This is a genomic window from uncultured Polaribacter sp. (genome assembly GCF_947497695.1).
GTDB lineage: Bacteria > Bacteroidota > Bacteroidia > Flavobacteriales > Flavobacteriaceae > Polaribacter.
This window is the reverse complement of sequence record NZ_CANMHM010000002.1, coordinates 57,672-115,342: the sequence shown is the minus strand read 5'-3', so window position 1 is coordinate 115,342 and position 57,671 is coordinate 57,672. Positions and strand designations below refer to the sequence as shown.

The following is a 57,671-nucleotide window of genomic DNA, read 5'->3' as shown; positions in this document are numbered from 1 at the left end:
ATCTGGTATTAGATATGGGGCATACAGAGTTAAAGGAGGTAGAGCGCAAATTAGGTGGGCAAATACCACTTATCAAAAAGAAGAAGTAGTACATGTTCCAGTAATTTTAACAGGGCAAACCATTACTTCTGCATCTTCAGGAGACTGGAATGAGGGAAGTACTTGGGTTGATGGAGTTGTGCCTACAAGTTTAGATGATGTTGTAATTACTGATGTTACAGTTACTGTTGCAGCTGGGATGTCTGCTGAGTGCAATGATTTAACAGTTAATGGTACTGAAGGTACTAGAATAATTGCTGTACAAGAAGGAGCTAGTTTACAAATTAATGGAGATTTAATAACCAATAGATCTCAAGATGGAGTTAGATTAAGTTACACTTCTGCTGCCACACTTAATAGAGATGTTGGGACAATAATAATTAATGGAGACACAAAAAGTGATGCTACTACCACTGATAATAGAAGAGCTTTAGTTGCTAAAATATTACCTAGCAATGATGATTGGCACTTAATTTCTGTTGGAAGTACTAATTCTAGGCAAAATGAACTTGCAAGAACTGCAACGGCCTCTAATAATTACAATATTGTTACTAAAGGAGGTAGTTTTTCAATAGGATCTTACAATGGAAACAATGCAGTAGGAGCTAAATACGAATATATAGCTGTACCTACACTTCCTGCTACTGCTTATGCAAATGGTGTCGCATTTGATAAAACAGGTTACTCCGTTAAAGTAAACAACACAGCTACACCTACAAGACCTGAAATAAGATTAAGACCAGTTATAGAATATGCAGATGTTTCAGAAGATATTTCAGATGCTGGTGATCGTTTTAATTTAGTAGGTAATCCTTATTTTGCGTATTTACATGCAAATACAGCAGCAGATGCTGCAAATAATTTGTTAACTGTAAATAATAATGTGTTAGATGAACAAACAATTTGGATATGGAATAATGCCAAATCTGGTGGAGCTGGATTTGAAACCTATAACTTAAGTGATGCTTCTCTGCGTATTCAACCACTTCAAGCTTTTTTTGTAAAAGCTAAATCTGGAGGTGGTACAGCACAACCTTTTAGTATATCAAAAGTAATGAGAAGCCATACAAAAGCAGGTGCTTTTTTAAAGTCATCAAATGATAGATTTGAAATAGATTTATCAATAACAACTGCTGGTAAAACTGCAAGCACATCTATTAGATATATTGATAACATGACTGCTGATTTTGATAACGGTTATGATAGTTCTATCTTTAGTGGGTACAGTTCTGCTTTAGAAGTTTACTCAGGTTTAGTACAAGGTAATTCTACTAAAAAATTAGCAAAACAATCTTTGCCAAATACTAATTATCAAGATTTGGTTGTGCCTATAGGCATTACAGCAACAGTAAACTCAGAAATTACATTTACTACAGCTGCTTTAAATGTACCAGAAGGCTACAAAGTATATTTAGAAGATAGATTAAACAGTACCTTTACTAGATTAGATAAACCAAATGCTGAGTATAAAGTAACAATTACAGAAGCAAATACAGAAGGGCGCTTTTTTATACACACAAAAACAGCAGCAATATTAAATATAGATTCAGCATTCTTAAATAGTGTTCGTATTTATAAAGCAAATAATATTTTAAGAATAGCTGGTTTAAAAGAAGGGAAAACAAGTGTTAAGTTATTTAATATTCTTGGAAAACAAGTAATGAGTTCTAACTTTATTGCAAATGGTGTTAAAACACTTTCTTTACCTAGATTAGCAAAAGGTGTTTATGTTGTTCATTTAGAAACTGTAGCAGGTTATTTAAAAAAGAAAATTATTTTAGAATAATTAGTAAGAACAGATAAAGATATGCACGCTATCTGCTACTTAAACAAGGTTTAAGTAAATTTAAAGCCTCAACTTATTTGTAAGTTGAGGCTTTTTTGTTTTAAACAATATTGTATAAGGTAAGTTTCTATTTTTTTGTTGATTATTTGTGAAATTTAAAAAAAAATAGAATCCTTTTGATAAAAAAGAAACAGCGAAATACGTGTCTTTTTTAATTAAAAATAAAATATGATATTCAGTATAGTACAGGACACAAATTTTACCAAATATTTTTAGATTAGCAAACCATATTTATTGACAATAATAGTTTTAGAGAGAACTAGAAGATGATAAAATGTATCGAGTAATTGCTAAAAAACGAAAGTAAGAAATGAGTAAAAAAAATATTAATTGGGGAATTATTGGCTGTGGAGATGTAGCTGAAATTAAGAGTGGGCCTGCTTTTTACAAAGTAGAAAATTCTTCTTTAATTAATGTGATGAGAAGAAATGAAGAGAAGGTAAAAGATTTTGCAAAAAGACATAAAGTTGCAAATTGGACTACAAATGTATCAGAACTAATAAATGATAAAAATGTAAATGCAATTTATATTGCAACACCTCCTTCATCTCATTTAGAATATGCACTTCAAGCTTTAAAAGCAGGCAAAGATGTGTATTTAGAAAAACCTATGGTATTGAATAGTAAAGAAGCTAAAGTGCTTTCTGAAGCAGTTGTTAAAGGTAATAATAAAGTAACAATTGCACATTATCGTAGAAGTTTACCTGTGTTTTTTAAGGTAAAAGAATTGTTACTTCTAAATACTATTGGTAAAGTTACTTCGGCTAAAATTACTATTGCACAATCAAAAAAAGCAAATATAATTGCTAAAACCGATGTGAATTGGAGAATAGATCCTGCAATTTCTGGAGGTGGATATTTTCATGATATAGCTCCTCATCAATTAGATTTAATGTATTATTACTTTGGTGATATAGCATCAATAAAAAGTATTGATTTAGAAAAAAATAAAGTATCAAATGAGGTTGTAAAAGGTGAAATCCAATTTAAAAATGGAGTTCAATTTAACGGAAGTTGGGATTTCAATGCAGCTGAGGATGCAGATAATTGTACAATTATCGGAGAAAAAGGAAGTATTTCGTTTTCATTTTATGGAGAGAAAGTAATTGTTAAAGTTGATGAAAGTGTTAAAACTTACCAGTTTTCAAATCCAAAACATGTGCAACAAGCAATGATTGAAAAAACAGTAGGTTATTTTTTAGGTAATAATGAAAACCCTTGTACTGTTAATGAAGCAGTAATTGTAACTAAAATTATGGATGTTTTTTGTGGTATAGATTAGGATGAAGATTTATAATAAAATATATAAACTCACTTTTGTTTTACTGATTTTTACATCAGAATTTTTAAGTTCTCAAAATACAATCAAAATAAAAATGCCAAAAGGACGTATTGCTTTTACTTCTGATGGTAATTTACACGATTCTGACGATTGGGGAGCCACAGCTTTTTCTTTAGCACTTATAAAGTATGCAGGTTTAGAAAAACGTTTTGTGCATTATGACTATAACAACCATATTGGCAAATCTAGAAAAAGTTGGGAGCTAATTATGGACGATGCTGCCAAAGGAGGTGCCAAACGTTTTGGATTGGATGTTACTAAGGTTTTTGATAATCAAACAGAACAAGAATCGGCTATTTTAAACTTTGTAAAAGAAGCTAAAAAAAGTAGTAAAAATAATCCACTTTGGTTTATTTGTGCAGGGCCAATGCACACTGCTTATAACTTAATAAAAGCCACACCAGAAAATAAAAGACAGTTTATACATGCTATTTCTCATAGTAAATGGAACGAAGAACACAGTCATGAAGAAACTAAAATGACTTGGGCTGACATGAAAAAAGATTTCCCAACAGTTGTTTATCATGATATTATAGACCAAAATAAATCGAATGGAGAAGACGATTTTCAATCACACATACAAAATTGGTTCTGGCTTAAAGAAAGTGATAATCCAAATTGGCAATGGTTGTATAATATAGATGATACATTTCAAGTTGATAAATTAGAACATTGGAAATCGAACACAGAAAAACATTTTGATATTTCTGATGCTGGCATGACCTATTGGTTAATTACAGGAGGTCCAAATGGTGGAAATGACAAAGCAGGTTGGAAAGAAGTAAAAGCACTTTTTACAAACAAACCCATTGAGAATAATTTACCAACTTCAGAAATTAAACTCACTACTAAAGATTATATATTTATAGAAGCAGAAAACACAAAATCTAATTTACAAAATTGGAATTTGGTTCAATTTGGAGATGATAATTACGTTAAAAATGCATCAGGTTTTTCTTACCTAGAGTTTAATGGAAATAAACCTGATTTTGGCGAACCAAATTCGCCTTTAGAATACAAGTTTATTGCACCAAAAGATGGGGTTTTTAGGTTATTAATTATGAGCAGCAAACGTTTAGAGGGCGATAGAGGAGATTGGTGTAATGACGCTTTTGTAAAAATGGCAGGTAATTTTAAATCGGCAACAAATCTTACTAAAAACGATTTAGAAAATTATATTAAATATTTTCAAGAAGGAAGTACAAAAACTCCAGAATTGGAATGGAATTGGGCATTAAGAGCAGAAAAAGGAAGACACGTTTTTCACAATTTAATGTATCAATTAAAAAATGGAGAAACGTATACATTTACTTTAGCAGGAAGATCGAAACGTTTTAGTGTAGATTACTTAGTTTTTTACAATTCAGATACATTTAGTTTAAGAGACGCTAAAGATTTTTTTTCTAAATAAAATAAAGAATATTCAAAAAAAATAAATTTGAATATCTTACTCACATTAAGTAGAGAAATTCAATAAAATTAGGCTTAATTTTTTAACAATTATTTACTTTGAAATGTTTTTACCGTAAGTTATAAACCATTACACAAAATGGTGAAATTTACATCTATTTTTGTTATAACCCTTAATATAATTTCTTCAGTACACTACAGGATATAAATTCCAATATTTGCTTTTATTTTCGCGTAAACTTAGAACGATTTTATTATTGTTATAGATTATTTAATAAAATATTATGGACAAAATTTATAAAACTCTTTTCTTAATTGTTTTTACTAGTATTTTTAATTCTTGCCAAAAACAAGTAGAATTAGCTATTAAAACTGAAGGAAACAGGACCAAATACAACTTTAACCCAGATTGGAAATTCATTAAAGAAAATCCAAAAAATGCTAAAGATATAGATTTTGATGATTCAGATTGGAGTACTGTAAGTACACCACATACTTTTAACGACGTAGATACTTTTGATGATATGAGTTTGGGTGGTCATAAAGGCGAAAAAAATCAATGGAGAGGTACAGTTTGGTACAGAAAACACTTTAAACTACCAAAAGAAGAATCAGGGAAAAAGGTATTTATAGAGTTTGAATCTGTGCGTCAAATTGCAGATGTGTATATTAATGGTACATATTTAGGTCAAAATAAAACAGGTTTTATTCCTTTTGGATATGATATAAGCAAACATTTAAATTTTGGTTCAGAAGAAAATATTATTGCTGTAAAAGTAAATAACGATAGAAATAGTGATAACTTTAGAGATAATGATCCCTTAGTTTGGAATCACGAACATTGGCATCCAACACATGGAGGTATTTATAGAAATGTTTTTTTACATACGATGGATCCTCTGCACGTTACACTTCCATTATACGATAATTTAGAAACAGTTGGTACGTATGTGTATGCAGAAAATATAACAGCAGAAAATGCAGATGTAACTACAACTGCAGAAGTTCAAAATGATTATAATGCAGCAAAAAATGTAACCTATTTAACCCAAATAGTTGATAGAGAGGGAAAAGTAGTGGCAAGTTCAACCGCAAATAAAGAATTAAAAGCTGGTGAAAAATATACCTTTTCCACAACTGCTAGTGTTAAAAATCCAAATAGATGGTACACACGTAATCCTTATATGTATAAGGTATTAACCTTTTTAAAAGAAGGAGATGCCATTTTAGATAGATGTGAAACACCTTTAGGAATTCGAAGTTTCGATTTTAATAAAGATTCAGGTTTTCATAATAATGGAGAACATGCGAAATTACATGGTTGGGGACAAAAACCAACCAATGCTTGGGCAGGTTTAGGTGCAGCTTTACCAGATTGGTTAAGAGAATATACATTCCAATTAATGGATGAAGCTGGAGGTAATTTTATAAGATGGGGACATTGTGCAGCTTCACCAGCAGAAATCGCTTTTGGTGATAAATATGGTTTTGTAACCTTAATGCCAGGGGTTTCAGGAGAATCTCAAGATGAAGGAGAGGTTTGGGATATTCGTATCAAAGCTTTTAAAGATATGATTGTATATTACAGAAATCATCCCTCAATTTTTATTTGGGAAGGTGGTAATTGGGCAGAAACAGAAGCACATTATAAAGAAATATTAGACATTATAAATACTTACGATCCTAATGGAAAAAGGTTGATGGGAAACAGAAGATCAGATACTAAAGTAGAATCTGAAAAATATGTAACCATAGAAATTGGTACAGAAGGTTGGGAAAGAGAATTTGCAAGTTTACCAATTATAGAAAGCGAATACATGAGAGATGAAGCTCCAAGACGTATTTGGGATAAATTTTCTCCAGATGATAATTTTTATACTCATCCTAATATAGATAGAAACACATATACTTTAAATTCAGAAGAATTTGCAGTAGGTCAAGTAAGCCATTGGTGGACAAAAATGGGCAGAAAACCATTTCATGTGGGGGGTGCAAATTGGGTATTTTCAGATGGTACTCATGGAGGAAGAAACCCTACAGAAGTTACAAGAGCAAGTGGAGAAGTAGATGCTGTACGTTTGCCAAAAGAAGCATTTTACACAGTAAAAGCAATGTGGAGACCAGAAGCACAAATTCACGTTGTTGGGCATTGGAACTACAAAGAAGGCATTACAAAAGATATGTATGTAGTTTCTAATTGTGCTGCCGTAAAATTATATATAAATGGCGAATTATTAGACACAAATAAAAAACCAGAAAATGGTTATGTATTTAAATTTCCAAAGATAGCATGGAAAAAAGGAGAAATTAAAGTAGAAGGTTATTTAGATGATAAATTAGTGGTTTCTCAAACAAAAAAGACGGTTGGAGCACCTGTTGCTATTAAATTAACATCAATAACTGGTGCAAAAGGATGGTTGGCAGATGGCTCTGATATTGCTTTGGTAGATTTTGAAGTGGTTGATGAAAATGGAGAGAGATGTCCTTTAGATGCAGATCGTGTAGATTTTACAATTTCTGGACCAGGTGTTTGGAGAGGTGGATATAATAGTGGAAAAGAAAATTCTACAAATAATTTATATTTAGACACAGAAGTGGGTATTAATAGAGTTGCCATCCGTTCTTTATTAGAAGCAGGAGAAGTAACCATTACAGCATCTAGAAAAGGTTTAAAGTCTGCAAGTATTACTTTAACTTCATTACCAATTAAGATTACAGATGGGTTAACAAAAGAACTTCCACAAATGTATTATGATGGTGTTATTGCAGAAGAACCAACACCAGTTCATATTCCAGAAATGCCACCTTATGTTCCTGGTATTCAAAATAGAAGTGAGTTGTTTACCAATTTTAGTTACACAGGAGATGCGAAAGCAATGTTAAGAACTACCATGAATTGGGGTAAAAAAGCATACACAGATGTAGATCAAAATTACACAGTAATTCCTGGGTATTTAAGATTTGGAGAATATATTAGAACCCCAAATTCAGATAAAAAATATTGGGCAAGAGACCAACTGCAATTTATAGCAGGAAAAGACATGTATATTTATGTACTGCATGATGATCGTGTAGAAAGACCTGCTTTTTTATTAGAAGATTTTAAAGATAATGGAGATAACGTAAAAGTTGGTAATGTAACAATGTCTGTTTTTAAAAGAACGGCTAAAAAAGGAGAAAGTATTATTATGGCTGGTAATAGTGATAATGGAGTGCCAAAAGATTGCAGAATGTACACTGTAATTGGAAAAAAAATTAAAAAATAAAAGTATGTTTTAAGTATTTTGAAAAAGAATAAAAATTTAAAATCCTGTATTATAAAACCATTATAGTACAGGATACTTTTTTTTAGTAGTAAGCATACTTTTATTAATTCAATTTATACCCATAAAATATAGAGAGATAGCGTATTTATGAACCATGCAACAATTTTTAAAATACTAATTTTTATATCATTATTTTGTTGCTCATCTGTTTTTGCACAAAATCCAATTGTACCTAATGTTGGTTTAAACGATCCTCATATTCATATTTTTAATGATACTGCGTATATTTATGCTTCGCATGATAAGTCTGCAAATAATAAGAAATTTATTATGGAAGATTGGTGGATTTGGTCTTCTCCAGATTTAATCAATTGGAAAAAAGAAAGTATTTTAAAACCAGAAGACACCTATATAAACGATAAAAATTTTACGAGATGTTGGGCTACAGATGTTGCCTATAGAAACGGAAAATATTATTGGTATTTCTCTGAAGGCAATCAACAAACAGGTGTTGTTGTTGGAGATTCTCCTGTTGGCCCTTGGAAAGATGTTTTAAAGAAACCTTTATTAACATCAGAATTAACGCCAACAGATGAGTATGATATGGCTATTTTTGAAGAAAATGGCGAACATTATATCATTTTTGGAGTTTGGGATTATTACATTGCAAAACTAAATTATGATATGATTAGTTTAGCTGAAAAACCTAGAAAACTCATTATTAATAATCCTAGAGGGCCTTATAATTCTGATGGAAAAAACCTAGAAAAACCTACGGATGATAAGCCTTTTGTGCATAAATACAATGGAAAATACTATTTGTCTTGGGGTTGTTTTTATGCAATGGCAGACAATTTATATGGACCTTACGATTATAAAGATTCCGTTATAAAACAAGAAAGTTTTGCAAAAGGGTATGATGCTCCTACATGGCCAAATGGTTTTTTACAAGGCAGACATGGTTCTTTTTTTGAGTGGAATAATCAATGGTACTATACCTATTGTGATATTAGCCAAACAGGAAATAGATATTTTAGAGATACTTTTATAAGTTATGTGCATTACAAAGAAAATGGAGAAATGGCCACTATAAGAGTAGATGGAGTTGGAGTGGCAAATTACAATGCAAATTATAAAATTGAAGCAGAAGATTATTTTAAAGCAGAAGGCATTTCTAAAATAGAAATAGAAAATGGTTTTGCGATTCAAACAAATGCCCATAAAAGTTATGTAAACTTTACCAATATTAAAGCTTTAGACAAAAAATCTAGATTGATTTTAAATGTAAAAGCCAAAAACGGTGGTAAATTTTTAATTAACGTGGTTAAAGACGCATTAGATGGAGAAGTGATAGCGAATAAGACTTTTGAATTAACAACAAATTTAGAAAAATCGATAGAAATTATCCTAAATTTGGAAACTTTACAAAACAAAGAAAATATTTATATTCTAATAGAACAATTAACCAATAATCAATTACAAATCGATTCATTTTCATTTTCAAAATAAAAACAACCAATGAAAAAATTACTAATTTTAAGTTTATCAATTACACTTTTTTATGCTTGTGGAGAAACGGCATCTAAAAAAGATTACAAAGACGCTTCTTTATCTATAGATGAAAGAGTAGATGCTTTATTACCATTAATGTCTACAGAAGAAAAAGTAGCACAAATGCGAATTTTTCATGCCAATATTGGTACAAAGCCAGACGAAAATGGAAATTTAAAGTTATCTAAAAGAGTTATTAAAAAACTAAAATTAGGTATTGCAGGTATTAAAAATCCAGGAGAACATATAGATCCTGTGGCTGCTGCAAAAATGAATAATGAGTTGCAAAAATACATTATAGAAAATAACAGATGGGGCATTCCTGCTTTATTTGTTACAGAATCTTATAATGGTGTAGATGCAGATGGTTGTACGTTGTTTGGTAGACCAATGACATCTGCAGCATCTTTTAATCCAGAATTGGTACAAAGACAATGGGATGTTGTGGGTAGAGAAGCACGTTTAAGAGGTATGCACATGTGCCATTCACCAGAAGCGGATATTGTTAGAGATCCACGTTTTGGAAGAATGAGTGAAGCCTTTGGAGAAGACACCTATTTAACAACTCAAATGGTTAAAAATGCTATTATTGGTGTACAAGGAAATTATGAAGGTTTAGGTGCAGGTACGCATATTGGTGCTGTTGCAAAACACTTTGCAGGGTATGGACAAGTGTTAGGTGGTTCTAATTTTGCAGCTATAGAAATATCAGAAAGAACATTGATTGATGAAATTTATCCACCTTTTGAAGCGGCTGTAAAAGAAGCAAGAACATTAGGTATTATGGCTTCTCATGGAGATTTAAATGGAGTTGCTTCTCATGGAAATCCAGAATTATTAACTGGCGTTTTAAGAGACGATTGGGGTTTTGATGGCTATGTAGTTTCAGATTCTAATGATATTGCACGTTTGTACTACTTTATGGGGGTTGCAGAATCGCCAGAAGCTGCTGCACAAATGGGCTTAGAAGCAGGAATAGATATCGATTTATACGCAGAAGATTCATATTCTTATTTACCAAAAATGGTAGAAAAAAATCCTGAATTGATGAAATTAATAGACAGATCCGTAAGAAATGTATTAAGAACAAAATTCATTTTAGGATTGTTTGACAATCCTTACATCGATTTAGAAGAAACTAAAAAAGGGGTTCGTGCAGCAAGTTCTTTAGAATTGGCAAAAGAATCTGATTTAGAATCAATTATTTTATTAAAGAATGAAGAAAACACGTTGCCTTTAAATAAAAATAAATCAACAAGAGTAGCACTTTTAGGACCTTTATTAAAAGAGAACACTCAAGAAATGTTTGAAGCTGCAATTGGAGATAGCAAAGTTAAATTTGTTGCAGAAAAAGGGTTCAACTTAACAAATGAAAGAGGAGGAGCTCCAGAATTATTAGAAAGAGATCCAAAAGCAATTGCGAATTTGGTAAACATTGCTAGAAGTTCTGATGTAGTTGTGTTATTTTTAGGAGGCGATAAATTTACTGCTAAAGAAGCTTATTTTAGCAATAGTACTTTAGGAGATAGAGCTACTATAGATCCTGTTGGGCCTCAAGACGAGTTGGTAGAAAAAATTACGGCTTTAGGTAAAAAAGTAATTGTAGTTTTAAAACACAGAAGAACTTTATCTATTAATGCCATCGCTAAAAATGCTGATGCCATTTTAGATACTTGGGATTTAAGTGAATTTGGGGATCATTCAACTGCTAAAATTATTTTTGGTGATGTTTCTCCTTCAGGAAAATCTCCAGTAACGATTCCTAGATCAATTGGGCAATTGCCTTATCATTATAGTATGAAAGAAATCAACTATAAAAAAGAATACTTATTCTTAGAAAAAGGACCTTTATATCCTTTTGGACATGGATTAAGTTATGGGGATTTTGAATATTCAGATATTAAAGTTTCTAGTTCAGAGATTACTCCAGATTCAGAAATTACTGCAAGTGTTACTGTTACCAATAAAGGAAACGTAAAAGCAAAAGAGGTTGTACAATTTTATCTTAAAGATGAAATTGGTTCTGTAACAAGACCAGACAAAGAATTAAAAGGTTTTGATAAAATTGAATTAGCTGCAGGAGAAAGTAAAACAGTATCTTTTACTATTACTCCAAAAATGTTAGAATTCACAGGTATTTCAATGAAAAAAGTTTTAGAAGCTGGAGATTATACTGTTAAAATAGGAACTTCATCTAACCAATATTTAGAAACAACATTCAAATTAAAAAAATAATTAGCAATGAAAAAATCACTTTTAACCTTATTAGCAGCTGTATTAACACTTTTTAGCTGTTCTGTTTCTCAAAATACAGTGGCTCAAAAATCATCTGATTTGGATAATACTGCCATTGAAAAATCTATGATTAAAGCTTTAGAATGGCAAGAAGCACATCCTATTTTTGCAATACACCCTACAGATTGGACAGCAGGTGCTTATTACACAGGTGTAGCCAGAGCTCATAAAACAACCAAAAACATGATGTATATGGCTGCTTTAAAAAATCAAGCAGTTTGGAATAATTGGCAAACGTATAAAAGAATATATCATGCAGATGATGTAGCTATTTCTTACAGTTATTTATATGTGGCAATGAATGAAAAAAGAAGAAATTTTGCTGATTTAGAACCAACAAAAAAATTCTTAGATGAACATTTATATGAAGATAATAACTGGAAATCTGGAAAGAATCCAGGTCATGAAGGAAAAAGTATTTTATGGTGGTGGTGTGACGCTTTATTTATGGCTCCTCCTGTAATTAATTTATATGCGAAACAATCAAAACAACCAAAGTATTTAGATACGATGCACAAATATTATATGGAAACGTATAATAGATTATATGACAAAGAAGAAAATTTGTTTGCAAGAGATATGCGTTTTGTTTGGCAAGGAACAGATAAAGATAACAAAGAACCAAATGGGAAAAAAATATTTTGGTCTAGAGGAAATGGTTGGGTAATTGGTGGTTTAGCGTTACTATTAGATGATATGCCAAAAGACTACGAGCATAGAGATTTTTATGTAAATTTATACAAAGAAATGGCTGCAAAATTATTGTCAATTCAGTCTGAAGATGGTTTATGGAGAACAAGTTTGTTAAGTCCAGAGTCATACAATCATGGAGAAGTAAGTGGTAGTGGTTTCCATACATTTGCTATAGCTTGGGGTATAAATAATGGTTTAATAGATAAAAAACACACACAGGCTATAAAAAAAGCTTGGAATGCTTTAGCAGCTTGTCAACATGAAGATGGTAGAGTAGGTTGGGTACAAAACATTGGAGCATCACCAGAACCAGCATCTGCAGATAGCTGGCAGAATTTTGGTACTGGAGCATTTTTAATGGCAGGAAGTGAAGTTTTAAAATTGAAATAATACTTTGGTTAATTAAAAGAATTTAAAATCGAGGACTAAGTTCTCGATTTTTTTGCTAAATAAATTTCATCAGGACAAAACAGGATGGCACTGATGTAACAAAAAAGTAATTTTATAAAATATAGATTTTTTTAATAATTACAGATTTACAAATTAATCAACAAGAATAAATATGAAAAATACAATAGAAGGAAAAATAGTTTTTTTAGCTGTTTTATTGAGTCTATTTTTTGCATGCACATCAGAAAAAACATCTTCTGAAAAGAGTGAAAAAGACAAAGAAATTGCCAATAAAGTTCAAGACTTAATTGGTAAAATGACCTTAGAAGAAAAAATTGCAGAAATGACGCAAGATGCTCCTGCAAATGATAGATTAGGGATTCCATACATGAAGTATGCAGAAGCATTACATGGTGTTTGGCTTGTGCTGGATTATTATGGTAATACAACTGTATACCCTCAAGCTATTGCAGCTGCTTCTACTTGGCAACCAGAGTTAGTTAAAAAAATGGCTTCACAAACAGCAAAAGAAGCAAGAACTTTAGGGGTTACACATACGTATTCTCCTAATTTAGACGTAATTTCTGGTGATCCAAGATATGGTAGAGTAGAAGAATCTTATGGAGAAGATCCTTATTTGGTGTCTAGAATGGGTGTTGCATTTATTCAAGGTTTGCAAGGTATGGGTGATGAGCGATTTGATGAAAATCATGTAATGGCAACTGCGAAGCATTTTATTGGATATCCAGAAAATAGACGTGGAATTAACGGTGGTTTTAGTGATATGTCTGAACGTAGATTAAGAGAAGTGTATTTACCACCTTTTGAGGCTGCTATAAAAGAGGCAAAAATAGGTTCTTTGATGCCAGGTCATCAAGATTATAATGGAGTTCCAAACCACATGAATACTTGGTTGCTAAAAGATATTTTAAGAGACGAACTAGGTTTTGACGGCTTAATTGTTTCTGATAATAACGATGTTGCTAGATTAGGAACTATGCATTTTATTGCTGAAACTAGAACAGAATCTGCTATTTTAGGATTAAAAGCTGGTGTTGATATGGATTTAGTGATTGGTAAAAATGAAAAATTAGCAGCATATACTTCCAAAGTATTGAAAGATACCATCACAAAGAATCCTAAATTGGAAAAGTATATAGATATAGCAACTTCTCGTATTTTAACTGCAAAATATCAATTGGGATTATTCGATTCTGAACCAAAAGAAATAGATACAAAAACGGTAAATGCTGGTAGAAAAGAACATCAAGATTTTTCTTATGAAATGGCGAAAAAAGCAATCATTTTATTAAAGAATGATAACAATGTATTGCCTTTAGATTTATCAAAAATTAAATCTTTAGCAGTAATTGGACCAAATGCGCATGAAGAAAGACCTAAAAAAGGAACGTATTCTTTATTAGGTGGTTATTCTGGTTTGCCTCCATTTTATGTTTCGGCTTTAGACGGAATAAAAGCCAAAGTAGGAGATAATGTAAAAATTAATTATGCAAAAGGTTGCGATTTATTAAGCAATTCTAAAAAAGGATTTCCAGCAGCAATTGCAGCAGCAAAAAAATCTGATGCAGTTGTTTTAGTAATTGGAGGTTCTAGAAAAACTGGTGGAGAAGGCGTAGATAGAGCAGATTTAGATTTATATGGTGTACAGAAAGAATTGGTAAAAGCAATTCATGAAACTGGTAAACCTGTGGTGGCTGTTTTAATAAATGGTAGACCTTTGTCTATTAATTATGTTGCAGAAAATATTCCATCAATTTTAGAAACGTGGTATTTAGGTATGCGTTCTGGAGATGCTATTGCAGATGCTATTTTTGGTGATGTAAATCCTGGAGGTAAATTAACAGTCTCTTTTCCAAGATCTGTTGGGCAAGTTCCTGTAACCTATTTACAGCGTCCAGATTTTATTGGATCAGGAAAAGGGCAATTTAAAGATGCAGACAAATCGCCTTTATTTCCTTTTGGATTTGGTTTGAGTTATACAACATTTAAATATGGAACTCCGAAATTTAAAAATGCTACTATTTCTGTTGATGGAAGTACAACTATTTCTGTAGAGGTAACAAATACAGGAGATAGAGCAGGAGATGAAGTAGTACAAATGTATGTAAGAGATGATTATGCTTCTGTTGGGCGTTACAACAAAATGCTAAAAGGTTTTGAACGTATTTCGTTAAACCCTGGAGAAACAAAAACAGTAACTTTTCAATTAGGTTTTGATGAATTAAACATCTTAAATCAACAAATGAAAAAAGTATTAGAGCCTGGGACTTTTACAATTTCTGTTGGAGCTTCTTCACAAGAAAAAGACTTGCAAAAAGCCATATTAAGTGTGAAGTAAATACTTATTTCACTTCAAATTATAAACCTCATATTTTTTTGATATGAGGTTTTTTTATTAGGATAGCAATTCAAAAAAAAATATTTTTATTACTTTAATCCAACAATTAAAACAATTAAAAAATTAATTAAGAAAAAGAATGACAAAACAATTAACTTTATTTTTTGCACTAACTCTTAGCCTAAATAGCTTTTCTCAAAGTACATTTGTTAAGGGCTATTTTATTAACAACGCAAATGAAAAGACAAACTGTCTTATAAAAAATGTAGATTGGCTAAATAATCCTACTGAATTTAGATATAGAATCAATGAAAATTCTAAAGTAAAAACTTTAACCATAGATGATGTTAAAGAATTTGGGGTTTTAAACACATTTAAATATGTAAGGCATATTGTAGATATAGAAAGATCTGGTAAATTAGCTAAAGAACTAGATTATGATAAAAATCCAATTTTCAATACAGAACAATTATTTTTAAAAGTACTTATTGAAGGAAAAGCGATTCTGTATTCTTATGAAGATAAAGGTTTAACTAGATATTTTTTTAGTAAAAAAAATGCAGAGGTTAATCAGTTAGTTTCTAAACATTATTTAAGCAATGTAAACCAAGCAAAAATAAATAATGAATTTAGAAGGCAATTATGGATTGCTTTAAAATGTGAAAGTATTTCTATGAATAGTCTTAAAAAAATAAGATACAGAAAATCAGATTTAGTTCAGTTCTTTGTAAAATATAATGAGTGTAGCAAATCAGAATTTGTTAATTATCAGAAGAAAAAGAATAAAAAGAAAGATTTGTTTAATTTAACATTAAGACCTGGTATAAGAAATTCATCATTTGTTTTGATTAATCCAAATGAACAAGAAATTGATTTTGGTAAGAATTTAACCTCATTTAGATTAGGTTTAGAGGCAGAATTTATTTTTGGTTTTAATAATAATAAATGGGCATTTCTTTTTGAACCTACCTATCATCAGTTTAATGCAGATCTGCAAACTACAAGTTTTAAACAAAAAAGAATTGAATTTAATTTTGGTCTTAGACATTATATCTATTTAAAGAAAAAAGATGTTAAGCTTTTTGCGAATGCTTCATTTATTTATGTCAATAATTTTAATAATCAATTAACAGAGAGAGGCAATTCGATTTCAATAGAAATGCATGATAACTTAAATGTGGCATTAGGTATTGGTTGTAAATATAAAGATCGTTTCAGTTTAGAATTAAGGCATTTACCAAGTACAAATTTTATTTTGAGTGATTCTTCTGGTGAAAAATTATGGTATACCAGAACCCAGTCCTTATCTATAGCGTTGGGCTATACTTTGTTTTAAGACATAAATATTTCAAATGCTACTATAATTTGTAAATCTATCTTCACAAGAAAAGATTTACACAAAGCATAAGCCTCCTATTATTTTTAATAGGAGGTTTTTTTATCGGTAGTGTTCAGGATAGATATTATTAGAAAAAGGATTAAGTTTATTGCAATTATTATTTTAAAATTTTTAATATGATGAAAAAAATCGCACTCGAACATCTACTTGTTATTGGATTAATTCTTTTTACTAGGGGCTTAAGTGCTCAAGTTACTTTAGAAAAAGAAATTAAAATAACAGATTTAGCCATGTATTTTAATGGTGTTAAAAATCAATCAAGTAGTGTGCAAGATGTTAATGAACCTTATGATTATGCTTATGGATCTGCCTTGTCTCCTCATGGAGATTGTATAAAAGCTTACAAACAATATGTTTTTATGTCTTGGTATAGAGGAGGTAAAAATGATAGACATGTTATGTTGTCAAGGTATAATTCAGAAACAGGCGAAATAAAAACAATAGAATTTCCACATCAACATACTGGTTTTAATGGCAAATGGTGGATTGGAGAAACACATAATACAATTGCAATAGCAATCAGCCCTAAGAACGGAACAATTCATATGGTCTATGATATGCATGCATATCGTAATTCTGGAGTATTTTCAAACGATTATTTTAGATATTCTTATTCCATAAATGGAGCAGCAGAATTTACTGATGCAGAATTTACATTAGATAAGTTTGTAAAAGACCCAATAGATAATGACTATAGGCATTGTACAATGGATGGAGTTAGAGATGCACCTCATTATGATAGGTTTACTTATCCAGAGTTTTTTTTAAATTCTGATGGAGAATTATTTTTAACTGCAAGAGATGGTACTTCTCATGATGGAGCACAAGCTTTTATAAAATACGATTCAGGTGCTAATAAATGGGAGCGATTCAAATATTTTAATGCTTTAGGAGCTGGTAGTAAAGGAGAAACTAATAACTGGAGTATTTATGGAAATATTAAATATACTGATGGTAAAATAAGAGTAGGTTTTCAACGTAGGTTAAATACAGGTTCTGATAAATATCAGTATCAAAATGGAGTTTATTATGCCTATTCTGATGACCCAACAGGTGCATCAAATTGGAAAAATCATAAAGGTGAAAATATTACTTTTCCATTGGTAAAAGCTGAAGAAGCTCTAGTATTTGAACCCGGTAATTATGTACAAACTACACAAACAAATAAAGTTTATATTGTTAGTGGTTTCGATTGGACTGTTACTGATAATGGTGATGTACATATTATTAGTAAAGTAAAAGACAATGAGAATAATATTACCAAAAATATACACAGTTATAAACCAAATGGGGCAACTAACTTTATAATTTCTGACGATTTTTCTGGTGCAGAAGCTTTGTACACGTCTGGAGATGATGTATTTGTGATTGGTCTAAATTCTTCCGGTAGACCTTTTATAGAGCAGGCTAAAGGTGGTACAAATCAATTTAATAAAGTTTACGAACAAACTTCTGGTAAACGCTTTAGAAAAGGACAAGTATATATTCATGAAGGAAAATTGTATTATTATTTATTAGAAAATAATGCTGCAGATAATGATGATACACAGCCAACCTATTTGCAAATTATTGATTTAGGTATTGATAATGGACCAAAACCATTCGCCGTTAAATTAATCACTCCAACAGACAACCAGCTTTTTGAAGTTGAAGATAACATAGAATTGTTTGCAAACGCAACAACAGATACAGGAGCTCTTACAAAAGTAGAATTCTATATTAATGATGTAAAATATAAAGAAGACATCACAAAACCATACCTTTTAAGTTGGATTCCAACAGAAATAGGAAACTATACTATTAAAGGAATAGCTTATAATGATAGTGATAAAAGTATTGAATCTTCAGAAATAACGATTGAAGTAAAAGAAATAGATAAAACAGACTTGTCTGGAGAGGTTTACAAATTAAAAAATGTAGCATCAGGCAAATTTTTAACAGATTCAGGAGAAAGTGCTATTCCTGTTAGGATGAACGATTCAGGTGAAGGAGAAGATAAAAATTGGACTTTTGTAAAAAGTGAAGAATATTACAATATAAAAAGCGAAACTTTCGGAATTCTGCGTGCACCAGGTTCTGGATTTGATGGTGGAAATAAACCTTATTTTGTAGTTAGTACAGGTAAAGCAGCACCTGCAACAGATACTGATAAAGTATGGACTGTTCATTACATAGAGTCAGATGATACTTATAGATTTGAATCTAAAGATAATGACAGATTTTTGTATTATGATGAAGATGGTAATGTCACTAATATTAAAGTCCCTGAAAATGATGATAGAAGCAAATGGCAGGTTATATCCAAAGATGTATCTTTAAGTATTCAAAACAATAAATTGTTATCATCAGTAAAAATATATCCAAATCCAGCTAATAATAATTTTAAATTGGTTTTCAATAATTTAAATCAAGTAAATGTTAAGATGTATAATCTTTTTGGCAAATTAGTTTATCAAACATCAACTACAAAAAAAAGTGTAGAAATTGATAATAATGGCAAATTTTCTTCTGGTTTATATTTTGTAAAAATTACAGATGATAATCAAAAAGTACATCACACAAAGTTAATCATTGAGTGAAAACCATAATTTATTAAGATATTTTAAAATGATAAAAAAACTCTTTTTTACGCTCTTATTTTTAAGTTTTTCAATTTCAATAAAAGCACAATTATTCAATCAAGATTTTAGTGGGTCAACAACTATTGAAGATTATATAAGCACTGCTCCTAATTCTGGTCAGTTTAATGAAATTTCTACAAACGGATCTAATTTTACAACCAGTATCACTAATGAAACCTTACGTTTTAATAGAACAGGTACAGGAACAATGTATGCTTTTAGAAATATTTCTTTTGAAACTAAACCCGAATTTGTTCAATTAAAATTCGATTTTGAAGCCAGTAATCATCAGCTAAATAAAAACAATGTTTTTGCAATTTTTGTGGGATCAACTTTTACAAGTGCCTCTAATGGGCAATCGTCAAACTATGCAAGTAGATTTGGTATTAGCACAAGAGAAAACCAAGGTGAATTTAGAATTTCTACCATAGATAATATTGGTGGAGCACCAAGTTCTGGTACTTTTTCAGGGAAGCAAACCATTACCTTTATTGTAAATAGCAAAGAAACAGCTCAAACATATACAACACCAAACAACCTTTCAGAAAATATAGCTAGTGGTAAAATGGATATTTGGATAGGGCAAACCAAAGTAATAACTGGTTTTTCTTTAAAAAATACAGATTCGCCTAAAGGAGCTATTACAGGGTTTAAAATACAAGCAACCTCAAGCACAGGAACTGGGACTTTTGATTTTGATAATATAGAAATGTTAGATTTATTAATTGAATCTACCCAAGTAACTTCTGGTCAATCTTTGGTGCATCCTCATATTTGGGTTTCTCCATCAGATAGACAAGGTATTTTAGACAATATTTCAAATCATACTTGGGCAAATAGTTTATTTAATCAATTAAAACAACGTCAAGCTTCAAGATTAACAACTCATGCAAATAATCCATCAGCAGAAATTAATTTAATTCCTGCAATTCCTGGCAATAGAACAACTCATAGAACCAGATTAAATGTGGGTGTAGAATGTGCAATGTTGTATTATTTAACAGAAGATGAAAGATATGCACAAATTGCAGCAGATATTTTACATCAATATGTAAAAATGTTAAGTACAAAAGACCCATTAACTTTTGAGTTTTATGCACCAAATTTTAATCATTTAATTCCACCAAGAGAATTGTTTACAAGAGTAGCAATGATCTACGATTTTGTGCAACCTTTTATATCAAAATCAGAAAAAAAAGTATACGATTTAAATGCGAACATACAAATAGCTTTTAATTTTGAAACTTCTCAAAAAGCTTTTGAAGTGATGGCAGATAATGTTTTAAAAGTTGGTGGGTCTAACTCCAATCATCCTGTTTTAGAATTGCCAGGAGCTTTGTATAGTGTTATGTGTATGGAAGATGATGTTACTAGAGAAATTTTCTTTAACAAGTTGTGGAATGGAGATGCTAAACAAGATGGAATTATTTGGATGTTAGATAGATTTAGTGATGAAGATCGTTTGTGGCCAGAATCTGCTGGGTATGGAAAATTTACACATGCACTTTTTATTCAGATAATGAATATTGTAGATCGTTATAAACCTGATTTGAATTTAGTAGAAAATAATCAAGATCTTTTAGAAAGTATATTTACCTATGAAAACTTCTTATATCCAAATGGAGCAACTATGGCGTATGGAGATATTGGTAGAAGTTTTACAGATCACGCCCATATTTTTAGAAGTGTTTTAGCAATAGCTGATAGAAAAAATTATGCGGATTTAAAAGATAAAACTTTAACGACTTTGCAAAAAATTTACAAAGAAGAGGGTGGTTACAATCCAACAATAGAAGATCAAAGATTAGAATGGAACAATCCACTACAATTATTGTGGGGCGTAAATATTGATGCTGCTGTAAGTGATCCTGGATTTCCAAAATATGGCACTGTAAAAGCAACACACGCAGGTGTTGTAATGCAAAGAAATTATTCTGGTACAAATGATGAACAAAATGGATTGATGTATTACACAGGAGGTGGTACTTATGTACACGCACATGCTTCTGGATTAGATTTAGAAATTTATGGAGCAGGTTATGTTATTGGACCGGATTTTGGTGGTGCAGCAAGTGGTTATGGCTCAGATTTACATGAGCAATATGCAGTATCTTATGCAGCACATAACACAATTATTGTAAACGGAACTTCAGGTAGAGGTGCTAAAACTAATGGAAATAGCACTTGGCAAAATATTGTAAACCCGATTGTTTTAGAAGCTGTAGAACCCAAACCATATGCAAATCCAATTGCCGTAAATTTTAGTTTTTCCACTCAGTTTTTAGACGATAAAATAAATAATGTAAATCAGCAACGTACCAATAGTATTATTAGAACAAGTGCAACTTCTGGCTATTATGTAGATGTTTTTAGGTCGAAATCGAATACAAACAATAATTTTCACGATTATTTATTTCACGGTTTAGGTGATGAAATGCAGATAAAAACGGGAGAAAACCTTTTGAATTTAACAGCTTCGCCAACAAGATATCAAAATGATGTTGGTGATGATAGAAAACAACCAGGTTGGAGATGGTTTACAGATGCAAAAACATCAACAGTAACAAATGATGCTATAACTGCACGATTCGATTTACAAGTCACAAAAGACTATTTACATCTTGCTGTTCCTGGAGGAGTTGATAAAGAATATAGTACTGCATTAGCACCACCAACGCAAGAAGTAAGTAATGGTTATGATAAAAAGGATACCCAAATGTTTATCATGCGTAAATATGGTGAAGCCTGGAATCAACCTTTTATTGCCATTTATGAACCTTCAGGTAATACTGAAAGCACTATAAAATCAACAGAAAATATTATTGAAAATAATAAAGTAGTGGGCGTAAAAGTAATTTCTAATGTGGATGGTCAAGAAATTATAGATTATGTTTTATCAAATGATGATGATGTTGCCATAAACTTAACCGATTTAAATATTGCTTTTACTGGAAGATTTGCAGTGGTTAGAACCATTTCAAAGGCAAATGCAACTGACGTTTCTATGTATATTGGAAAAGGAACGCAACTTACTTTTTTGGATAAAACCATTAATGGAGATACAGAAAATAAAGCATTTACAGAATTTACTTTAGACAGCTCATTATCTGTTTCTAATGCTGAATTTAATAGTGAAATTTTAGTATATCCAAATCCTACTAAAGGAAATTTAAAAATTAAAGTGCCAAAATATTTAATTGAATTAGCAGTAAATGTTTATAATATTCAAGGAAAATTGATAAAATCAAACATCGAAAAAGTCAATAATGGAAATATTAATCTTGATTTTAGTTCGATTTCTAAAGGTATTTATTTTATCAAATTAAATATGGATAAGCCAGTTTTTGTTAAATTTATTAAAAACTAACTTCTTAGTTCTAAATTTTAATAAGTTTTATAAATTTATATTATTATTATTATTATTATTATTATTATTATTATTATTATTGATTTTTCTAAGCTATACTACTAAAGAAAATGAAGATATAAGTCTTCAGAAATTTACTTTAATTTTAGAAATGAGTAATCAACTTAAAAGAGAATGTCATCTAGAAATTTGGTTTCATTTAAATGGAAATATTAATAGTAAATAAAGTTAAAAAAATACTGTTTTAAGGAATTAACTCTTATTAAAAACATATAAAACTGGGTAATGATAAAAAAAAAGGGTAAGAAAAATTATAATTTTTCTTACCCTTTTTTAATGTATCTTAAGATTTAAAGGGAAACTTATATTCATTTAATCATTAAAAATATATTCCCTAATAAAAATTGAAGATATTTTATTTGTTCACTCTTTCGTGTGTTGTATTTGCCCATCTAATTTGTGCTCTACCTCCTCTAACACGATATGCGCCATATCTAATTTTTGATTGTGTTCCTCTATCAGGTTCAGGAATATTCCAATTAAAAGCTTCACTACCAATTATTGCATTACAGTAGTGTATTTTTTTTGTAGCATCGTTTGGATCTACTTTAAAACCAACCTCCATCACAAAAGAAGTTATCTCGTTTTTATTTACTCGTTTTAATAAAACAACTTCTCTACCACTTCCTGATCCACCACGTTCTAAGATACGTTCTGCATAAATATCAAACGCCACTTGTTTGTCTGAATTAATACCTGTACCATAAATAGGATGTGCTCTATATAAACAAATAGCAGGATCATTAGAACCTCCTCCTCCAGTATGTTGGCCTTTAGCCTGTGCTATGTAACTTCCACTAGAACCAAAAGAGCCTGTGTCTCCTACCTCTAATATTCTAAAGTCTCCTGTAAATTTTACGAATGAACCTACATTAGGATTTGCTATAGGTAATGAGCGTTCTATTCTTGGTTGTAAGGTGTTTGCAGCATCTTGATTATTAGAACCATCAGTTATATTGTATATTCCCCAAGTAATTCCATCAATAACACTTTCTTTGTAATTAGCATAACAACTTCTATCGTCAATAGTTCCTATATTAACGGCATTTGACAAATCGCTTGAGGTTCTAGTTGTATTAGCACCGTCATCATTACATGTAGTATAAGTTCCAGTATCTTCATCTTCTGCAACTATTACAGGATCTGGTTCTGGTTCAGGATCTTTTACAACTACTTCATCGTCTTTAAATATAATATCGTCTTCAGATAAGTTGTTTTCTTCTGATGAGCAAGAAATAAATGCTACAAGAATAACTAATGAAATGATTGATTTTATTTGGTGGAAAAAATTTGATTTTATCATGTTTTTGAATAATTTAATTATTTATGTATTTGTTTTTTTAGGCTATCTTAATTATTGTAAAATTAGTTTTTTTTAAATCTCAATTTTGTTAAATTATGTATATAATATTGTATTTTACTTTTAAATATATTTAGTGTTTTCTATCAGAGAAATGTCGATTTTATTACTACATACAAAGTGAAAATTTTCAAAAGTATTTCATTCTAAAAACTATTTCTAAGCAAGTTTAAAAATCGATTCTTATACTATAATATAAATGTCGTTTCAATTAAAAACAACTTACATTTTTTTCTGAGTATTATTAATAAAACTTAAATTTTGATGTTTTATTACTCTTTTAATTAAGAAAATTTTATTAGATAAAACCAATTATAAAAAAAAGTCTTTATATTGATTTGTTTATAAAACTTTTATTAAAAATGTTTAATGTTATGTTTTGTCAAAAATAGAGAGAAGCTTTACTAAAACCATCCTGAACTGTACTGATATAAAAGACCTATTGTTAATAAATAATCTATTATTCATTAATCTAGTAATAATTAAAAAAAAATTATAGATTATTAATAGAATTGTTAGTATTTCTATCGTGACGCTACAGGACAGAAATAATCTAAAGTAATTGTATTTTCACTTTTACAAACTATTTATAATGATTCGCAAATTTTTACTAATATTATCTATACACTTAGTCTTAAGTTGTCAAAATAAAAACCAAGATTTTTTAGGTGTTAAATCTCAGAAATCTCTTAAAGAATTATCAAAGAATTTCAAAGCACCTTCAAAAGAATACCATCCAGAAACTTGGTTTCATTTAAATGGAAATAACATTAGTAAAGAAGGTTTAAAATTAGATTTACAAGCCATAAAAGATGCTGGTTTACAAGGAATTCATTTATTTAACAAAGCAGGTAGAGCATTTCCAAACGTAAAACCCATTAAAATTTTATCTCCAGAATGGGAAGATATGATTCGTTTTGCATCAGAAGAATGCAAACGTTTGGGTTTAAAGTTTACGATGCAAAATTGCCCTGGTTGGTCTATGACAGGTGGGCCTTGGGTGCCTGTAGAAGAAGCACAAAGAGAATTAGTAGAAACAACCTATCATATTTCTGGAAACAAACAATTTCAGGAAATTTTAAAAATTGATTCTTTATACCATACACCAGATTACAATTATAAAGATGTACAAATAGTTGCTTTTCCAACTCCAAAAGGAGCGAATTTAGAACCTTTTAATCCGTCTAAAATAGAAACTAATAATACATTAGTTCCTTGGAAAGCTATTTTTAATCCAGCTTCTAAATTGATTGTAACAAGAAAAACTACACAATTAGATCAACCTTTAAAAACATACAGAAAACAAGGAATTTCTGTAAATAACAAGCAACAAACTTGGGTAAAAACTACGTTTGATGAAAAAATAACCTTACGTTCTATTGTTTTTCCACAATTACGTCATTTAATTTTGAATTTTCAATATCCAAAAATGGATGTTACTATTAAAGTGGAAGCATTTATTAAGGGAAGATTTACAGAAATTACCACCTTAAATTTACCAGATGGAAACTGGAATGATAGACGCAAACACTTAACACTAGCTATCCCAGAAACTACTTCAAACGAATTTAAATTCACTTTTTTAGGAACCCATGCTATTGCCCCAGAATTTATAAGATTAAGTGCGAAACCAAAACTACATAATCACGAAGCAAAAGCAGCAAAAGTTTTAAGACGATTAGAAAAAGACGTAAAAAATGAGTATTCTGAAAACACAATTATTAATTCTGATAAAATTATAAATCTTACTGATAAGTTAGCTGAGGATGGAAAATTGACTTGGAATGTTCCTCAAGGAAATTGGACGATTGTTCGTTTTGGACATATCAATATGAGATTAACCAACAAACCTGCTGTTCCAGAAGCTACAGGTTGGGAATCTAGTAAATTAGATAAAATTGCCATAGAAAATCATCTAAAAAACGGAATGATTGGTAATTTAATAAAACCTGGAGGTCCTATTGGAGACGGAAAATTACAAGGTTTGTTAATTGATAGTTGGGAAAGTCATGTACCAACTTGGACAATGAACTCTGAAGATTTGTTTAAAGAATTTAAAAATCGAAGAGGCTACAGTATGAAAAAATACTTGCCAGCTACAATGGGTTTTATTGTTGATGATGCAGAAACAACAAGCAAGTTTCTACGAGATCTACGTCAAACAATGGATGATGTCTTTATCGATAATTTCTTTAAACATTTTGCAACAGTTGCACACGAAATGGGAGCAGATGTATATACAGAAGGTGCAGGAGGAGAAGTTTTACCCGTAGATCCAATGCGTTATTATGGAGTGAGTGATATTCCTATGACCGAGTTTTGGTATCCAAAATCACCATCTGCACAAAATGAATATGCAAAACCAATTTACAATGCAGCATCTGCAGTACATTTATATAACAAACCAAAATTAGCTGCAGAAGCCTGTACACAAGTGGGGGTAAAATGGAATGAACACCCTTTTTCTGTTAAATATTTAATTGATTATAACTTTGCAAAGGGAGTAAATCATTTAGTATTTCACACCTTTTCTCATACACCTCAAACAGATGTTTCTCCAGGTTCTAGTTTTGGAGGAAATATCGGTTTTCCTTTGGTAAGACAACAAACTTGGTGGAAATATATGCCAGAATGGATTGAGTATTTGTCTAGAAATCAATATGTTTTACAACAAGGCGAATATGTAGCAGATGTGTTAAGATATTATGGAGATCATTTTGATAGACCACCTTTTGATTTAGATTTTTTTCCAAAAGGATACAGATTTGATTATTTAAACGAAGAAATTTTACAAGAAAAAATAAGTATTAAAGATGGGAAAATTCACGTTGAAAAGGGAGGAGATTACAGAATTATTACTTTGAGAGATTCAGAAAGTATGTTGTTATCAACCCTAAAAAAAATAAAAGAATTGGTATTAAATGGTGCTGTTGTTTTAGGCGATAAACCCAAAGATTCTCCAAGTTTAATGGATAATAAAAATGATTTAAAAGAATTAAAATCTATTGCAGAAGAGTTATGGGGGAATTCTAAAAGTGGCTCAAAACAAGTGGGAAAAGGAAAAGTATATTGGGGTAAAACATTAGAAGAAGTTTTACAAGAAGAAAAAATTGCAAAAGATGTAATTGTGCCAGAAAAACTAGATATTAATTGGATTCATAGAGAAACCAAAGATGCGCATATTTATTTTGTAGCGTCTAAAGACGATTTTCCTGTGGATGTTTCTTTAAGTTTTAGAATGAATGAGATGTCTCCACAAATTTGGGATGCCTTTACAGGAAATCAACAAGATGCAAAAATTTGGAAATCATCAACTAATAGAACAAATGTTGTTTTATCATTACCTTCAAATGGAAGTAAAATTATTGTATTTTCTAAAAGTGATACAAAACCAATGGCATCAAAAATTACGTTGAATGATGAAACTATTTTAGATGCCAAAACAGGTTGGTATCAAATTCATAAAACAAATAAAAATCCAAAAGTTTCTTGGAAAAAAGATGAATTTATAGCATCAGTTTCTGGTGAATATGTATTTCATCAAAATGAAAAAGAAATAAAAAAAACAATTTCTATCAAAGAAAAATCGCTTCAAAATAACTGGAAATTATCTTTTGATAAAGGTTGGGATACACCAGAATCCATTCAAATTGATGCATTAAAATCGCTAACAGCACTAGAAAATAAAGCTGTAAATCATTATTCAGGAACTACAACGTATTCAAAATCCATAGAAGTAAAAGAAACAGGTAATACAACTATTTTAGATTTAGGTGAAGTTGCAAATATTGCAGAAGTATGGTGTAATGGAAAAAAAGTGGGTGTAAAATGGGCACCTCCTTTTGTGTTTGATATTACAAATGTAATTCAAAAAGGAAATAACAACCTAGAAATAAAAGTTACCAATACTTGGAGAAATCAACTAATCTTTGATAACAAAAGACCAAAAGGTGCTAAAAAAACTTGGACAACAGCTCGCCCAAAAAACAATGAAACTGAGTTAGAAAAAGCTGGTTTAATTGGGCCTGTAAAACTAAAAATGAGTTTATAATTAAAGAGATGTTAAAATAGTATAGTTTCAGGACAGTTCAGGACACTTTAGCTCAAAACATAACCTAATTTTATTTTTTAATTTACTATACCTATGATAATTTTGAAAAAAAATACTTTTAAATACATATTGCTATTCAGTTTTACGTTGTGCACACTTTTTGTATCAGCACAAAACACTCCACCTTCAGATGGTGTTTTTAGATTGCAAAATGTTGCAACAAGTAAATTTTTAACAGATGCAGGTACAAGTGCAGCAGCTGTTACAATGACGGATTCAGGAGAGCCAGCAAATACACATTTTAAATTTGTACAAAGTGGGGATTTTTATAATATTGATAGTGAAACCTTAGGTATATTACGCTCACCTGGTGCTGGAGGTCCAGGAGGTCCTTATGTAGTGGTGAGTACAACTAAATCTTCTCCTGCTTCTGATACTGATAAAACTTGGACAATATATCATAATGAAACTAATGATACCTATAGATTTGGGTCAAGAACAACAGGGAGATTTATGTATCATGAAACAAATGGAACTGTTACTCATTCTGTAGTCTCTGATACAGATGATAGAAGTAATTGGAAACTTATTCCTTACATACAAACTCCAGTTATGATAGCTATTGATGAAGATACAAGTACAGATCTTAATTGTCCATCTTCAGGAGAATTTCAAAACAATAGTACAAGAAATGTAGATATTACTAGTTCTGTTAATGTTGGTACTGCAGATGATAGAAGTTGTTATTCAGATTATTCAGAAAGTGAAGTTAATGGAAAAACTTGGGGTGTTTATAACATTACTGCTGGTTCTAATCATTGGGATGGAGCTAGTTTACAACCTAGAATAGAACGTTCTTTACCAAGATCAGGTGAAACTGGAGTAGGTAGTTTCGCAAAATTTACAGGAACTTTTAGAATACTTGAAGTAGGAGATACAGGTTCTTTTAGTTCAAGTGGAAGTTATTTAGCACAGGCAAAAGGAAAACACTCTGGAGGAGGCGGTTCTAATGATCCTGCAATTCTTTTATATAGAGCTCATCCTGTTTATGGAGATGGCATTAATGCAAGTAAGCAAGTAGCTTTTGATATTTATGCTGAACGTATTTTAGAACGAGGAGGAGAAGGAAGTGGTAGAGAAGTAGTGTTCTTAAAGAGAGTAAATAAAAATGAGGAAGTTGATTTTGAGTTAGAGGTGGGTTTCAGAGTAGATCCAAATGATGCAACAAAAAAAGTACACTATTGTGATGCTATAATTGGTGGTGAGGCTTTTAATTATAATATCCCTGAACCAGATAGAGGTTTAGAGTCTGGTATTAGATATGGTGCTTACAGAGTAAGAGAAGGTAGAGCTCAATTTAGATGGGCAAATACAACATATCAAAAAGCAGAGGTTGTAGACAATAATATTGCTGAACCATCTGATGATATTGTTAGGTTGAGAAATGTAGCTACAGGAAAATTCCTTAGAGACGCTGGTTCAAGTGCTACACCAGTAACCATGACAGATTCAGGAGACGCACAAAATACACATTGGACTTTTGTGAAATCTGGAGAATATTTCAATATAGATAGTGAATCTTTAGGTATTTTACGTGCTAAAGGAACAGGAGAGGTAGTAAGTACAACAAAAGGAGCTCCTGCCTCTGATACTGATAAAGTCTGGACAATACATGAAACAGGAACAGAAAATGTTTTTAGAATTGAGGCAAGAAATAATGGTAAATTTTTATACCATGAAGAAAATGGTAGTGTTACTAATATTGCTGCAGATGAGACAGATGCAAGAAGTCAATGGGAAGCGATACCAACAAGTCAATCTTTAAGTTTAGAAGAGAATCAATTAGTTTTATCTTCTATAAAAACATATCCTAATCCTGCAAATAGTAACTTTAAGATACAATTAAATAATATTGAGAATGCTACTGTAATTATTTATAATATATTAGGTGAAAAAGTGTATCAAAAATTTGATGTGAATAAAAACATAGAAATAGCAAATACAAATAGATTTCAAACAGGAGTTTACTTAATTAAAGTTACAGATAAAAACCAAAAAGTATATTACAATAAATTGATTATAAATTAAAATATTAATCTTTTAGTTTAAATAATCATTAATTAAATGTCAATGCAATACAGATAAAAAATAATAGAAATGAATAAAAAACAGATTGTATATTTTAGTAGTATGTTATTTTTAATTTTTTTTAACTTTTCAACAACTGCTCAAGTTACTTTAGAAAAAGAAGTTAAAATTAGTGATTTAGGGTTGCATTTTAATGGTGTTAGTAGATCTAATGATAGAGAGTCTTCTGATAATGGGAATGCAAATGCTTATGATTTTGTTTTTGGTCGTAGTATTTCTGCTCATGGAGATTGTATAAAAACATTTGGAAATTATGTTTTTATGACTTGGTACAGAGGTGGAAAGTTGGATAGACATGTAATGCTAACTCGTTACAATACAATAACTGGTACTATGGCTACAATAGAATTTCCACACAGGCATACTGGTTTTCAAAACAGATGGTGGTTAGGAGAATCTCATAATACAATAGCTGTAGGTATAAGCCCTTTAGACGGATCTATACATTTGTTATACGATATGCATGCTTACAGTGCATCAAGACCTTCTAATGGAACTTTATCTAATGATTATTTTAGATATTCATATTCTGTTAAAAATACAGCTTCATTACCAGATGATGAATTTACTCTAGATAAATTTGTGAAAAACAGTAATGAAAGTTATAAGCATTTAAGAATGCCAGGAGCTGCTGCTCAGTCGGAATTTATTGCATTAACCTACCCTAAATTCTTTTTAAATGATGATGGAGAATTATTAATGTATATGAGAGAAGGTGGTAATAATAATGGTGCTTATAAATTTACAAAATATAATGCAAACTCTAGTAATTGGAGTGATTTTACAGATTTCAATGTCTTAAATGCAAGGAATCAATCAGGAATAACTCATAATTGGGGTTTATATGGAGATATTAAATATGAAAACGGAAAAATAAGAATTGGTTTTCAAAGAAGATCTGCAAATAATAATGATAAGTACCAATACCAAAATGGTGTGTATTATGCATATTCTGATGATCAAAGTGGTGCAACAGGTTGGAAAAATCATAAAGGAGAACCTTTTTCAGTGCCTCTTTTTGACGCAGATAAGATAAAAGTTATGGAACCTGGAGATTATGTTCAAGGTACAAATACAAGTTCTATAAGTATCGTAGCAGGATTTGACTGGACTGTAACTGAAAATGAAGATGTGCATATTATAAGCCGAGTTAGAGATAATCAATTTAAGGTTACGAAAAACTTACATACATATAAGCCTGCTGGAGCAACCGATTTTATTACATCAGAAGATTTTGCAGGAGCAGAAGCTATTTATACAGCTGGTAAAGATGTATTTATTATAGGTCTAACAAATACTGGACGCGTATTTGTTGAAAAGGCTAAAGGAGGTACTAATAATTTTACGAGAGTTTATGAAGAAACCTCAGGTAAAACTTTTGATCATGGGCAAATATATATAGAACAAGGTAAATTGTATTACTATTTAATGGAAAAAGGTTCTGGTAATGCATTACCATTATATTTAAAAATTATCGATTTAGATATCCCAGCAACAGACCCTACATTGCCAAATAATATTACAATTCAAGCTGTTGGTGAAACATGTGTAGATAATAATAATGGTAAGTTAATAATTAGTGCAGCAGCAGATAGTAATTATGTTGCCACAGTAAATGAAGTTGAGTATACTTTTAATCAAAAGAAAACAATAGAAGATTTAACACCAGGTATCTATAATATTTGTGTAGCTGTTGTAGGTCAAAACTACACTAGTTGTTCTAAAGTAGCTATATCAGCATCAGAAACATTAGCTGCAAAAATAAATGTTAGCAAACGTTCTGCAGAGGTATCTGTATCTTCAGGGACTGCACCTTATACAGTGTTAAAAAATGGAGAAAAAGTATTACAAACAAACCAGTCTAATTTTTCTATTGATGTGAATGATGGAGACAATATTCAAATTAAGAGTAAAGAAGCTTGTCAGGGAGAAATGCTTAAAACGATTAGTTTATTAGAAGATATTAAAGCTTATCCTAATCCATCAAACGGATTGTTTGAACTTTTTATTCCAAATGAAATACAATTCATAAATTTAGAAATTTACAACATTCAATCACGCTTATTAGTTTCTAAAACATACCCAGTAAATGAAGGAAAAGTACAATTAGATATAAGAGAGAATCCTAATGGAATTTATTTTGTAAAAATGAATTCAAAAGTGCCTGTATTTATAAAGTTAATAAAGAAATAAGATGAAAAAAGTATATTTATATTTAATAGCAATAGGATTAATGGTGACTTCTTGTAGCAGTAAAGATGAATCATCTAGTGTGCAAATAGATGAAAATACAGCACCAACAATACCTAATCAAATATTTCCATTAGGAAATGAGATTTGTACTGATAATAATGTAGTATTTCAATGGGTTGCATCTTCAGATGCAGAAGGTAATAGAATAAATTATATAATTGAAGTCTCAGAGAGTAGTTCTTTTTTACCAATTACATTTAGCGAGAGTAGTTTTTCTGAATCAAAATTGATTACTTTAGAAACAGGGAAAGCGTATTATTGGCGAATTAAAGCAGTAGATAGTACAAATAAAGAAAGTGCTTATTCTCCAGTAATGCAATTTTTAACAGAAGGTGAGGGCGTTTCTAATCATGTGCCTTTTGCACCAACTTTAATAGCACCAGCTATAGAAGCTCAAGTTGATGGAACAAGTACAACTTTAAGTTGGTCAGCCTCAGATATTGATGGAGATGCACTGTTATTTGATGTGTATATGGATAGTAATGAAAACCCAGTAACAAAAATCTCTGAGAACCAAACAGAAACTTCATATAGTGTTACAGGTTTATCAATGGCTACAAAATATTATTTTAAAATTGTAGTAAAAGATAATAAAGGAGGGGCTAGTATTGGTCAAATTTGGAATTTTACAACAAAATAGTAGTATTTTAAGTGCAAATAAAAAACTGTATAAATCTAGCTTAATATTTTGTCTATTTATACAAATTGATAGTCACAAATTTTAAAAAGATAAAAATTAAATACCTTTTAATTTATGATACCACAAGTACAAATAGGTTTTATTAAAAACTACAGATTAATAGTAATGCTATTTATAGTGGGTAATTTTTTTTCACAAAAAGTATCTGGACAAGTAACTTTTTTAGAAAATTCAAAAATTACTGACGAAGCATTTTATTTTTGGAAAGCAGATGATGCTAAACCTTATCATTATGGGGCAAGTATAAACCCACATGGTAATTGCATGAAAGTATCTAATGGTTTTGTGTTTTTTACTTGGTATAGAGGAGGATGGGCTGATCGTGCTTTAATGGTTTCAAGAAAAAAAATAGGAGAAGGAGATTGGGTTCATGTAGAACTGCCAGCAAAATTGAGTTTAGTTGGTGGTAAAGGAGATACACATTTAACAACAAATGTAGGTATTTCTCCAATAGATGGTACTGTACATTTAATGTTTGATCATCATAATGAAGATTTAAACTATATAAAATCTAAAAAAAACATTGCTTTTGGATCTGATAGCGATTTTACAGCAGCAAACTTTTTACCTCAACAAGATTATTTAATTCCAGGTAAAAAAGTAACAAGTGTTACCTATCCAGATTTATTTAATAATGATAATGGTGAAATGTATTTTGAAAGAAGATTAGGCTCTGCTGTAGGAGGAGATATTATTATGACTTATTATAATGGAGATACTTGGTCTGAAGAAACCACAATTATTAGAGGTAGAGGTGCAGAAGTTTCTCAAGGAGAAAGACACTTTGCTTATGGAACAGCACATTTTATGAATGGTAAATTTTATTATTCATACTCACCTAGATGGGCAGAATCTCCAACAATACTAGGAGAAGGTGTGTATTTAATGGAACTAGGTGAAAGAATGAATGACAAAGCAACTACAGTAGATGGTAGAAGTTATGACTTACCAATTATAGATCATGCTCCATTTTTAATTGCAGATCCAAGAAGTGTTCCAGACAATGCAGGTTGGGCAGGAGGTCCACAAGTAGCTATTTCTCCTAAAAATGATATTTATATGTATCAAAAACCAAAAGGAACTGATGCTTATAATTACCTTAAAAAAGATGGCGAAACTGAATTTAAAGAAGATAGAAATAAAGGAACTTTAGGAATATTTTACGGAAAACGTATGTATAAGTTTAGTGTTTCTGGAGGTAATTTTATAGTAACTAGTGCTTTGGCAGGTACTTACGATTGGCGTGAAGATTTTAGAAAGAGCATCGGGTTAAGTGTTAAAAAAAGTATTACAATAATGAATGATGGTGTAATTGCCATGGTATTTAGTGAAGTGAAAAATAGTGACGAAGTGCCTGTTCATTGTTTTGTTTTTCAATTAGAAAAAGAAGAATATACACCACAAACCATCAATTTTAATGCTTTGGTTGATAAAACAGAAGGAGATGCTAATTTTGAATTAACTGCAAAATCAAGTTCAAACTTACCAGTTTCATACCAATCATCAAACACAAATATTGCAAGAATTGTAGAAGGCAATAAAGTTAAAATTATGGGAGTTGGTTCTTGTGAAATTATTGCAAGCCAAAATGGAGATGGTACTTTTGATAATGCTTCAGATGTCTCACAAACTTTAGTTGTAAATTCTAATACTTCAAAATCCAATCAAACAATTAACTTTAGTTTAATTGCTACTAATCACGTTTGGGGAAGTGCTGATGAAACTTTAAACGCAACTGCAAGTTCAGGGTTGCCAATTGTTTACGAGAGTACAGATACAGATGTTGCAATTATAGTTGATGGTAAGTTGCAAGTAAAACGAGCTGGAAAAACAACAATTAATGCATTACAATCTGGAGACAATACTTATAATGCAGCTCCAATAGTTGGTTATGAGCTAACAGTACCAAAACGAGAACAGGTAATAAGTTTTCAAAATATTCCAGAAATAACTTCTGGTGACCCAGCTTTTAGTTTGGTGGCTACCAGTAATAATCCAGATGCTAAACTTAGATTTGTAGCACCTAATAATCAAGTGGTAATTGTTTGGAGCAATCGCGTAAGACATGCTTTAGGTGCAGGTACAGCAACAGTAACAGTTTCAGATACAGGTAATGATTATTTTACAGCTGCTCAAGAATCAAAAACAATTACAGTTAAGCCAAAAACACATCAAATTCCAACAGAAATAGAAGCAGAACATTACACTTCTAAAAGTGGGGTAAATGTAACACGTTGGAGTAATTCTGTCTTTTATTTAAATTCTTGGGAAGTAAATGATTTTGCAGAATATACGATTGATGTTCCAGAAGATGGCGAATATCCTTTAGAAGTTTTTGCTGCCACTCCTGTAACAGGGAAAAAGCTAAAAATAATGAAGGGTACTACTCAGTTGAAATCTGTGACATTGAATAAAACCCCAAATCTAACAAGGTTTTTATCTACCAAAACAACAATTACACTCCAAAAAGGAGTACAAAAAATTAAAGTTGTAGGTGAAGTTGGTGGCTTTAATTTAGATCGCATGATTATTGGTGATGCAACCAGTGGAGGTGGAAACGAAGGATCAGATGATGTTTTTTGGTTTAGAAATGTAGCTACAGAAAAGTTTTTAGGAGAAGGTTCTGCTGCTGCCCAACCTGTTATTATGCATGATGCAATAGGAAATAATTCTAGACAGTGGGAAATAGTTGCAGTTCCAAACACAAACTTCGTGAATATAGATAATATGAGTAGTGGTATTTTAAGAGCTACAGGAGCTGGTTTTGGTGCAGGTCCCTTTTTGGTAGTAAGTACTACAAAACCTTCAGCTGCAACAGATTCAGATAAAGTATGGACATCACATTATAATGAAACTGATAATACTTATCGATTTGAAGCAGGTACTACTGGTCGTTTTTTATATCATGATGAAAATGGAAGTGTAATTACAACTGCAGTTGAAGATACAGATGCCAGAAGTATATGGCAAGTTTTGGCAACAAGTCAACCATTAAGTGTGTCTAATGAGAAATTAATTGAACCTTCAATCAAAATATTTCCAAATCCTGCAAAAGATGCATTTACAATTACATTAGGTAATATTTCAAATGCAAAAGTAATGATTTATAATACTTTAGGGAAAACGATTTATAAAGGAGAAACATTAAATGGTACTTTAAATATTAAAAATAACACACGGTTTGTTTCAGGATTATATATTGTAAAAGTAATTTCTAATGATTATAAAATAGTTCATTCAAAATTAATTATTAAATAAGATTAATTTCTTGAAATTCCCTACTAACTAATTCCTCAACGTTAACCTGATGAGGTTTTAGGCTAGTTTCTTTTTAAAATTTAGAAAAAAGTCAATATAATAGTTATTGGCTTTTTTTAATACTTTGGATAATAAGAATTTATCATTTCAGGACACCTAAGGATGCATCAAGATTAGAAATCTATTAGCTTGCTAACTTGTTAATTTAATGTGTTTTAAATTTAAATTTAAATTAAAAGTTTTTTTGAATAATTACACAACAAAAAATCAATTATGAATAGTAATCAGCGTGTATTTTTAAGTAGTATTTTACTTGTTTTGTTTTTTAATTTTTCAGCAAAAGCACAAGTGGTTTTTGAAAAGGAAGTTAAAATAACCGATATCGCTTTACATTTTGATGGTAAAAAAGTTTCTTCAGATACTGCACCAAACTCAACTACAGGATACGATTATGCTTTTGGACCTCAAATATCTGCTCATGGCGATTGTATATTTACTTACAAGCATTATGTATTTATGACTTGGTACAAAGGTGGTAAAGAAAATCGTAATATGATGTTGACACGTTATAATACAGAAACAGAAACTCAAAAAACAATCGAGTTTCCACATAAGCATACAGGTTTTAGAAATGTATGGTATATAGGAGAATCTCACAATACAATTGGTATAGGGGTTAGCCCTTTAGATGGCACCATACATTTACTTTTTGATATGCATGCATACACAAGAACAAGACCAACAAATGGTAGTTTAGCAAATGACTATTTTAGATACTCATATTCTAAAAAAAATGTTGCAGATCTACCCGACGAAGAGTTTACATTAGACCAATTTGTAGAAGATAGTGGTGCAGGAGATTACACACATTTAAGTTTAAATGGAGCTATAGATTATAACGCTTTTTCAGAATTTACATATCCTCAGTTTTTTTTAAATGCTCAAGGAGATTTGTTTTTTTCGATGAGAAAAGGATCAAGCCCTAATGGAGGGTATCATTTTGCTAAATATGATGCAAATACCTCAACTTGGTCAGATTTTGTGAAGTTCGCAGATAGAAATGCTAAAAACTTTGGTGAACCTTATAATTGGGGAATGTATGGTAGATTGCAATTTGTTGGAGGAAAAATAGGTATTGGTTTTCAGAAAAGGTCGCAAAATACCAATGATAGATACTTGTATCAAAATGGGTTTTATTTTGCTTATTCTGACGATCAGAGTGGACAAACTGGATGGAAAAACTATAAAGAAGAAAGTTTTACAATACCTCTGCGTAATGCAGATAAAATATTGGTTTACGAACCAGGAGATTTGGTTACAACTACACAAAAAAATCAAGTATATATGGTTGGTAATTTTGACTGGACAATTACAGAAAGAGGAGATGTACATATTATAGGTAGAGTTAGAGATGATGAAAATAATATTACCAAAAATGTACATACTTTTAAAAAGGCTGGAGATACAGAATTTACTACTTCTACAGATTTTATAGGAGGGAATCGTTTATTTACCTCTGGAAACAATATTTATATGATTAGATTAAATTCAGGAAGAATTTATATAGAACAGTCTTTGGGAGGTACGAATAACTTTAGAAAAGTTTATGAAGCAACTTCAGGAAAACAATTTAGTCATGGTAGAGCTTATGTAAGTAATGGTAAGCTTTATTATTATATGATGGAACAATCTACAGGAGATCAAAGACCTTTATACTTACACATTATAGACTTGGGTATAGATGATAGTCCTTTTCAAGTTTCATTGATATCTCCTATAAATAATGAACGTTATGAAGCAGATAAATCATTAGAAATTTCAGCTGAAGCTTTTAATGATAATGGTAGCGTTTCTAAGGTAGAATTCATTATAAATAACCAAGTTTTTGAAGAAGATACTACAAGTCCTTATACCATAAATTACACTCCAGAAATAGAAGGAACATATACCATACAAGCAATTGCTTATGATGAAAATAATGAATCAGTTTCATCACAAGAAATTAATATTGAAGTGTTTACACGTGATGCAAATGATTTATCAGGGGATATTTATCGACTTAAAAATAAAGTAACTGGTAAATACTTAACATCTTCAGGCTCTTCTATTATTGCTAGCAATACAGGTGAAGGTTCAGATAAAGAATGGCAGCTTGTTAAAGCAGGAGTCTCAGGGTTTGATTATTATAATATAGATAGTGAGGTGAAAGGAACGATAAGATTTAAAGGAGGTTCTTCTAATCCTGAATTGGTAAGCACTTCTTTTGGAGCACCAAACACTAATGTAGATAAAATTTGGACAGTAATTGCAAACGAAGATGGGAGCTATAGTTTTGGTACAAGAACTAGTGCTAGATATTTGTATCATATGGTTGACAATACAGTAACACACTCATCAAATACAGACGACAGAAGTAAATGGTTTGCAGAATCTACAACAACATTAAGTCTTGATGATGTTAATATTGATGATCAGTCATCAATAAAAATTTATCCGAATCCAGCGAGTGATAGTTTTAAAATCCAGCTTAATAATATTGATAATGCATCAATAACAATTTATAATATTTTAGGAAAACGAATTTACCAAAACTCTTCATTAAAAAATAGTATAAAAGTTAATAATACTAATTTTAGAAAAGGTGTTTATTTGGTTAAGGCTTTTTCTGATAATAATAAAGTGTTTTATTCTAAGTTGATTATAAAATAAAATTACATTTTTTATATCAAAACAATAGGAATTCAGTATTATTAAAGATGATGTTTTTAAAGGTTTTGTGTATTTTTATCAAATAAAAAATAAGATTAAAAATTAAGATTGCTATGGTAAGAAATTCTCTAAAAATTTTACTATTCTTATATTTTTCATTTTTTTCGTTTCTTCTCAATGCCCAGATAGCAGTAGATGAAGATACAGGTTCTTATACAACTTGTAATGAAGATGGTGCAAATGAAACCAGAACTTCAGACGATTTGCCAAATCCTATTAATGTAGGTGCTATTGATGATAGAAGTTGCTATGCAAATTATAAAGAAAGCACTATTGATGGCACAGTTTGGGGAATTTATAACATTACAGCTGGGTCTAACGATAAAGATAATTTGCAACCTAGAATAGAAAGATCTTTAGATAGATCTCAAACTTCTGGAATCGGTAGCTTTGCTAGATTTACAGGTACAGTAAGAATACTAGAGGTTGGTTCAGGTTTTCGTGGAGGGAGTTATATTATGCAAGCTAAAGGGAAGCATACAGGTGGAGGTGGCTCTGCAGATCCTGCTATTTGTTTATTTATAGCTTATCCTGTTTATGGAAACGATGAAAATGGTAATGAAGTACAACTTTCTTTTGATTTGTTTAAGGAACAGATTTTGAATAGAGAAGGCAGAAGAGAATTGGTTTTTTTAAAAAATATTAAAAAAAATACCCCAACAGATATTGAACTCGAAGTTGGTTTTAGAGAAGATCCAAATGATTCTTCAAAAAAAATACATTATGCAGATGCAGTTATTGGAGGTGAGGTTTTTAACTGGAATATTCCAGAGCCAGAAAGAGGAATACAATCTGGTATTAGGTATGGAGCCTACAGAGTTTGGGAAGGTAGAGCTCAGATTAGATGGGCAAATACAACCTACGAGAAAAAAGAAGTAATAGCTGAAAGAGAAGAAAGTGATGGCCTAGAGTTAGCAGATAAAGTATATAATTTAAAAAATGTAGCTTCAGGAAAATTTTTAAACCATTTAGGAGAAGTTGCAACACCAGTTATTATGACTGATTCTGATGAAGGAGCTAATAGTCTTTGGTCTTTTGAAGAAAGAGGAAATTTTTATAATATTGATAGTAATAATTTTGGAGTATTAAGGGGTACAGGTCTTAATTTTATTGATGGAGCTTATGCTGTTGTAAGTACAGAGTTTGAGCCTCCTGTTAGTGATAGTGATAAAAGTTGGATAATACATTATAACGAATCTGATAATTCCTATAGATTTGAATCAAATAGTAGTAGATTTTTATATCATGAAGTAAATGGAAATGTAACCCATCTTAAAGTTTCTGATTCAGATCCTAGAAGTAAATGGAAACTTGTTTTAATCGATAAGTCGTTAAATCTTTTCAATCAAGAATTTCAGCAATCTTCACTTAATTTGTACCCAAACCCAACAAATAATCAGTTTACGATAGCAATAAATAATTTAGATTATGCTGATATACAAATATATAACGTTTTAGGAAAAGCTGTTTTTTCAAAAATAATTAAAGGAGGAGCTATCAATATAAATACAGATGATAAATTTACTTCGGGTGTGTATTTGGTAAAAGTTATATCTAAAGAAAATAAAGTATATCATAAAAAAATAATGATTAAATAAAAAAGAGTAACAGTTGATTTTTAAAAACCAGAAACGTAAATTTTCTGGTTTTTTGTTTCTACTAAACAGGACAAAACAGGACAGATTTTAAATAGTATCTCTATAAGTTTAAAACTTAAATTACAACCAAAATGAAAAGACGTAACTTCCTTCAGCTTTCTGCAATAGCAGGATTAGGATTATCAATGCCAATGTCAGGTATTTTAAATGCTTGCACCACACACCCAGAACATTCCTTAGAATTTAAAAACTTAATATCTGGTTTGTTAAAAGATTGGAGCGATGGTATGTTAAAAGTGCAAATTAACAAACCAGAAGATTTAGATGTGCATGGTGCTTTAGGTTGCCCATCTTGTTCGCATATTCACGGACGTTGTATGGATGCAGTTTATCCATTTTTGTATATGGCAGATAAAACTGGCGATGAAAAATACGTAGAAGGTGCTAAGTTGGTTATGACGTGGGCAGAAAATAATGTCTCTCAAGAAAGTGGAGCATGGACTGTTATAAAAAATCCAAAATCTTGGAAAGGAATTAGTGTTTTTGGAGCTATTGCCTTAGCTGAAGCTTTGCATTATCATGGACATGTTTTAGATGAAGAAACACGAAATGCTTGGACAAAACGTTTAGAAAAAGCTGGCGACTATATTTATAAAGAATTTACAATAGATTTTACCAATATAAATTACCCAGGAACAGCAGTTTATGGTTTAAATTTAATTGGGAATGTTGTAAATAGAGAGGATTTTAAAGCAAAGAGTAAAAAATTAGCTTCTCAAGTAAAAGTTTATTTTACAGAAAATGAAGGATTATTGTTTGGTGAATGTAAGAAAAGCTCAAGTAAATTAAGTGAAAAAGGTTTGCATGGAGTAGATTTAGGTTACAATGTAGAGGAAACTTTAAATAGCTTGGTAATGTATGCTATTAAAGAAAATGATGAAGAATTGTTACAAATCTTAACCAAATCTTTAAATAGTCATTTAGAATTTATGCTGCCAGATGGTGCTTGGGATAACAGTTGGGGAAACAGAATGTACAAATGGAGTTATTGGGGAAGTAGAACTTGTGATGGTAGTCAACCTGCATTTGGAATGATGGCAAACATCAATCCAGCATTTGGAACAGCAGCAGTAATAAATACAGAATTATTACAACGTTGTACAGCAGATGGATTAATTCACGGAGGTCCTGGTTTTATTGAGGCTGGTATTCCACCTTGTGTACACCACACATTTACGCACGCAAAACCATTAGCAGCATTGTTAGATCATTGGGATCATTTACCAGAAATTAATACAAATACAAATTTACCAAGAACCACTGCAGATGGAGTAAAACACTTTAAAGATTTAGATGTATATCTTTTTGCAAGAGGAGATTGGCGAGGAACTGTAAGTGCCTACGATGCAGAATACCATTATAAATACGATTATCGTCAGGCTTCAGGTGGTGCTTTAGGCGTTTTATATCATAATAAAGTTGGTTTATTGTGTGCAGCAAGTATGGCAGAATATGCTATGGTAGAAAAAAATAATCAACAAGTACAACCCAACAAAGATATTTGTTTAACACCTAGAGTAGAGGTTTTTAGAGATGATGTTTGGTACACAAATTTATACGATTTACCAGCAACAGTTGCATCTAAAGATGAAAACGGAATTATTGAATTAATTGCAGATACAAAATTAAAAAATGTAAATAGAGAAGTGGTTACAGAAACTGCTGCTGCATTTGATATTGCGTATAAATGTACTGCTAATGCAACAGAAATTAAAGTAACTACAAAACAAGATATTACAGCACAAACAGCTTTTGTTTTGCCAATTGTTTCTCCTTCTAGTGAAGTGGTAACTAATATTAGCGAAAACGAAATCACCATTCAAAAACCAGAAGGTTTGGTAACTATTAAAGCAAGTGCACCTATTAAAACCAAAGAAATTTCAGGAAAAAGAACTTTTAATATGGTGCCAGGTGTGGAGGCTTTACCATTAGAAGTGTTTTTTGAGGAAGATAGTAAAACGTTAGAATTATCTATAACTGTAAGTTAAAAATTGATCAAAACAGGGAATTATTTAAATTGATTCCCTGTTTATATATGAAAGCATCTGTAAAATATATATATTATTGCTTCACAATAATACACACAAACTCTTACTATAATTTTATAGATCAATAATTCAGCACAAACCATAACCTAAAACTCGATGAAAAAAAATAAAATTTATCTAATTCTAATGATATGTTTTATTGGTGTTTTCATCTCGTTTATGAATTCTAATTTTTTCAAATCAAACTTAGTAATAAGTAAGGTTGATGCTGACAATTTTATAAAATCGAAACCTATCGATTGGAGTCAAGCCAAATGGATTGGTTACACAAAAGACAATCGCATAGAAAAGTGGTCTACAAGAGATTTTGTGAGAAATCAGCCTCCAATGGATATCAATACGTGGCAACCAACTGAAAAGGAATTGAAAGCTGTTCAACGTAGAGCACATCCATCAGTATTATTAAGAAAATCATTTTCCATAAACAAAGAAATTGTAGCTGCAGAAGTTGCTATTTGTGGTTTGGGCTTGTATGAATTATACCTAAATGGAAGTAAAGTTGGAGATAGAGTGCTAGATCCTGCGCAAACTTCTTATGACAAACGTGCTTTTTTTGTACGTCATAATGTTACCAAATTTCTCAAAGAAAAAAACAGCCTTGGAATTATGTTAGGCAATGGTTTTTACGGACAAAATATTGCTTTTTGGCCAGGTTTGAATTATGGTAAACCAAGAGCTATTCTAGTTTTAAATATTAGCTTTAAAGATGGAACATCAACACAAATTGTAACCGATAAAAGCTGGAAAGCCAATAATAGTCCCATTCTTTTTGATAATATTTTTCACGGTGAAACCTATGATGCCAGAAAAGAAATTAAAAATTGGTCCAGTGCTAATTATAAAGATACTTCTTGGAATACTGTTGAATTAATGAAAGCACCAACCAATAATTTGATGGAGCAACAATTAGAACCAATGAAAAAGGTTAGAGAAATTACTCCAATTGCCATTCTTCCTGCAGAAAAAGGTTGGATTATTGATATGGGACAAAATATGACAGGTTGGTTGCAAATAAATGTTGAAGAAAAAGCAGGAACAGAAGTAAAAATGCGTTTTTCAGAACACTTAATGCCAGATAAAAAAAACATTGATCCAGCATCCACAGGAATTCACGTTACAGGAAATACGCAAACAGACATATATATATGCAAAGGTGATGGTTTAGAAACTTGGGAGCCTCGTTTTACATATCACGGTTTTCAATATATACAAATAGAAGGTTTAGAAAAGAAACCGACAATAGATCAATTTACAGGTTGGTTGGTAAGAACCGATGTTGAACGCACAGGAACTTTTAAATGTTCAAATGAGCAGATAAACAAATTTTACGACGTTTCTATGTTAACCATAGAAGATAACTTGCAAGGTTTGTTAAGTGATTGTCCTCATAGAGAACGTTGTGCGTGGATGGGCGATGCTTATGTAGTTGCTGAGGCTGCAAGCTACAACTTTAACTTAGCGCGTTTATGGCAAAAAACGGCAGACGATATGCAAACGGTTTTGGGCGTTTCTAAAGCTCATTTTAAAGACCCTTTTCCTTATGATAAAAGAGCTCCAGCGAATGTTTCTGTTGGAAAACGTTTGAATTTACAAGCAAGACCAGATTGGGGTGCAGCTACAATAATGATTCCTTACTTTTCCTATGTTTATTATGGAGATTCTGCCATTGTAAAAAAGTCTTGGGAAATGATGGAAGGTTGGATGGCATACTTAGACGAAAAGGTGCAAGAAAAAGGAATTATAAATGGTGGTTATGGAGATTGGTGTCCTCCAGGAGGAAATCCGCAAATGGATACACCACCAGCATTAACAACAACAGCATTATATTATCAATCTTTAGTGGCAATGCAAAAAATGGCAATTTTGTTGAATAAAAATGATGTTGCTGCAAAATATAAAGAAAAATCAAATATTGTTAAAAAGGCTTTTAATGATCAATTTTTTGACGAAAAAAACAACTCTTATAGTTCTCAAACAGGAAATGCTTTTGCCCTATATACTAATTTAGTTCCAGAACATAAAAAACAATTGGTTGCTGATGATTTAGCCAAACTCATAATGACAGATAAAAAAGGCCATTTTACAACAGGTATTTTTGGACATCGCCCTTTATATTCAGTATTAAATGATTTTGGACACAGTGAAGTTACCAAACATTTATGGGAAATTACAGATTATCCTAGTTTGGGTTTTGTAACCCAAGAACACAACTTGAGCACGTGGCCAGAATTGATTGCTAATTGGGACAAATCAAAACGTTATTATAGAAATTCGTTTAATCATCCTATGAATAGTGGATTTGCTGCTAGTTTTCACGAAAGTTTAGGAGGAATCAGACCTGATGAAAATCATCCTGGATTTCAAAAGTTTTATTTAAAACCTACTTTTTTAGAAGGTTTAGAATGGTGTGAAGTGTCTTATAAATCACCAAAAGGGAAAATAGAAAGTAATTGGAAAAGAAATGGAGAGATGATTGTTTGGTCGATTACAATTCCAGAAAATTCATCAGCTTTGGTGGAACTACCAATGTATACATCAAAACAAATCAAATTAAATAACAAAAAAGTTAAACACAATAGCTTTGAGTTAACCTCGGGTAAATATCTGATAAAGATTCAATAAAATGAGTAAAACATTAATTAAGAGTGATTTAATAAATTTAATGGGAGGAAAATATCTAATTCAATTTTTTCTTTTATGTATTGTATTCGCATCATTAGGTGCTTGTGAAAATTCAACATCTATTTTACCAAAAGATTTACGATGCGAATATCGAGAAAATCCATTAGGAATTGACAATACAAGTCCACGTTTAAGTTGGAAAATTATTGAAGAAAACCAAACGCGAGGACAAAAACAAACTGGATATCAAATTTTAGTAGCAAGTAGTTTAGAGCATTTAGAAAATGACAAAGGCGATGTTTGGGATTCTGGGAAAATCAACTCAAACCAATCTGTACATAATATTTATCAAGGAAAACCTTTGGCATCTGCACAACAGTATTTTTGGAAAGTAAAAGTTTGGGATAAAGATAATAATGCTTCAAACTGGAGTAAAACTGCAAAATTTTCAATGGGATTATTAAAACAATCGGATTGGAAAGGCGATTGGATTTTAAAATCCGATCAGAAAAAAACAGACCATAATTGGTATCGAAAGAATTTCGAATTAAAAGAAAATCCATCTTCAGCATTTGTTTTTGTAGGTTCTTTTGGTTATCACGAACTGTACGTAAATGGAGAGAAAATCACAGATAATGTAATGAATCCTGTGTCTTCTTATATGAAAAAAAGAATTCCGTATTTAACTTATAATATTGCTGATAAACTAAAAAAAGGAGACAACGTAATCGCCATTTGGCACGCAGCAGGTTGGGCGCGTTGGAAACGTATTAGAGAATATAGAAATGTTCCTTTTGTGTTTAAAGCACAAGCTGAAATTGTATCAGGTGGAGAAAAAATTACTTTAAAATCAGACACTTCTTGGAAGACTAAAAAAAGTCATTCAGAATATTATGGAGATTGGGATATCCTGCGTTTTGGAGGAGAAACGATTGATGATAGCAAAAGAGAAGACAACTGGAATGCTGCAGATTATGATGATAGCAATTGGATGAATGCAAGTATCTACAATCACGAAGATTTAAATGTTAAAATACCAGAAGGCAACAATATGTATTTTGCTTTAAATAGTAGAAAAAATAGAGAAGTACGTGCATTGTACAGCCCTATTAAAGCAAAATTAAGTGCTCAAATGGTAGAGCCTCAAGTAAAATTTAAAGAACTAAAAGCGATTGGGGTTGATAAAAATAAAGATGGTTCTTATAGAATTGATTTGGGAGAAAACTACACTGGTTTTTTCGAAATGGATTTGTATAAAGGGCAAGAAGGCGATTCTATTTTGTTTGAGATAACCGATCAATTAGGACAAACTTCCAGTTGGAATCAAAAAAGTAAATATATTTTTGGGAAATCAGGAAAAGGAACATTTAAAAACCGATTTAATGTTGCTGGTGGAAGATGGGTTACTGTGTATGGGTTAAATTATCAACCAAAATTAGAAGATGCAAAAGGTTTTGTAGTCACAAATAATCGAAAGCAAATAAGTAGTTTTAGTTCTTCAAATGAACAACTCAATCAAATATATCAAGTCAATTTAAACACGTATTTAGCCAACACAATGGATGGTATGTTGGTAGATTGCCCTCACAGAGAAAGACGTGGTTGGGGAGAAGTTACAGTGGCTGCAATGTATGGAGATGCTTTGCCAAATTTTGAAAGTGGTGCCTATATGGATCAATATTTACAATACACCAGAGATGCACAATTTCCTGATGGAAGAACCAGAGCTGTAATTAATGAAGAAGATCGACCGTTTTTAATGTGGAAAGCCAATAATCCTTTAACAGTTTGGGAAACCTACAGAATGTTAGGCGATAAAAAAGTACTAGAAGATAACTATAAATCGATGCAAAAATGGATGAAATGGTTGTATGACAATTCTAATTATGAAACTGAAGGAGCTATAAAAGCAGGAACACAAGGGTTAAGAGAATTTCCAGGATTAGGAGATTGGTGCACACCAAGAGGTAATTTTTGGACGAGCAGTAATTCGCCTGAAGCTATACATTTTAACAACTGTTTGTATGCATTTATGTTAGACAATGCAATGCAAATTTCTGAGACTTTAGGTAAAAATGAAGATGCAAAAATTTATAAAGAACGTTTAAAAGTACAAAGAGAAGCAACTCACAAATTGTCCTATAATCCTGAAACAGGTAAATATATCAATGGCTATCAAGTAGATCAAGCGTTTGCATTAATATCTGGAGTAACACCAGCATCAGAAAAAGAAAAAGTAACAGCAAATTTAGTAGATAATGTTTTGTATAAATTTCCTTATTACGATACAGGAAGTTCAGGACAAGCTTTATACACAAGATATTTTACAGAATCTGGTGAACGTATGGATTTAATTTACGAATTGTTAAGAGACAAACATCACCCAAGTTATGGCTACTTTTTAGAACAAGGAAAAACGGTTTGGCCAGAACGTTGGTCTGCTATTGGAAACAGCCAAATACATACTTGTTATACAGGAATAGGAGGTTATTTCATCAAAGGTTTTGGCGGAATTCGCCCAAATCCAGAAAGTTTAGGAATGCAGAATATGATTATTAAACCAGCACTTGTTGGCGATTTATCTTTTGCAAATACAGCATACCAATCTATGTATGGAAATGTTGTTGTTAATTGGAAAAAAGAAGACAAAGGTGCAACATTTCATATTGAAATTCCTGTAAATACAACAGCAAAACTGTATTTGCTAGCAAATCATAAAAATGCAATTCAAGAAAATGATGTTTTGGCTGAAAAATCAGAAGGAATCGCTTTTATAGGAACAGAAAAAAATAAAGCTGTTGGTAACTATATTATTTTTGATGTCACATCTGGTGTTTATAATTTTAAGGTTTATGAACTGCCAATAACACAATTTCCAGAACCTTTAAATGAAATTAGAAATCTAGCAAAATTAGGTAGAATGAATGCGTCTTCAATGTTTATTCAATCAGAAAAACTACCCGTTTTTGAAGTTTTTAGAGTAAATGATGGTGATGATGAAACTCGTTGGTTGGCAACCGAAACTAAAAATCAATATGTAGAAGTAGAGTGGGTAAAACCACAAAAATTCAATCAAATTATTGTTGATGAATTTGAGAATAACATCACTTCTTATAAATTGCAATATTGGGAAAATGGTGCTTGGAAAGATATTGTAAAAGGGAACACTTGTGGAGGAAATAAAAATCATCAATTTGAAACTATTGAATCTACAAAATGTAGGTTATTTATTTTGGATGCAAAGAAAGCACCTTCAATAAAGGAATTAAAAATCTTTAAAAATGAAAAATAAGTATTATCAAAATACTGTAATTATAGTTGTTGTATGTATCTCATTTCTTTTTTTAGGGTGTGATAACTCTAAAAAATACGATGCTATAAAGTCTGGTTTTGTAAACCTAAAAGAAGAAAATAATTTATGGTGTTACTGGTATTGGATTAATGATGATATCTCAAAAGATGGTATTACCAAAGATTTAGAAGCTATGAAAAAAGCAGGTATTGGTGGTGCTTTAATTGGCAATATTAATCCAGCTCGTAAAGATGGAAAAGTACCAATGTTGAGTGAAGAATGGTGGTCTCATATGGTGCACGCTGTTGTGGAAGGAAAACGTATTGGTGTAGATATTGGTATTTTTAATTGCCCAGGTTGGAGCCAAAGTGGAGGTCCTTGGATAGATTCTGAAAAAGCGATGCGTTATTTAACTTATAGTGAAACGAAAGTATCAGGAGGACAATTAGTAAATGTGAAACTAAAACAACCAAATAGTAAGTTTCAAGACACGCATACGTTAGCGTTTAAATCATCTGAAGATGAACAAAAAAGCACACAATTCATCCCCACAAAAGTAACAACTAATTGGAAAGATATTGATGTAAACGCTTTAATTGATGGCGATATTAATTCGGAAACCAATTTTAAAATTCAATCGAAGCAAGCTTTAGAAATTACATTCAATATGGAAGAGGCAATTACTGCGCGTTCCATTTCAATTTCTCCAAGTAAAGAATTTAAATGTAAAATAGAAATTTCAGCAATTGTTGATGGAAAAGAACAAATAATCAAAGAGTTCACTTTTGATCGTTCTAAAATGACACCCAATGTTGGGCCTATTTTAAAAGGTGCGTTTGCCACAACATTACCCCAAGTAAAAGCGAAAGAATTTAAGTTGAAATTCACCAATTTTATCTCGCGTAAAAAAAGCTATGGTTTTTCAGAAATTACCATTTCTGAAGCACCTGTTTTAGAGTTATATATAGAAAAACAATTGGGTAAAATGCATCCAACTCCAAAACCTAATTGGAATACGTATGTGTTTAGCCAGCAAGATGAACTTCAATCTAAAAACTTAGGTTTAAATCCTGATAAAGTTATTGATATCAGCAATAAAATTGATGAAAATGGAAATCTAAATTGGAACGCTCCAAAAGGAAATTGGACGATTCTTAGAATGGGAATGTCACCAACAGGAACAAAAAATGCACCTGCTGCACCTCAAGGTGTAGGTTATGAAGTTGATAAAATGAATGGCGAACTCGTACAATATCACTTTGATAATTTTGTTGGCGAATTGTTAAAACACATTCCAGAAGAGAGTAAATCGGCTTTTAAATATGTAATTGCTGATAGTTATGAAATGGGTTCTCAAAATTGGACAGACAATTATGAAGTCAAGTTTCAAGAAAAATACGGTTACAATCCTGTAAAATATTTACCAGTTTTATCTGGTAGAATTGTGGGAAGTGTGGAAGAATCAGAACGATTTCTTTGGGATTTAAGACGTGCCATTGCAGATGATGTTGCTTATGAATATGTAGGTGCTTTAAAAAAAGCAAGTAATAAACATAATTTAAAAACTTGGCTAGAAAATTATGGGCATTGGGGTTTTCCTGGTGAATTTATGATGTATGGAGGTCAATCAGACTTAATTTCAGGAGAATTCTGGAACGAAGGTACTTTAGGGAATATCGAATGCAAAGCTTCATCATCCACATCTCATACGTATGGAAAACCAATAACTTCTGCAGAAGCGTTTACATCTGCAAGAAAAACCTATTTAAGGCATCCAGCAATGTTGAAAAAACGAGGCGATTGGGCGCTTACAGAAGGGATCAATCATTTTGTTTTGCACTTGTATATTCAACAACCAGATGATAATAGAAAACCAGGGATGAATGCTTGGTTTGGAACGGAATTCAATCGTCATAACACTTGGTTTCATCAAGCAGATACGTATTTTGATTATTTACGTCGTTCTCAATTCTTATTGCAACAAGGCAAATATGTAGCAGATGTGTGCTATTTTATTGGAGAAGACACGCCAATAATGACGGGCGGTCGTGTTCCTGAAATTCCAAAAGGCTATTCGTATGACTATATCAATGCCGAAGTAATTCTAAACAGATTGTCTGTAAAAGATGGATGTTTTGTGTTACCAGATGGTATGTCTTATAAAGTTATGGTTTTACCACCTTTTAAAACCATGCGTCCAGAATTATTACAAAAGATTGAAGCATTGGTGAAACAAGGTGGAATTATTTTAGGGCAAAAACCAGAAAAATCGCCAAGTTTAGAGAACTATCCACAAAGCGATGAGATCGTAAAAACTATTGCTAATAAGATGTGGAATGGAAAGTATGCACAAGGAAAAATGACTAAAAATTATGGTGAAGGCTTGGTGTTGGATGGTTATAATTTGTCAGAAGTATTTTCAAAACTGAAATTAGCTAAAGATGTTGCCATTGCTGATGATAAACCGTTGTTGTGGGCACATAGAAATACACCAGAAATGGATATTTATTTCATCACAAACCAAAGTAATAAACAAATAGAATTGGAGCCAGTTTTTAGAGTAGCTAGAGATTTAAAACCACAATTATGGAATGCAGTTAATGGCGAAATTAGAGCCTTACCAGATTTTGAAATTACGAAAACAGGAATAAAAGTACCTTTAAAAATGGAAGCTGCTCAGAGTTGGTTTGTGGTGTTTGAGAAAGAAAACAAAACCTTAACAAAACCATTAAATACGGAAAACTTTCCTGTTTTTGAAAAAGTAATTGAATTGAAAGCGCCATTTACAGTAGATTTTAAGAACAAAGAAATAGGTCCAAAAGACCTAGTTGTTTTTAATACGCTAAAAGATTGGGCTACTTCAGAAAATGAAAAAATAAAATATTATTCTGGGACAGCAACTTATAGTACAACATTTACGGTAGATCAACTTCCCGAAAATCAAGAGTTTTACATAAATTTGGGTAAACTCTCTGTAATGGCGAAAGTAAAAGTAAACGGACAAGATGTTGGTGGTGTTTGGATTGCACCTTATCGTTTAAATATTTCAGAAGCACTTAAAAAGGGTGAAAATCAACTAGAAATAGAAGTTGTAAACCTTTGGAGAAATCAATTGATAAAAGACAAACAAAGAGCAGAAGAGGAGAAATATACTTGGTTAGTCATTGATGATATCAAACCAAAATCAAAATTGCAGCCTTCCGGATTGTTAGGACCAGTGGTTATTGAATCCGTAGAATATTAATAAATACGTTTTTTAAATAAAATAAACATGTACATATTTACTCGTAATAAACTAGCAACCGTTGTATTGGTAATACTATTTTTAGTTTCCTGCTCTTCAATTAATAACAATAACAATACTAAGAACGTACCCCAGGATTTGACTGTAAGTGAGCAATTTAAAAATCCTATAGGGTTTTACGATGCGACCCCTTCTTTCTCGTGGAAACTGCCACAAAATAAAAACATCAAACAGCAAGTAGGGTATTCCATAGTTGTGGCTTCTAGCCCTAAACTATTGCCCGATAATGCTGATTTATGGGAAAGCGGAAAAGTGGAAAGTGATCAAACTTTATTTGTAAAATACAAAGGAAAAAAACTGTCCTCGCGACAAAAAGTGTACTGGCAGCTAAAGTTTTGGGATCAAGATAAAAAGGCTTCTGATTGGAGTGAGGTAGCCAACTTTGAGTTAGGACTGCTTAATAATTCCGATTGGCAGGCCAAATGGATTAGCTTGGCAAAAGTGGACAAAGCAAAGTCGCCTAAAACGAATAAAACCTCTTATAAAGTTCAGTATTTGAGAAAGGATTTTACGATTGATTCTAAAATTGAATCTGCTAGATTGTACATTACAGCGAAGGGACTTTTTGAAGCTGAGATAAACGGTAAAAAGGTTGGTGATGATGTCATGACTCCAGGATGGACGCCCTATAATAAGCGCATTGAAACTTTAACATACGATGTAGCAAATCATTTACAAGATGGAACTAACGTTATTGGAATTGCATTGGCAGAGGGTTGGTATGCAGGTCGATTAATGCTTAGAGGGTATCCAAAGCTTTCTCCTAAAGTAATGTGTCAACTTGAAGTGAAATATACCAATGGAGATGTTCAGACTTTTATTACAGATGAAAATTGGACAGCTACTCAAAATGGTCCAATTGTTTATGCTGGAATTTATGATGGTGAACAATATGATGCGCGAAAAGAACTAAAAGGGTGGTCATCTAAATCTTTCGATGATACAAGCTGGCAAAAGGTTATTGCTGAAGATAAAGACGCAGCGATAAGATTGACACCAAAGCGACATAACACTGTTAAATCTGTTGAGGAATTAGCACCAATTAATATTACCGAGATTGATAAAAGTGTAGTAATTTTTGATATGGGGCAAAATATGGTGGGTGTACCTCGCATTAAGGTACCAATGCAGAAAGATGGAACCTTAAAAATACGTTTTGCTGAAATGCTTCAACAAGATGGGCGTATGTATACTAAAAATTACAGAGGAGCCGTTTCAACAGATTATTATACGGCCAAAGAAGATGGACAAATTACCTATCAGCCAACATTTACGTTTCATGGTTTTAGATATGTAGAGTTGAGTGGTTTTGATCCAAGTGCTTCTCCAGATAAATCATGGGTGACAGGTATTGTTCAGCATTCTGATTATGATTTGAATGTTGAGTTTAGCTCTTCACACGAAAAACTAAATCAGCTGCAAAGTAATATTATTTGGGGGCTAAGAGGTAATACACTCGATATACCAACAGATTGTCCTCAACGAGATGAAAGAGCAGGCTGGACAGGCGATGCTCAGGTAATTGCACCCACCTCATTCTTTTTAGGAGATGTTCATTCCTTTTGGGCGAGTTGGTTAGAAAGTGTACGTGATGATCAAGATGAAGATGGAGCAGTTCCTGTAATGGTACCTTCTTTAGGAGGTAGACTTAGGGCTGGTGCTGGTTGGAGTGACGTGATTACAATTGTTCCTTGGGATACCTACCAACGTACAGGGGATGCAGGTGTTTTGGAGGAAAACTATGCAAGTATGAAAAAATGGGTAGGATTTTATCAGTCAAATGCCAAAGACCATATTGTTAAAATGTTTACTCATGGCGATTGGTTGCAACCCTATTCAACACACAAAAGAGATGAGCGATTTGGTATCACTTCCAACAAGCTAATTATCACAGCCCACTATGCACATTCTGTTAATCTAACTGCTCAAGCCGCAAGAGTGCTAGGATTTGAGTCTGAAGCCAAAGAATATGAGTTTTTATTCCATGCTATTCGCGATGTATTTCAAAATAGTTTTTTCGATACTCAAGGACGCATTATTGAAGGTCCTGAAACTCAAACCGCTTATTTATTAGCCTTAGCGTTCGATTTGTTGGATGATGAATTAGCGCAAAAAGCAGTACCTCATTTATTGGAACAAATAAAACTAACCGATAACCATTTGCGTACCGGTTTTTTAGGTACACCTTTATTGCCTTTAGTACTTGACAAAATTGGTGAGATCGACTTGATGTATGAAATCTTGTTTAAAGAAACTTATCCATCGTGGTTTTATTCTATCAATCAAGGGGCAACTACCATGTGGGAACGTTGGAACAGTTATACTCATAAAGATGGTTTTAATAAAGGAGGTATGAATTCTTTTAACCACTATGCATACGGTGCAATTGGTCGTTGGATGTACGAACGCATTGCGGGTATTAAACCTGTTAAAGTAGGTTACAAAGAAATTGAAATTGCTCCTATACCGGGTGGTCCCTTAACATCTGCAGCTGCCACTTACAATTCACCTTATGGTAACGTAAGTTCAAGTTGGAAATTAGTAGATAAACAATTTTATTTAGATATAATAGTACCTCCAAACACTACAGCTCAAGTTTTAGTACCAGGAAATATTCAAGAGAATATTCAAGTAAATGGAGGTGAATTTGAGGGTGGTTCTGATGTAAAACTATTGAGTAAAACGAAAAAAGCTTTTGTTTTTAAGGTAAACTCTGGAACATATTCATTTAAAACGAATTATTAAAAAGATGTTTATTGTAAGAGAAGTTAAATGAAAATTGAAGACCTTAACTTTTGGAGAAACTAATCGTTTTTCAAAGTCTGTTAAATTAATAAACGAAACTGAATTAAAGAATACATAATAAGATAAGTATGAATAAACTAAATGTAAAAATTAAGTTATTGGTAAAATTGACTCTTTTTGGATTGATTATATGCGGTATATCATCTTGTAAAACCAAGCCAAAACAAGAAGAAGCAACTGTGGAATCTAAACCAAATTTACTTTTCATTTTTGCAGACCAGTATCGTCAAGCTTCGTTGGGATTTCTAAACGAAGATCCAGTTTATACACCAAATTTAGATCAATTGGCAAAAGAAGGAGTGTTTTTTTCTGAGGCAGTCGCAAACAATCCATTATGCAGTCCTTATCGAGCGATGTTAATGACTGGGCGTTATTCCTTATCAACAGGTGTTGTAGAAAATTGCAATTCTCAAAGAACAGCTTTAGGAAACTACTTGAAGAAAGATGAAACCTGTTTTTCGGATGTTTTAGTTGATAATGGTTACAGTGCAGGTTATGTTGGAAAATGGCATTTAGATGGCCCAGAACCTACAGCGCCAAATGTAAAACGTGTTTGGGATACTTGGTGTCCACCAGATAGAAGACACGGATTTTCTTTCTGGTATGCTTACGGAACTCACAATAGACATAATGTACCTTATTATTGGACAACCAATGCCAAAGAAGACGAAAAAACATACATCAAAAAATGGTCGGCAGAACATGAAGCCGATGTTATTATTGATTACCTAAAAAACAATGAAAATCAGCGAAAAGCTAACGAGCCTTTTGCCTTGTTTTGGTCTATTAACCCACCACACACCCCGTTTAAACAAGTGCCAGAACGTTACAGAAAACGTTATAAAGGCATGACGCATAAAGACGTTTTAAATAGACCCAATGTAAAATTTAATGACAATTATGATTTAAAAAGGGGAGATCATGGTGTAGAAAAGCGCTTAGACCAAGCCACCGATTATTTTGCTTCTGTAAATGGTGTTGATGATCAAATAGGACGTGTTATTGCAAAGTTAAAAGAAGCGGGTTTGTATGAGAACACCATTATTGTATTTTCTGCAGATCATGGCGAAATGCTAGGTAGCCAAGGTTTAATGCATAAAAACGTATGGTTTAAAGAAGCGTATAAAATTCCTTTAATCCTCCATTATCCAAAAAAAGTAAAACCAAAAACGGATGATATTTTATTGAGTGTACCCGATTATATGCCAACTATATTAGGTTTAATGGGATTTGAATATAAAATACCAAAGGTAGTAGATGGTAAAAATTATGCCGGTTTATTTATTGATAAACCTGTAAATCGCCCAGGAAAACAGTTGTATTTTGGAGGGAAAAGTTTTGCTTCAAATGGAGATGCTCGTGGTTTTAGAACAAAAGAATATACCTATGCTGTGGTAAAACACGAAAGTGGGGAAAAGTTCCATTATCTCTATAATGATGTTAAAGATCCTTATCAGATGAAAAACATTTGGGGAGAAGATTCAGGTTTAGACAAAAAAATGAAAACGGAATTGGCAGAATTGTTAACTTCTATGAATGATCCTTGGTAAAACAATTAGTTATGAAAACAAATAGACGCGATTTTATAAAAAGTATGTCAGCATTGGGTATTGCAGGTGCAACATATCCATTATTATCTGCTTGCGGAAGTAAAAACGGAACAGAATATTTAAACGAAAAGATTACAAAAATCGAATTGTTTCGATATGATATCAATATACCACGTTATTTTTCTTGGGGTACTTGGCATAATCGTCAGCATTTATTTATAAAAATTTCTGCGGGAGATTTTTATGGTTGGACAGAAACGCCAGCATCTAAAAACAATCCGGATTTTAAACCTACAGATTGGGTAAACTACTTAAAACAATTTAAAGGTTTAACATTAGGTGAGTCTCAAAAATTATTAGCATCAGAACAAGTATTAGGTTCAAAACGATCTCTTAAAATGTTGGAGTTTTTAGATATGGGACTTTTGGATTTATCAGGAAGACTTCAAAATAAATCAGCGGTTGAGCTATTGGGTTTAACTGGTCAAAATCCTGTTCCAGGTTTATATTGCATTTTAGATAAAGACGAGAAAAAAGTTAGAGAAGAAGCAGAAAAAAGCATCGAACAGAACCTTGGGCATCATCTAAAATTTAAAATGTATGGTGATGAGAAAATTGATATGAAGTTACTAAAAACCATAAGAGACGTTCTAGGTAATGACGCTGTTGTAATTTCTGATGTGAATAAAGGCTATAAAAAATGGCAATCCTTAGACGAATTAAAATCTATATTGAATCGATTTAAAGACAATGGATTGGATGCGATTGAAGATCCAGCCAATTTAAAAACGAATCAATGGTTTGAATTACAAAAGATGGTGGGTGATTTATCTTTAATTCCAGATGCGCCTATGCGTCCTGCTTGGAAAGGAATCAAAACGATGAAACCAGGTATGGGGCATATTTATAATTTACATCCATCAACAATGGGAAGTTTTACCCATACAGCCCAACTAGCCAAAAAGGTAAAAGAAATTGGTGCAAAAGTGATGATTGGCGACGACAGTTTGGTTGGTCCTGCTTGTTCTGCGTGGCAACAAATAGCCATTGGTGTTGATGCCACTTGGGTAGAAGCCATAGAGAAAAAGGAAGATTCTAAACTGTATTTAGAATGTTTGCAGAGCACTGCAACTAAAAAGGAGAATAATGGGTATTATTCTTTTAAATCAAAACCAGGTTTTGGTGTGGAATTGGATACAAATCACTTGAAAAAAG

At 31.6% G+C, this 57,671-nt stretch carries 26 protein-coding genes (2 of these 26 cut by a window edge); 25 read left to right on the top strand and 1 reads right to left on the bottom strand.

The genetic code is table 11. From position 1 onward, the window contains the following. The 11 genes from Q0731_RS02860 to Q0731_RS02810 all read left to right on the top strand — a co-directional run. A protein-coding gene (locus tag Q0731_RS02860; protein ID WP_299059594.1) for a T9SS type A sorting domain-containing protein crosses the window boundary here: on the top strand, nucleotides 1–1,825 show its 3' portion. Its footprint begins 779 nt before the window's first position; the window shows 1,825 of its 2,604 coding nt (coding positions 780–2,604); the start codon falls outside the window, past its left edge; it ends in the stop codon at nucleotides 1,823–1,825. Nucleotides 1,826–2,195: 370 nt separating this feature from the next. After that, nucleotides 2,196–3,167, top strand: a complete 972-nt coding sequence (locus Q0731_RS02855; protein ID WP_299059591.1) for a Gfo/Idh/MocA family oxidoreductase — start codon at nucleotides 2,196–2,198, stop codon at nucleotides 3,165–3,167. A 94-nt stretch (nucleotides 3,168–3,261) separates the two neighbouring features. Further along, on the top strand, nucleotides 3,262–4,638 hold the full coding sequence (locus Q0731_RS02850; protein ID WP_299059588.1) for a hypothetical protein: 1,377 nt from the start codon (nucleotides 3,262–3,264) through the stop codon (nucleotides 4,636–4,638). 283 nt (nucleotides 4,639–4,921) lie between these two features. Further along, nucleotides 4,922–7,903: a sugar-binding domain-containing protein gene (locus Q0731_RS02845; protein WP_299059586.1), complete on the top strand. Its 2,982-nt coding sequence runs from the start codon at nucleotides 4,922–4,924 to the stop codon at nucleotides 7,901–7,903. A 147-nt stretch (nucleotides 7,904–8,050) separates the two neighbouring features. Next, nucleotides 8,051–9,412 (top strand): family 43 glycosylhydrolase, encoded by a 1,362-nt coding sequence (locus Q0731_RS02840; protein WP_299059584.1) that lies wholly within the window; start codon nucleotides 8,051–8,053, stop codon nucleotides 9,410–9,412. Nucleotides 9,413–9,421: 9 nt separating this feature from the next. Beyond that, a complete protein-coding gene (locus Q0731_RS02835; RefSeq protein WP_299059581.1) occupies nucleotides 9,422–11,689 on the top strand; it encodes a glycoside hydrolase family 3 N-terminal domain-containing protein in 2,268 nt (755 codons plus the stop codon). A 6-nt stretch (nucleotides 11,690–11,695) separates the two neighbouring features. Then, nucleotides 11,696–12,832, top strand: a complete 1,137-nt coding sequence (locus Q0731_RS02830; protein WP_299059578.1) for a glycoside hydrolase family 88 protein — start codon at nucleotides 11,696–11,698, stop codon at nucleotides 12,830–12,832. 172 nt (nucleotides 12,833–13,004) lie between these two features. Further along, nucleotides 13,005–15,191, top strand: a complete 2,187-nt coding sequence (locus tag Q0731_RS02825) for a beta-xylosidase (protein WP_299059575.1) — start codon at nucleotides 13,005–13,007, stop codon at nucleotides 15,189–15,191. Between the two features lie 139 nt (nucleotides 15,192–15,330). Next, nucleotides 15,331–16,527: a tRNA modification GTPase gene (locus Q0731_RS02820; RefSeq protein WP_299059572.1), complete on the top strand. Its 1,197-nt coding sequence runs from the start codon at nucleotides 15,331–15,333 to the stop codon at nucleotides 16,525–16,527. Between the two features lie 179 nt (nucleotides 16,528–16,706). Beyond that, nucleotides 16,707–19,169: a BNR-4 repeat-containing protein gene (locus Q0731_RS02815; RefSeq protein WP_299059569.1), complete on the top strand. Its 2,463-nt coding sequence runs from the start codon at nucleotides 16,707–16,709 to the stop codon at nucleotides 19,167–19,169. Nucleotides 19,170–19,197: 28 nt separating this feature from the next. After that, nucleotides 19,198–22,578, top strand: coding sequence for a T9SS type A sorting domain-containing protein (locus Q0731_RS02810; protein ID WP_299059566.1), 3,381 nt, complete (start codon nucleotides 19,198–19,200; stop codon nucleotides 22,576–22,578). 415 nt (nucleotides 22,579–22,993) lie between these two features. Here Q0731_RS02810 and Q0731_RS02805 read toward each other — a convergent pair whose 3' ends face one another. Then, nucleotides 22,994–23,941: a hypothetical protein gene (locus Q0731_RS02805; protein WP_299059563.1), complete on the bottom strand. Its 948-nt coding sequence runs from the start codon at nucleotides 23,939–23,941 to the stop codon at nucleotides 22,994–22,996. Nucleotides 23,942–24,590: 649 nt separating this feature from the next. Here Q0731_RS02805 and Q0731_RS02800 point away from each other — a divergent pair. From Q0731_RS02800 to Q0731_RS02735, 14 genes are all read left to right on the top strand, one after another. Continuing rightward, complete coding sequence (locus tag Q0731_RS02800) at nucleotides 24,591–28,049, top strand: glycosyl hydrolase (protein WP_299059560.1); 3,459 nt, start codon at nucleotides 24,591–24,593, stop codon at nucleotides 28,047–28,049. A 93-nt stretch (nucleotides 28,050–28,142) separates the two neighbouring features. Further along, the gene (locus Q0731_RS02795) at nucleotides 28,143–30,137 is read left to right on the top strand and encodes a T9SS type A sorting domain-containing protein (protein ID WP_299059557.1); all 1,995 of its coding nucleotides are present in this window, start codon (nucleotides 28,143–28,145) and stop codon (nucleotides 30,135–30,137) included. A 69-nt stretch (nucleotides 30,138–30,206) separates the two neighbouring features. Next, a complete protein-coding gene (locus Q0731_RS02790; RefSeq protein WP_299059554.1) occupies nucleotides 30,207–32,390 on the top strand; it encodes a BNR-4 repeat-containing protein in 2,184 nt (727 codons plus the stop codon). A gap of 1 nt (nucleotide 32,391) precedes the next feature. Continuing rightward, nucleotides 32,392–33,090: a fibronectin type III domain-containing protein gene (locus tag Q0731_RS02785; RefSeq protein ID WP_299059551.1), complete on the top strand. Its 699-nt coding sequence runs from the start codon at nucleotides 32,392–32,394 to the stop codon at nucleotides 33,088–33,090. Between the two features lie 114 nt (nucleotides 33,091–33,204). Then, complete coding sequence (locus tag Q0731_RS02780) at nucleotides 33,205–36,408, top strand: BNR-4 repeat-containing protein (protein ID WP_299059548.1); 3,204 nt, start codon at nucleotides 33,205–33,207, stop codon at nucleotides 36,406–36,408. Nucleotides 36,409–36,681: 273 nt separating this feature from the next. After that, complete coding sequence (locus Q0731_RS02775; protein ID WP_299059545.1) at nucleotides 36,682–39,117, top strand: BNR-4 repeat-containing protein; 2,436 nt, start codon at nucleotides 36,682–36,684, stop codon at nucleotides 39,115–39,117. 113 nt (nucleotides 39,118–39,230) lie between these two features. Further along, entirely contained in the window at nucleotides 39,231–40,775 is a 1,545-nt protein-coding gene (locus Q0731_RS02770) for a T9SS type A sorting domain-containing protein (RefSeq protein WP_299059542.1), read from the top strand. A 131-nt stretch (nucleotides 40,776–40,906) separates the two neighbouring features. Then, a complete protein-coding gene (locus Q0731_RS02765; RefSeq protein ID WP_299059539.1) occupies nucleotides 40,907–42,823 on the top strand; it encodes a hypothetical protein in 1,917 nt (638 codons plus the stop codon). Between the two features lie 156 nt (nucleotides 42,824–42,979). Beyond that, entirely contained in the window at nucleotides 42,980–45,505 is a 2,526-nt protein-coding gene (locus Q0731_RS02760; protein WP_299059536.1) for an alpha-L-rhamnosidase, read from the top strand. 1 nt (nucleotide 45,506) lies between these two features. After that, nucleotides 45,507–48,797, top strand: a complete 3,291-nt coding sequence (locus Q0731_RS02755) for a family 78 glycoside hydrolase catalytic domain (protein ID WP_299059533.1) — start codon at nucleotides 45,507–45,509, stop codon at nucleotides 48,795–48,797. Further along, the gene (locus Q0731_RS02750) at nucleotides 48,787–52,041 is read left to right on the top strand and encodes a glycosyl hydrolase (RefSeq protein ID WP_299059530.1); all 3,255 of its coding nucleotides are present in this window, start codon (nucleotides 48,787–48,789) and stop codon (nucleotides 52,039–52,041) included. Before Q0731_RS02755 ends, Q0731_RS02750 begins: the two co-directional genes overlap by 11 nt. Nucleotides 52,042–52,068: 27 nt before the next feature. Continuing rightward, nucleotides 52,069–54,846, top strand: coding sequence for a glycoside hydrolase family 78 protein (locus tag Q0731_RS02745; protein WP_299059527.1), 2,778 nt, complete (start codon nucleotides 52,069–52,071; stop codon nucleotides 54,844–54,846). Nucleotides 54,847–54,974: 128 nt separating this feature from the next. Continuing rightward, nucleotides 54,975–56,456 (top strand): sulfatase, encoded by a 1,482-nt coding sequence (locus Q0731_RS02740; protein ID WP_299059524.1) that lies wholly within the window; start codon nucleotides 54,975–54,977, stop codon nucleotides 56,454–56,456. Between the two features lie 11 nt (nucleotides 56,457–56,467). Then, nucleotides 56,468–57,671, top strand: the 5' portion of a protein-coding gene (locus Q0731_RS02735) for a mandelate racemase/muconate lactonizing enzyme family protein (RefSeq protein ID WP_299059521.1). It continues 26 nt past the right edge of the window; 1,204 of the gene's 1,230 nt are visible here — the first part of the coding sequence; its start codon is at nucleotides 56,468–56,470; its stop codon lies off the right edge, out of view.

Excerpts from the sequence above, each read along its gene's own strand:
- Q0731_RS02765 (WP_299059539.1), top strand. The coding sequence starts at position 40,907 with ATGAAAAGACGTAACTTCCTTCAGCTTTCTGCAATAGCAGGATTAGGA.
- Q0731_RS02805 (WP_299059563.1), bottom strand. The coding sequence starts at position 23,941 with ATGATAAAATCAAATTTTTTCCACCAAATAAAATCAATCATTTCATTA.
- Q0731_RS02790 (WP_299059554.1), top strand. The coding sequence starts at position 30,207 with ATGAATAAAAAACAGATTGTATATTTTAGTAGTATGTTATTTTTAATT.
- Q0731_RS02810 (WP_299059566.1), top strand. The coding sequence starts at position 19,198 with ATGATAAAAAAACTCTTTTTTACGCTCTTATTTTTAAGTTTTTCAATT.
- Q0731_RS02785 (WP_299059551.1), top strand. The coding sequence starts at position 32,392 with ATGAAAAAAGTATATTTATATTTAATAGCAATAGGATTAATGGTGACT.
- Q0731_RS02770 (WP_299059542.1), top strand. The coding sequence starts at position 39,231 with ATGGTAAGAAATTCTCTAAAAATTTTACTATTCTTATATTTTTCATTT.
- Q0731_RS02780 (WP_299059548.1), top strand. The coding sequence starts at position 33,205 with ATGATACCACAAGTACAAATAGGTTTTATTAAAAACTACAGATTAATA.
- Q0731_RS02740 (WP_299059524.1), top strand. The coding sequence starts at position 54,975 with ATGAATAAACTAAATGTAAAAATTAAGTTATTGGTAAAATTGACTCTT.
- Q0731_RS02795 (WP_299059557.1), top strand. The coding sequence starts at position 28,143 with ATGATAATTTTGAAAAAAAATACTTTTAAATACATATTGCTATTCAGT.
- Q0731_RS02855 (WP_299059591.1), top strand. The coding sequence starts at position 2,196 with ATGAGTAAAAAAAATATTAATTGGGGAATTATTGGCTGTGGAGATGTA.
- Q0731_RS02825 (WP_299059575.1), top strand. The coding sequence starts at position 13,005 with ATGAAAAATACAATAGAAGGAAAAATAGTTTTTTTAGCTGTTTTATTG.
- Q0731_RS02750 (WP_299059530.1), top strand. The coding sequence starts at position 48,787 with ATGAAAAATAAGTATTATCAAAATACTGTAATTATAGTTGTTGTATGT.
- Q0731_RS02775 (WP_299059545.1), top strand. The coding sequence starts at position 36,682 with ATGAATAGTAATCAGCGTGTATTTTTAAGTAGTATTTTACTTGTTTTG.
- Q0731_RS02760 (WP_299059536.1), top strand. The coding sequence starts at position 42,980 with ATGAAAAAAAATAAAATTTATCTAATTCTAATGATATGTTTTATTGGT.
- Q0731_RS02815 (WP_299059569.1), top strand. The coding sequence starts at position 16,707 with ATGATGAAAAAAATCGCACTCGAACATCTACTTGTTATTGGATTAATT.
- Q0731_RS02745 (WP_299059527.1), top strand. The coding sequence starts at position 52,069 with ATGTACATATTTACTCGTAATAAACTAGCAACCGTTGTATTGGTAATA.
- Q0731_RS02840 (WP_299059584.1), top strand. The coding sequence starts at position 8,051 with ATGAACCATGCAACAATTTTTAAAATACTAATTTTTATATCATTATTT.
- Q0731_RS02820 (WP_299059572.1), top strand. The coding sequence starts at position 15,331 with ATGACAAAACAATTAACTTTATTTTTTGCACTAACTCTTAGCCTAAAT.
- Q0731_RS02830 (WP_299059578.1), top strand. The coding sequence starts at position 11,696 with ATGAAAAAATCACTTTTAACCTTATTAGCAGCTGTATTAACACTTTTT.
- Q0731_RS02845 (WP_299059586.1), top strand. The coding sequence starts at position 4,922 with ATGGACAAAATTTATAAAACTCTTTTCTTAATTGTTTTTACTAGTATT.
- Q0731_RS02835 (WP_299059581.1), top strand. The coding sequence starts at position 9,422 with ATGAAAAAATTACTAATTTTAAGTTTATCAATTACACTTTTTTATGCT.
- Q0731_RS02800 (WP_299059560.1), top strand. The coding sequence starts at position 24,591 with ATGATTCGCAAATTTTTACTAATATTATCTATACACTTAGTCTTAAGT.
- Q0731_RS02850 (WP_299059588.1), top strand. The coding sequence starts at position 3,262 with ATGCCAAAAGGACGTATTGCTTTTACTTCTGATGGTAATTTACACGAT.
- Q0731_RS02755 (WP_299059533.1), top strand. The coding sequence starts at position 45,507 with ATGAGTAAAACATTAATTAAGAGTGATTTAATAAATTTAATGGGAGGA.